The organism is Rhizobium sp. 05N49 (genome assembly GCF_056396805.1).
On the sequence record NZ_JBFTME010000004.1, the window covers coordinates 171,369 to 229,039 of the forward strand.

Genomic DNA, 57,671 nt, shown 5'->3' on the forward strand with positions numbered 1-57,671 from the left:
GATGTCGAACCCCTGGAAATATGCCTCATCCCGCGCGGCATGATGTTCAAGGTTCTGAAAGGTGGCGAACAGCCAGTCTGGCGCGGATATATATGCGAGAATTACGGCGCGAAATTCACCCTGCCGGACCGAGGTCCCATCGGCGCCAATTGCCTGGCGAACCCGCGCGATTTCAAGACACCCGTCGCCGCTTTCGAGGACAAGGAAAAACCTTGCCGCGTCCATGTGAAGTGGTGCGGAAAATTCTACGTCACTGATATCTGCCACTCGCCCCTCGATGTAGTGGCCTGGCACGGCAACTACGCCCCCTTCAAATACGATCTGCGGACGTTTTCGCCTGTTGGCGCGATCAGCTTCGATCACCCTGATCCGTCGATTTTTTCGGTGCTGACCGCCCCGACTGAAGATGCAGGCACGGCGAATGTGGATTTCGTGATCTTTCCACCGCGCTGGCTGGTAGCCGAGCACACTTTCCGTCCGCCCTGGTATCACCGCAACATCATGAGCGAGTTCATGGGCCTGATCCATGGCCAGTATGACGCCAAGGAGGAGGGTTTCGTCCCCGGCGGCATGAGCCTGCACAACATGATGCTCGCCCACGGGCCAGACGCACTTGCCTTTGAAAAGGCATCCAACTCCGAGCTCAAGCCGGTGAAGCTGGATCACACTATGGCTTTCATGTTCGAGACCCGGTACCCGCAGCAATTGACGAAATATGCAGCCGAGCTTGAAACACTGCAGGACAATTACCTGGAGTGCTGGGACGGCCTGGAACGCAAGTTCGATGGAACCCCCGGTATCAAGTGATGCATCAGGTAAATAGGACAGACACCCTCCGGTACGGGAACGGGATATGAAGCTCGCGACGTTAAAAGACTCCACGAGAGATGGCCGGCTTGTCGTCGTCTCCCGCGACCTTACCCGCTGCTCCGAAGTCAGTCACATTGCCCGCACCCTGCAGGCAGCTCTTGATAATTGGGAGCAGGTGGCTCCGAGGCTCGAACAAATTGCTGAGGGCATCGAGGCAGGAGCACAGCCCACGATCCGGTTTCACGAGCACGATGCCGCATCGCCTTTGCCGCGGGCCTACCAGTGGGCCGACGGTTCGGCCTATCTCAACCATGTCGAACTGGTGCGCAAGGCGCGTGGGGCCGACATGCCGGCGAGCTTCTGGACCGATCCGCTGATGTATCAAGGTGGTTCGGACGGCTTCCTTGCGCCGCGAGATCCGATCGTGGTGGCTGACGAGAGCTACGGGATCGACATGGAGGGCGAGGTTGCCGTCATTACCGGCGACGTCGCCATGGGGTCCGGCCCGCAAGTTGCGCGCAATGCCATCCGCCTGGTAGTGCTCGTCAACGATGTGTCGCTGCGCGGCCTCATACCGGACGAACTCGCCAAGGGATTTGGTTTCTTCCAGTCCAAACCGGCATCGGCATTTTCTCCGGTCGCGGTGACACCGGATGAGCTCGGGGAGGCCTGGGATGGCGGCAAGTTGTGTCTGCCGCTGCTTGTGAGCCTGAACGGCAAGGCATTCGGCAAGGCGAATGCCGGCATCGACATGGCGTTTGATTTTGGCCAGCTCGTCGCGCATGCCGCCAAAACCCGCAATCTGGTGGCCGGAACGATCATCGGCTCGGGAACGGTCTCCAACAAGCTGGATGGCGGAGCGGGCAGGGCGGTCGGCGACGGAGGGGACGGCTACTCCTGCATTGCCGAGATACGGACGATTGAGACGATCGAAACCGGGGCGCCGAAGACCCCGTTCATGAAGTTCGGGGATCAGGTCCGCATCGAGATGAAGGATCATGCCGGCCATTCGATCTTCGGGGCGATCGAGCAGACCGTCGAGAAATATCGATAATTCCTTCAGCCGGAATCGTCCTTTGAGGAGCAAGCTGCAGTGAACAACGTCGTTCTTTATGACTACTGGAGGTCATCGGCGAGCTATCGCGTCCGCATTGCGCTCAATCTCCTGGAGATCGATTACGAAACAGTGCCGATCAACCTGCTGGAGGGAGCGCACAGGAAGCCGGAATATCTGGCGCTCAACCCGCAGGGGCTCGTCCCGACATTGGCGATCGATGGGACAACTCTCACTCAGTCACTGGCAATCATCGAATATCTTTCCGAGCTTCGGCCGGAATGCGGGTTGCTGCCGGCAGATAGTTCCGATCGCCAGAAAGTGCGCGCCTTCGCATACGCGGTCGCCATGGACATCCATCCGATATGCAACACGCATGTCGTGGCGCATCTGATGACCGTAACGGACAAGAGCGACGCCCGCGAGGAATGGATGAAGCATTTCATCTCGGACGGACTTCGCAAGCTGGAGGTGATGATCGATCCGGCTGGCGACCGGTTCAGCTTTGGACATACGCCGACGATGGCGGACCTCTGTCTGGTTCCACAGGTCTACAATGCACGCCGCTGGGGAGTGGATATGTCCGACTTCAAGCGGATCGTCGAGATCGATGGCAAATGCGCCAAATTGCCAGCCTTCCAGGCAGCCCATCCTGACCGCGCGAAACCCTGACGCAAAGACGGGTTTGCGGGAGTGCGTGAGCACGAGCGATGAGCCCGCATCCCATCTCGCTGTGCTCCTCGAGCCGACCGTGGGTTAAGCTTACGAGCGTCCGCTCGGATAACCGCGACCGATCCTCTCTCACACGCAGAAGAGGGGCGGACGATATCGCCGGCGTGGTGATATACTCGCTTGCGGAGGAGGTCTCGTGCTGGCCATCGAGGGGTTTGCGCGGTGACACAGGGCTTGGCCACGGCATTCCGCCGCGGCCCTGGAAGGGAAGGAGACAACGCATGAACAATGTAGCGATCCACCCAATCGTGGATTCAGGATACCGGGCGACCGATGCGTCATTTGTCGGCGGCACGCTCGTATGCAATTGCGCGAGCAATCCGGTGAAAGTCCGCGTCAAGGGCGATATTGCCCATAACCATGCCTGTGGCTGCACGAAGTGCTGGAAGCCGAAGGGTGCGGTCTTTTCAGTGGTTGCCGTGGCGCCGACTGCCAACGTCGAGGTTCTGGAGAACGGAAACAAGCTGGCGGTCGTCGATCCGTCTGCGCTCATCCAGCGCCATGCCTGCAAGGATTGCGGGGTCCACATGTACGGGCCTGTCGAGCGCGACCATGCTTTTCAGGGCCTTTCCTTCGTTCATCCAGAACGGTTCCAGGAGAAAGGCTGGGCGGCACCCGGCTTTGCCGCCTTCGTATCGTCGATTATCGAAAGCGGATACGATCCCGGCAAAATGGGCGACGTACGTTCGCGCCTCAAGGGGGTTGGGCTTGAGCCTTACGATTGCCTTTCGCCCGGCCTGATGGACCTGATCGCTACCTGGACAGCGAAAAAAGCGGGGGTTCTCGCGGCCTGATGTGGCGCAGTTCCGCCGGATGCCGTCGCGATCCTCGCGGCGGTGTTCCGGCGCGAGATAGATTTCATGATATTGCACCGGGCAATTCGGCGAGTGCTCGGTATTTCACCCGTCGGCGTTCTTCGCGTGGATATGCTCCCCGCTATCATAAGCCGCGCATCCCCTGAGGAAAATGTCTGCGCACATTCTCGCCCTCGAAGCGATCTCCTCGATATTCGGCGGCGGCAGCTGGCGCAGCATGGTAGCGCGTTGGGGCTCCATGATCATCATGCCGCGCAGCATGCCGCAAGCGGCGTGCGGGTCCTCGAGTTTGATCAGCCCGTGTTCCACCTGACGGCGCAGCCAGTTTTCCATCGACGCGTTGGTGCGCATGATCGCCTTGTCGTAGAAAGAGCTGGCGAGCTCGGGAAAGCGGTCGGATTCGCCGATGACGAGGCGTGTAATCGTGATCGTGTCCTGCGAAAGCGTCAGCATGCCATAGGCCATCAGCATGCGTTCCAGCCCCTGGCGGAGTTCGGCCGTTGCTAACGTGCCGGGATCGAGCGCCATGAGAAAGCGTTCCGTGCGATTCGAGACCATTTCCGAAAACAGATCTGCCTTGGTGGGGAACAGGCGATAGAGCGTCTTCGTCGAAACGCCGGCTTCCTGGGCGATTGCGGCGATGCTGACTGCGGCATAGCCATTCTCGTGAAACTGCTTGTTGGCGGCTTCGATGAGCACGCCGCGCGTATCCTCGTCACAACGCACCTGCGGCCTGCCCCGTGGCTTCTTCTCGATATCGTGATTTTGGACCATCGTGATTTTCCAAATTCTTGTTGACTTCTCCTTTTTAACCCATATTTTGGAAAATATCAAGTTTCCTAAATTGGACTTGAGCCGAATTTCAAGGCCGCAGCCGAGACGACGGCGACCTTCCACAAGGAGAGTGACGATGTCCGCCAAGAAGCTGTATGCCCTGAATAACAACGCCGCCACGGCCGATGGGCCGGTCACCGAAACGACAGCGGAAGCCATGCCCGCGAGCCTTGATGCCGGCAAGACGCCGCGTGTCGCTGAGCCCGTCACTCCGGCTGCGGAAGCACCGGGTCGTAAACGTGTTGGCCGTTCCCTGCTGCTCGGTGTGGCCGCCATCGCCATCATCGCTGCGGCTGCCTATTATGGTCACGATTATTGGACGGTCGGGCGCTTCGAAGTCTCCACCGATGATGCCTATGTCAAGGCAGACAGCACGACGGTCGCTCCTAAGGTCTCAGGTTATCTTTCAAAGGTCCTCGTCAGCGACAATGAAACAGTGAAGGCCGGCCAGCCGCTTGCCCGCATCGATGACCGCGATTTTCGTACTGCGCTTGACCAGGCGAAAGCCGATGTCGCTGCTGCCGAAGCCACCGTCAATGCCAAACAGGCTTCGCTCGACATCCAGCAGTCGACCATTGCCGCCGCTCGTGCCACGCTGGATGTCGACAAGGCCAACGAGACCTTCGCCGAGCAGAACAACAAGCGCTACACCAACCTTGCCACCAACGGTTATGCCCCGGTCCAGACGGCCCAGCAGGCAGCGTCCGCGATTGCGGCTGCCCAGGCAACGATCGTTCGGGATACGGCGGCTCTCGACGCCGCGACCAAGCAGGTCGAGCTTCTGAATGCCGAACTTGCCCAGGCCAAGGCAACGCTTGCCCATGATCAGGCTGTCGCACAGCAGGCCGAGCTCAACCTCTCCTATGCGACGATCGTCGCTCCGATCGACGGCACGGTTGGCAACCGTACGCTGCGCGTCGGTCAATATGTTCAGGCCGGCACGCAGCTGATGGCTGTGGTGCCGACGACGGCTGCTTACATCGTCGCCAATTACAAGGAGACACAGCTGACCGATGTCCATGCCGGCCAGCCCGTCGCTATCGAGGTCGACATGTTCCCGGGCCGCACCTATCACGGCCATGTCGACAGCCTGTCGCCGGCAAGCGGCCAGGAATTTGCGCTGCTGCCGCCCGACAACGCCACCGGCAACTTCACCAAGGTCGTTCAGCGTATCCCGGTGAAGATCGTGCTTGATGGCGATGCTGCCGAAAAGGGCGATCTGCGCCCCGGCATGTCCGTCCAGCCGAGCATCGACACCAAGGTCGATGCTAGCGGCAACTAAGCGAAGGGGCAGGAGATCGTGTCATGTCCAGTATCGCAACAACATCAGGTGCCATCCCGCAGCCGGGTGCCAGCACCAAGGCCAGCACAAGGGATTGGATCGCCGTTCTCGCCGGCATGATCGGCGCCTTCATGGCGATTCTCAATATCCAGATCACCAATGCCTCGCTTCTCGATATCGAGGGCGGCATCGGCACAGGTGTCGATAACGGCGCCTGGATCTCCACCTCCTATCTGATCGGCGAGATCGTCGTCATCCCGCTGACGGCTTATTTCAGCAACGTTTTCTCGTTCCGCCGCTATATCCTCGTCAATTCCATCCTCTTTCCGCTCTTTTCGATGGCCTGTGCCTTCGCCCATGATCTCGGCACGATGATCCTGCTGCGCGGCCTGCAGGGCTTTGCCGGCGGCGTGCTTATCCCCATGGCCTTCACCATGGTGCTGACCAAGCTGCCGAAGAACCAGCAGCCGCTTGGCCTTGCCGTCTTTGCCTTGTCGGTCACCTTCGCCCCGGCCATCGGCCCGACGATCGGGGGCTACCTGACGGAGAATTACGGCTGGCAGACGATCTTCTTCATCAACACCATCCCGAGCCTCCTCATGGCGGCGGCTCTCGCTCTGACGCTTGAAAAGCAGCCGATGCAGCTTCACCTCCTGAAGGAGGGCGACTGGGCCGGCATCGTCACCATGGCAATAGGCCTTTCGGCTCTGCAGACCGTGCTGGAAGAGGGCAACAAGGACGACTGGTTCTCCTCGCCCTTCATCGTCAAACTCGGTATCGTGGCCTTCGTCTTTCTGGCCGCCTTCATCTGGATCGAGCTCACGGTCAAGAAGCCGCTGGTAAAGCTGCGCCTGCTTACCCAGCGCAATTTCGGTATCGGCGTGCTGGTCAATGTGCTGGTTGGCGTTGCACTCTTCGGCACCGTCTACATCCTGCCGCAATATCTTGGCCAGGTTCAGCGGTATAATGCCGAGCAGATTGGCAACGTACTCGCCTGGACCGGTCTGCCGCAGCTCCTGCTCATCCCGCTGGTGCCTGTGTTGATGAAGCGGTTCGACGCGCGCTACATAGGCTTCCTCGGCATCTCGATCTTCGCGATCAGCTGCTTCATGAACATCACACTTTCGGCCAACAATGCCGGCGACCAGTTCTGGATCCCGAATATAGTGCGTGCCATAGGCCAGGCGCTCGTTCTGACGCCGATCACCGCCATCACCACGGCCGGCATCGCACCGGCAGACGCTGCCGCCGCCTCTGGTCTCACCAACATGCTGCGCAATCTCGGCGGTGCGGTCGGCACGGCTTCGCTCGGCACCATTCTGACGAAGCGCGAGCAGTTCCACTCGAATATCATCGGCCAGTCGATCACTTTGACCCGTGACGAGGTGCGCGACCGCCTGACCCAGCTCTCAGGCTACTTCACCCAGCACGGTGTCACCGATCCGGCCGTCGCATCGCAGAAGGCGATCGTCGCCCTTGGCCAGATCGTCAAACGCCAGGCACTGATCATGGGTTTCAGCGATACGTTCGCCGTCATCGGTGTGGTGCTCGCGCTGGCAGCAGTTGCTCTGCTCTTCACGAAAAAACCGCAGGCCGGCGGAGGCGCCGGCGCCCATTGAGATGACGATCTCAATCCTGCCAGCCCAATCATCTGCTGCAGTTTGCACCCGGTCGGAGACGACCGGGTGCACTCAGCTAAGTACCTCGGCATCAGTTTTGCGCCTTTCCGGCAGGGCATCAGCAGATGGCACGGAGCCTTTCAGCAACGGCAGCAATTGGTTCCCCTGCCGCTTGATCTCCGAGAGATAAGGCGTGTCTGACAGCACGAAATGAGTGATGCCGAGCGCCTGGTACTTCCGCAGCGAGCGTGCGACATCCTCGGCGGACCCCACGAGCCAGGTCGTGCCTGCGCCGCCGCCGCCGAATTTTCCGGGCGCGGTGTATAGATTGTCGTCGAGCACTTCACCGCGCTGATGAAGATCGAGCAGCCGCTGCTGCCCTACGGCGACAGCCCGTTGGTGATCGTGCCAGCCGACCCCGCTATTGTCAGCCATCTCCGCGACCTTCGCTTCGGCATCGGCCCAGGCCTCTTCGGTGGTGTCGCGGACCAAGGTTGTAATCCTCAGCCCGAATTGGAGCGGCGGCAGGTCGCGGTCGAGATCGCGGCTCAGCCGCTTCAAACGGTCGATCCGTTCGCGCACGCCATCGAGCGGTTCGCCCCAGAAGAGCTGGACGTCGGCTTCGGTGGCCGATACGCGCTCGGCCGCCTCCGATGCGCCGCCGAAATAAAGCTTCGGATGGCGACGCTCACCGCGGGCCTCGATGCGCGGCACCACGGTGGATTCGGTGACCCCGAAGTGCTCGCCTGCATAGGTGACGTTTTCCTCCGTCCATAGTTTTCGCACCAGCCGCATGAATTCCTTTGTGCGCGCATAGCGATGCGCCTGATCGCCTTCGCTGTCGCCATAGGCCGCCAGATTGTCCTTGCCGGAAACAATGTTGACGCGCACGCGCCCACCGGTGAGGTGATCGAGCGAGGCTGCTGCCGAAGCGAAATTCGCAGGCCTCCAGTAGCCGGGACGGATCGCAATCAGCGGCTCGAAGGTCGTCGTCCGCGCCGCAAGTGCGGTTGCAACGGTGAAGGTGTCCGGACGGCCCCAGCCTGTGCCGATGAGTGCACCCTTCCAGCCGTGCTCTTCGAGAGCCCTGGCATGGCTCGTCAGCGTTTCCAGGCTGTTGTGGCTTTCAACGGCGGAATCGCCGCGGTGGCCGGGTTTGATGGCATTGGGGATATACCAAAGGAATTCCGGATTGCTGGTCATGCAATATACCTGCGGTTCTCTATTATCGAATTATCTGGAACGGGGCGGCTGGCGTTTTCCGCGAGCCACTCCGTATCTCCTTGGCGATGGATTACCCCGCTGCCCTGCTTTCTTCGCTTTCTTTCACCCTCAGAGCCAAGCCGTTCGGCGGGCAGTGAAGACCGAGATTCTCGCGCAGTGTCGCGCCCTCATATTCTTCACGGAACAGGCCCCGCTTGCGCAGGATCGGCACGACCTGATCGACAAAGTCAGTCAGTCCGGTCGGCAGGATCGGCGGCATGATGTTGAAGGCGTCGGCCGCGCCGTTGTCGAACCATTCCTGCATCGCGTCCGCCACCTGTTCCGGCGTGCCGACCACCGTGCGGTGGCCGCGTGCAGTGGCGACCGCCAGATAGAACTCGCGTAGGGTCATGTTGTTGCGGGAAACCAGATCGGTGACCAGCTTGAGGCGGCTCTTGTTGAGTTCGGTGCTGTCTGGAAGCGGCGGGGCCGGATCGTCCAGCGAATAACCGGAGAGATCGACGCCCTTATAGTGGCGTGACAGGATATTCCAGGCGACCGAGGGGTGGACGAGCGACTGGATATAGTCGTAATTCGCCTTGGCCTCAGCCTCCGTACCGCCGAGGACCGGGAAAATGCCAGGGCTGATCAGCAGCTCGTCCGGGCTGCGCCCGTAGCGGGCAAGACGTCCTTTGACGTCCGAGTAGAATTCCTGAGCGTCTTCCAGCGTCTGGTTGGCGGTAAAGATCATCTCGGCGGTGCGGGCGGCGAGTTCGCGCCCGGGCTCCGATGCACCGGCCTGGACGATGACTGGATAGCCCTGAACCGGGCGGCCGACATTCAACGGTCCGCTGACACTGAAGAACTGACCCTTGTGGTTCAGCTGATGCACCTTGTCAGGATCGAGGTAGACGCCGCTTTCCTTGTCGCGGATGAAGGCATCGTCCTCATAGGAATCCCATAAGCCCTTTACCAGATCGACGAATTCTTCGGCCCTTGCATATCTGTCGGCATGAGCCGGATGGCCGGGGATAGAGAAATTCTTGGAGACGTCAGCGCCCGTGGTGACGACATTCCAGGCCGCACGTCCCTTGGAGATATAATCCAGCGAGGCGAATTTGCGGGCGAGCAGATAGGGGTCTTCGTAGGTGGTGGAGGCGGTCGCGACGAAGCCGATATGGCTTGTGGCCTGCGAAAGCGCCGCCCATAGCGTGACCGGCTCGAAATGGGCGCCCTGCGCTGTGCGGCGCAGGGCTTCCGGATCCTTTGCGCGTTCCCAGCCGGCGGGGCTGTCGGCAACGAAAACGAGATCGAACTTGCCGCGTTCCGCCGTCTGAACCAGGTCGCGATAGTGATCGATATTCAAGCCGGCATCGGCCTGCGCGTCCGGGTGGCGCCAGGCGGCGATATGATGGCCCGTTGCCATGATGAACGCGCCAAGCCTTATCTGTCTTTTCTGACTTGCCATGATGACGATCTCCGTTGGTTTCAGGCGGCGCGGCGGCCGGGGGCATCAACCCCGAGCCGGCTCAGAAGCCGGGTTCGGATCTGTGCGAAGCGCGGGTCGCCGTGGTCGCGAGGCACGGCCAGGTCGATGCGCAGATCCTCCACCAAGCGGCCCTCGTCGAGCACCAGGATCCGGTCGGCGAGTGAGATCGCTTCATCGACATCATGGGTGACGAGCAGGACGGCGGGGCGGTGTTTTGCGCAAAGCTCCCGCAAGAGATCATGCATTTTCAGCCGGGTCAGCGCATCGAGCGCGCCGAAGGGTTCGTCAGCCAGCAGCAGGGCCGGCTCGCGCACCAGCGAGCGGGCAAGTGCCACTCTCTGCTGTTCGCCGCCGGACAGTTGGTTCGGCCAGGCAGTTTCGCGTCCTTCGAGACCAACTTCGGCGAGGGCCTTGCGTCCGGCTTCCTGTCCGGTTTCACCCGGCAGGCCGAGCGTGACGTTCTGAATGACCGTGCGCCAGGGCAGCAGGCGGGCATCCTGAAAGACCACCGAAAGCCTTTCCGGGGTCTCAAGCGTCCCCGTTCCCTCGACCTCATGATCGAGGCCGGCAAGGGCTCTGAGAAAAGTGCTCTTGCCTGATCCGCTTTTCCCGAGCAGGGCCACGAATTCGCCCTCACCGATATCGAGATCCACACTGTCGAGGATCGTCTTCGCCGCAAAACGTCGCACGAGATTTTCGACGCGGACCGCGGGTTTCAGTTGGCCAGAGTGCGGCGCCATGACAGGACCCTCCGTTCGAGCAGGCGGACGAGACCGTCCGAGACGAGGCCGAGCAGCACATAGACCACGAGGCCGACGAGAATGACGTCGGTCTGGCCATAGGTGCGGGCAAGATCGATCATGTAGCCGAGGCCGCTAGTGGAATTGATCTGCTCGACCACCACAAGCGACACCCAGCAGAGCGTGACGGCAAAGCGCAGGCCGAGGAGGAAGCCGGGCAGGGCGCCGGGCAGTACCACCTGGAAGATGAAGTCCTTCTGGCTCATGCGCAGCGTCTCGGCGAGCTCGACGTAGCGGCTGTCGATGCTGCGCAGTGCGTTGTGGGTGTGGATGTAGATGGGGATGATGACGGCAAGCACGATGGTCGTGACCTTCATGCTTTCGCCAATCCCGAACCACAGAATGAAAAGCGGGATCAGCGCCAGCGTCGGGATCGCGCGTTTGATCTGGATTGGCCCGTCAATCAGCGCCTCGCCGATGCGTGATAGGCCGGCGATAACCGCGAGAGCCGTGCCGATGACGAGGCCGATGCTGAGGCCCAGCAGTGCGCGGGTCGCAGACGTCACGAAATTGTCCTGCAGGCGACCCTCGGCGATCAGCCGACCAAAGGCCTCGATGACCGTCCAGGGGGCAGAGAGAATGCGCGGATCGATCCATCCGAATGTCGATCCGGCGATCCAGGCAAGCACCAGCAATGCCGGGCCGATCTGAAGTCCGAACGGTATCTCGCGTCCGGGACCGAGCCTACGGCGAGCGCGGGAGGCTGCGTGTTTTGCTGTGGTTGTTATGCCGGCGCTCTCGCGCGGCGCTCGCCGTGAGGTCTTGACGTTATCTGCATCCCAGGTGGTTGCCATGCTTGCGATCTCCTCTCTTCGCTATGGAACGGCGCGCGTGATCACTGGCTTCTTGTCAGGGCGCCAGCAGCGATTTTTTCGAAGCGGTTGTCGAAGATCTGTTCGACGTCGAAGGGCTTGTAGCCAAGCTCGTCAGCCAGGAGGTTGATGGTTTCCTGATGGCGCTTCTTCACGTCTGCCCAGCTATCCGGAATGACCTGGGTGCCTGAGAGCTTGACGAGAAATTCGGCATCCTCGCGGCTGAGACCCTGCTGGCCAATATAATATTCCTTGATCCAGATCTCGGGGTTCTGATCGACCCATTCGGTTGCCCGTGCCCAGAGGCGGACGTATTCGGCCAGGGCGGCCGCCTTTGCGGGATCGTCCAGCACCCATTGCGGTGCATAGAGGTGGGAGGGGTCGTCACGAAGTCCGTGCTCGATCAGGCTCGCGCCATCGGAGCCATACTGGCTGACGTAGCGGCGGATATTGACGCCGCCGAGCGGCGCAATATCGACCTGCTTGCTGGCGAGCGCCTTCGGATAGACGTCGCCGGTGCTCGGCAGCTCGACCAGTGTGGCGTCTTTCTTCGTCAGGCCCGCGGAATGAAGCGCACGAAGCACAAGTGTACCCTGGGCCTGGCCAGGACTGAAGGCGATGCGCTTCCCGCGGAAATCTGCGAGCGACTTGACATCGACGTCAGGCGCGATGCCGAAACGGTAGATTGGATTGGCAGTCGGGTCCTTCCGTTCGCGATAGGCGATGTTGCGGACCGGTAGGTTGTTCCAGGTTGCAAAGATCGACGGGATTTCGGCTACTGAGCCGACATCAAGTGCATGCGCGCGGAAGGCTTCGGATGTCTGTGGCCCACCGCTGAGATTTGCCCATTTGACCTCGAAGGTGAGTTCCTTGACGAGGCCGGAAACCTCGAGAGCCTTCTGTGTCACGGGATCGCCGATCGTCAGAACCGTCCCGGGCGGCACTTTGTCGAGCAGCGGTGCGCTTGCCTCTGCCGCTGCAACGTTGCTGAACATGCCGAGGGAGAGGAGGCCGAGCGCAACCGCTCCCAGAGTTTTTGCCAATGTCATCGTTGATGTTTCCCGTTTAAGGTTGCAATGTCAGGAGGCGATAACGGGAAGAGTGTCGAATTCTCTATTAAATCTATAGACTATTTATTTCTTTCGTTCGCCTGTTCGTGAAAAATCGTACCAATTGTGCCGGTGACGCGGACGCACGCATTATTTGCTGAAGACATGACGATTTCTGCGTGGGCGAGAAGACGCGGCCCGCCGTTGTGATGAGATCGAGGTCAGAACAGTGAAACCCATGCAATGCCGAGGCCGCCTCCTCGGGGATCATTGCAACCGGATCGCCTCTTAGCTTTCCAGAAACCTTGTCTTGCTTCGGGACGGCTTTGAAATTCTCGCACCGTGAGACTTGGTTACATTCCTTTACGTTCCGCTGTTAAAGTCACAGCCGAAATATCTGCTGAAGCGACTTAACAGTTGGGCTGATGATGCTTGGTGCCGAGATCCTTGCATTCCTGAAGGCGTGTCCAATGGCGGTGCTCGTGTTCGACACCGCTGGCCGCGTGGTCTTTGTCAATGACGAAGCAGGACATCTCCTCCATCTCGAAAGTCAGCCTGCCGGAGTCGATATTGCCGAGCTCATGCCCGAGTGGCCCTTGCTCTCAGGCGTCTCTACCGCCTTCGTTGACGATCGTGCCGGTCATCGTCGATCATGTCGGGTACAGGTCATAAACTGGTCCACGGGTGCAGAGACGGTCACAGCCGTTTTCCTCGAGCCTGTCGATGACGAGCGTCCCGCAGGTTATGCGGCGCGCGAGGCAAATCTGCGCCTGCGCTATGTCATAGAGATGCTGCCGGAGGCGGTCTGTGTGTTCGACGCCAACGATCGCTATGTTCTCTGGAACCAGAAATATGCCGAGCTTTATGCTGACATAGCCGAGCACCTCAGGCCTGGTGCTGCGTTCGAGGATATATTGAGGACCAGTCTCGCAGGGGACAGGATGCGCGAGCTCGTCGACGACAAGGAGGCCTGGTTCAGCGCCCGCATGCAGAAATTCCGTCAGCCGGGTTCGCAGGAGGAACAGCGGTTGCAGGACGGCCGCTGGCTGCGCCACGACGACCGGCGCACGCCCGACGGTGGCGCCATTGGTATGCGCATCGACATTACCGGCCTCAAGCAGCGAGAAGAATGGCTTCGCCAATTGTTCGATGCCAATCCTATGCCCATGCTTTTGTGCGATGGCGAGAGCCTCGCCATCCTCCAGGCCAACCAGGCGGCCGTCGATTTCTATGGCTTCCAACCAGCAACGCTATTGTCGAAGCGGGCCTGTGACATGCATGTCGACGGCGAACTCCAGGCATTTGAGAAGATCCTCCTTCATCTCGATGGTGACCGTGATGCACGGACGATCTGGCGGCAGGCGACGCTGGACGGATCGGAGCGCCATGTGCTGATCTATGTTCGCCAGCTCCACGAAGGGGCCGAGCGCCGGCTGCTGCTCACCGTGGCCGACGTCAGCGACAGAATTCTTGCCGAGGCTGAGGCCAACCGTTTGGCACATCACGATATTCTCACAGGCCTGCCGAACAGGATGCAGTTCTACAAAGCGCTCCAAAAAGCCCTTACATCGGAGGACAGGGAGAGGGTCATCATCTGCTGCCTGGATCTGGATGGGTTCAAGCCCGTCAATGATACGTTTGGCCATGCTGCCGGCGATGAAGTGCTAAAAAATGTCGCCAACCGGCTGCAGATGCATGCGCAGGGCCATCTGGTCGCCCGCCTCGGCGGTGATGAATTCGCCATCCTGATGAGGGGGCAAAGAGGTGAGGCGATTGATCTCGCCGAGCGCTGTATCGACGCCTTCGAACAGCCTTTTGCCATCAATGGTCTTGCTATCCGTCTCGGTGTCAGCATCGGCATTGCCGCGGTTGACGGAGTGGATGGAGAAGCGCTCATGCAGGAGGCGGACCGGGCGCTCTATCGTGCGAAGGCCGATGGCCGCAACACCTGGCGCATGACACCTCTCGATCTGCCTGTTCCGAAGCGGGCATAGGCCTGATCGGCCCGTCAGTTCTCCTGTATTGCAGCAAGCAGCCAATCACGAAGTGTTTTTGCCTCGCGCGAGAGGCCCTTTGCCTCGATGAGCCAGTAAGCCTTGTCCATATCGGTAGCCCGGTCGAAGAGGGAAACGAGCGAACCTGCCGCGATCTCTTCTGCGATCAGGGCGGTCGGGCAAAGGCCGACGCCCTGGCCGCTGATCAACGAGCCGATCATGAGATTGAAGTCGGCAAAAATAGGTCCGGCTTTCGGCGAGGAATGGATGCCGGCGCCTGACAGCCAGCGCGCCCAGGCATCGGTCGTCTCGTCATGCAGGATTTCGCAGGCAAGCAGGTCGGCTGGCTTTTGAAACGGGCCATGCCGGGCAAGGAATTTCGCCGAACAGGTTGGCCTGGTCTCAGCATCGAGGAGCTTGATGGCGCCGGGACCTGGCCGCACGCCGTGGCAGATGAGGAGATCGGCACCTGCAGCTTCAGGCGTCCTGGCATCCAGCGCGTAGACGATGTTGATCCGGATTTCGGGGAAGGCAGTTCTCAGCCTCGGCAGTTGCGGAATGAGCCATCGCACCGCCATGGAGGGAATGCATGCAACGCTGACCGGGCGGCTGTTGGCTTCCAGCCTCAACTGCCCGGCGGCGACTTCGATATGCGTTAAGGCATGCGTGACGGCCGAGCCGAATTCCCTGCCGGCGGCCGTCAACGTCACGCCACGGCTATGACGCAGAAACAGGGGAATGCGGAGCCAAGTCTCCATTGCCTTCACATGCTGGCTTATGCCGGCGGGTTTCAGGTTCAATTCGGCAGCTGCCCTGACGAAGCTTTCGTGGCGCGCGGCTGCTTCGAATGCCCGCAGTGATGCGAGAGGAAAGTTTCTCATGGCAGGATGACTAAGCAAAACTTGTCCCGAGAGCAAGGAACAGCTCAGTTGCCCGATGGCGTGGCCCAGCTAAGAGTGCTCGGCGATTATTGCGTGTCATCGGGGGCAACACCCGAAGGCCGCCAGCGGAGCGAAAATATCAGGATGTCGAAACAGTCGATCGTGCCAGTTCCTTCCGACGCAACCGAACGGCGGTCAGCACCGCCCGTGGTCGTCTACCCAGTCGAAACTCTGCCATCCGCCGATCTCGGTCTGCTCGAGGCGGCCCGCCAAACGCTGACGAAGGTCGGCGAGGTAATCGTGCCGCCGCGCGAGGCAGGCAGCTTTCACGTTCCGCAGGGTCATTTCTTTCGCATCGTCAGTATCGACGGCCCACAGGTCGGTGACCTCAATCTGTGGAACGCTGCGGACCTCTCCGAACGGTTTTTCAGCGGCAAGACACGGGCATTGCGCGCAACCCATGTCGGTGTCGGCGATCGTCTCTGGAGTACGCTGCCCTACCTGCGCCCCATGGCGACGATCACCTATGACAGCCTTGGCTGGTACGGGTGGGATGATGACGGAGCTGGCGTTCATGATGTCATCGGCACGCGCTGCGATCCCTATACCAACCGATTGCTGAAGGGTAGCGACTACCATTACTGCTGCCATTCGAACCTGACGCGGGCGCTTGCGGCCGAGAGCGGCATGCCGCTCGAGCAAGCGGAAATGCACGTGCATGACGTCCTCAACGTCTTCATGTGCACCGGCTTCACCAGGGATACGCACCAGTATTTCATGAAGGCAAGTCCGGTACGGCCGGGAGATTTCATCGAGTTCTTTGCCGAAATCGATCTTCTTGGTGCCCTGTCGGCATGCCCGGGCGGCGATTGCGGCGCAAGCCATTCGAGCGATGTGGCCGCCTGCTATCCGTTGAAGGTCGAAATGTGGAAGCCTGATCCCGCAGCACTTGCCGGTTGGACACCGCCGGTGAGAAATCCCTATCCGAGAACGCATCGATAACAAGCACGTCGAGAAACTCCTTCATGAAGGAGCGGTCAGACGATCAGGATTGCCCTGAAATCGTTGACATTGGTGCCGGTCGGACCGGTTTCGAAGAGGTCGCCGATCGCCTTGAAGCCGGAATAGCTGTCGTTGGCGTCGAGCACATGGCGCGGGTCGCGACCGGCGGCGCGTAGCCGCTTGACGGTCCCCCCGTCGGCAAAGGCGCCGGCATTGTTTTCCGAACCGTCGATACCGTCGGTGTCGGCGGCAAGCACGTGGACGGCGCTATAGCCATCGATGGCCAGAGCCAGAGCGAGCGCGAATTCGCCGTTGCGTCCGCCTTTGCCGCCCTTTGCGCGCAAAGTCACGGTCGTTTCGCCGCCCGAGAGGATGACGACGGGTTTCGTGAAAGGCCGGTCGCGACCCGCAACCTCGCGTGCGATTGCCGCATGTACCAGCGCCACGTCGCGCGATTCCCCTTCGACGGAATCCGACAGGATCGCCGGTGTGATGCCCTGCGAGCGGGCGAGTTCGGCGGCTGCTTCGAGCGACACGCCGGCCGACGCGATGATGTGGTGCTCGTGACCGGCAAAGACCGCATCGTCCGGCCGTGGCGCATCGGCCTTCGGAGAATTCAGATGATCCATGGCAGCCTGCGGCAGCTTGAGGCTGTATTGCTGGATAATTTGAAGCGCATCATGCCGGGTCGAGCCATCGGGAACAGTCGGTCCGGAGGCCACGTGAGCGGGGTTGTCGCCGGGAATGTCCGAGACGATCAGGCTGACGACGCGGGCCCTGGTCGCAGCCGCCAGCCGTCCGCCCTTGATCGTCGAGAGATGCTTGCGCACGACGTTCATGGCCGAGATCGGCGCGCCGGAAGCCAGAAGCAGCTCATTGAGTAGAATCTCGTCCTGTAGCGTAAGCCCTTCAGGCGGGGAAGGCAGCAGCGCCGAGCCGCCGCCACAGATCAGTGCGATGACAAGGTCATCCTCGCTCAATCCGGCGACGGTTTCGATCAACCGTCTGGAAGCGGCAAGGCCGGCAGCATCGGGCACGGGATGGGCGGCTTCGATGATCTCGATATTGTCCGTTTCGCAGCCATAGCCGTAGCGGGTGACGACCACGCCTTCGAGCGGCCCATCCCACACACTTTCCAATGCGCGCGCCATCTGCGCGGCACCCTTGCCTGCGCCTATCACGACCGTCTTGCCCTTTGGTTTTTTTGGCAGATGCGCAGTGATGCCGGTCAGCGGATCGGCAGCGCGCACGGCTGCGGAAAACAGGCTGGTCAGGAATTCGCGGGGGGAGAACTGGGTCATGATGATCTCTCTGGAGATACGGCAGGAGGGGGGTAAGCTTCCGCTTTGCTAGCGATGACAATCGACATATCGCTTGTCAATGGAAGAGCCGTCCCCATCCGTTCGGTGTGATTGATAATGGTCCCGATGCGGCTATCTATTGAAGAGAAAAGCAACAATCATTTGGAGAATTTGCAATGGTCAACGAACAGCAGTTGATCTCGAAGATTACCTGGCGCCTCATGCCATTCCTCGGAATCCTTTACCTCATTGCCTATATCGATCGTCAGAACGTCAGTTTCGCCAAGCTGGAAATGGTCGATGCGCTCGGCATGAGCGAATATGCCTATGGCCTCGGAGCTTCGCTCTTTTTCATCGGCTATTTCCTCTTCGAAGTGCCGAGCAACCTGTTCCTCGACAGGTTCGGCGCACGCGTCTGGTTCGCGCGCATCCTAGTCTCCTGGGGCATCGTCACCATACTGCTCTCCTATACGCAGAACGCGACGATGTTCTATATCCTGCGCTTCCTGCTCGGCGTCTGCGAGGCGGGCTTCTTTCCGGGCGTCCTCTACCTTCTGACGCTCTGGTTCCCCTCGGATTTTCGCGGCCGCATGGTTGGCCTCTTCATGATTTTCAGTGCGCTCGCCAACGCCATCGGCGCGCCAGTTGGAGGCATGCTGCTCGATCTCGATGGTTTCCTCGGCCATGCCGGCTGGCAATGGGTCTTTCTGGCGACAGGCATTCCGGCCGTCATTGCCGGTGTCATCACCTTCTTCTATCTCTATGACCGACCGGAAAATGCAAATTTCCTCAGCAAGGAGGAGAAGAGCTGGTTGGCAGATCGTCTTGCGTCCGAAAATTCCGGCATGGATCACAATGCCGAGAACGGCTTCAAGGCGCTCGTCGACCCCCGTGTCCTGCTGATGGCGCTTTGCTACATCGCCTTTCCGCTTGCCGCCTACGGCCTCAGCTACTGGCTGCCGACCATCGTGAAAGCCTTCGGCGTCAGCAACACCGTGAACGGCTTCCTCAACATCATTCCCTGGATCCTGGTGGCCATCGCCCTCTGGGCGGTGCCGGCTGCTGCGGACAAGGTGAAGACCAAGACGCCCTACATCGTCATTCCCGCCCTCATCGGTGCGGCCTGCCTGCTGCTCTCGGCGCTCGTTCCGAACAATACGCTGCAGTTCATTTTCCTCTGCATTGCCGCGGCGGGCATCTTCGCGCCACAGCCGGTCTTCTGGAGCCTGCCGTCCCGCTTCCTCAAGGGGGCGGGTGCTGCGGCCGGCCTCGCGGCCATCAATTCTGTCGGCAATCTCGGCGGCTTCGTCGCTCAGAACGTCGTGCCCTGGATCAAGGACGAAACCGGGAGCACGATTGCACCGATGTTCTTCCTCGCTATCTGCCTTGCCGCCGGTGCGCTGCTCGTCTTTGCTGTCGCCATGATCATCGCGCGCAAGGAACATGACGCCGTGCCGCGCGGCGTCTGAGACTTTGCAAATGTCGAAGCCTCGGCATCATAGATACCGGGGCTTCGTTCTGCCAACGCTGCCGGGCGGCCAAGTGCTAGGAGGAAATGTCCTCGAGCTTACGCCCACCGGTCTCGATCATCTGCGTTGCGGCAAGCGCGCCGATCACAGCGACGATCCCGAACATGATGAAGACCGACTTGATGCCCTGTGCGCCGACCATGTAGCCGACCGTCGTCGGGCCGACGGCCGAGGCGATGCGAAGCCATGATGTGGCAAGGCCCGTTCCGACCGCACGCATGCGCGTCGGGTAGATTTCCGGCGTGTAGAGATAAAGCACGGCGTTGACGGAGCCGACGACGCCATAGGCAAGTGTCGCCAGCAGAATGAGCGACCAAAGGCTGTTTGCACCACCGCCGGCGAGTGCGGCCAAGAGTACAGCGCCGATCAGGAAGGAGACGACGGCCCAGGTGCGCCGCCCGACACGGTCGATGCAGAAGGCGCAGACAAGCAGGATGACGACCTGCGCGACATTGGTCATCGAGGCTGCCCTCAGCGCGCTGCCGAGTTCCAGCGAATAGACGGTGTGATAGAGCGTCGGCATCCAGTTGTTCAGGCTGTTGGCCACGAAGAACGAGCTCGCCCAGAGGACCCAGGCGACGACGGTGCGCATGCGGAACGTCGGTGACAGCAGTTCCCGCCAGCGGCTGCGTGGTTGAGGTGCCGCCGTCTGACTTTGCCCTCCGAGCGCCAGCGTCGCTTCGTTATAGGCGCGGTCGTCGAAGGAATAGCCGGGATCCTTGCGCCGTGCGCTTTCCTCGGCCTGGCGGATCACTTTTTCAGCTTCGTCGAGGCGGCCCTGACCGATCAGCCAGCGCGGTGATTCCGGCAGCCGATAGAGCAGATAGGCAATCAGCAGACCGGGAATCCCGCCAAGCAGGAACAATGATTTCCAGCCGAAGATCGGCACGATCACTGTGCCGACCTGGCCTGTTACCATCAGGCCTATCGGAAAGATCAGCTCGTAGAGCATGAAGTTGCGACCGCGACCCTTGGCGCGCAGGAGCTCGCTGATATAGGTGGCGGCAACGGGCATTTCGCCGCCGACACCAATGCCCTGGATCAGACGGCAGATGAACAGCATATGGAAATTGCCGGCCATAATGCAGGCGACACTCATGACCGACATCAGTGCGGTGGCGGAGGCGGCCATGTGGACGCGGCCGAGCGTTTCCGCAAGACGGCTGAAGATAAGGGCGCCGACGAGCTGGCCGATATAGCTTGCCGCGATCATCCAGCCGATCTGAGCCGGCGTCAGGGCCCAGAGCTTGATCAGGATCGGTAGAACGAAGGCCAGCGAAAGCGCATCGAAGGCGTCGAGGAACGTAGCGCTCCCCATGATGATACGCGCCCGGCGATGCCAGGGCGTAAAAGGGATCGCTTCGAAACGGGCCGTCAGAAACGCGGCGCGGCCTGCCGGTCGTGTCTGTTGCGGGCCGTCGTGCGAAACATCGCCTGCAGCCGACCCGGCAACCAGTATGCTATTGTTGTCGTGCATATCATCCTCCCAGATCGGCACGGTTTAACAGGCCGGCGGCATCCCCCCGCCGCCAGTTTCACCCTATTGGGCGACAGCTTCAATCATCTTGCCGATCGCCTTTGCGATGACGTCGCTACATTCGATTGGCGTCAGATGCCGGGCGCCTGGCAGGATCGTCAGGGAAGCCCCAGGGATTGCGTCCGCAAGCTGGCGTGCGCTCTCGATCGGGGTTGCATAGTCTTCTTCCCCGACAATGACCGAAACAGGGAAGTGAAAGCTGGAAAGCGCACTGCGTAGATCGGCATCGCCGAGCATGATGCAGGTCGCCTCATAGGCATCGAGATCGTTGCGGACAAAGATCTCCATCATCTCCTGGATCTTGCGTGGATTATCCGCCCTGAAACGGTCGCCAAACCAGCGGGTCGCCTGGAAGGCGGCCATCGAGGCGAGGCCTTCGGCCCGCGCTTTCTGAGCCCGTGCCCGCCATTCTTCAGGTGCCTTTTCTCCGTACCAGGCGGTGGTATCGATAAGGACCATTGCCGAAACGCGTTCAGGGTGGCGCGCGGCAAAAGCCTGCGTGATGCAGCCTCCCATCGAACAGCCGGCAACGATCACCTTATCCCAGCCGGCCTTGTCCAGAACCTCGGCGACGTCATCGGCGTAGCGTTCGATGGCGTAGGAAAGGGGCGCACGGCTGCTCCAGCCATGCCCTCGACAGTCGATGCAGATGATCGCCGCCTGACCCTGCAGGCCTGAGATGACGTCCGTCCAGATACTGCCGTCAAGGGCAAGCGAATGGATCAACAGCAGGCGCGGCTTTCCGGGCGTGCCATAATGCCGGAAGGCGATGGTCGCCTCATCCGAGACGGTCACGAACTCGTAGTGACCGTCCATCTCACGGGTTTCTTGCTGCAACATCTGCTGTTCCGATCAGCCGGCCATGGCCAGCTCGTTTTCGCCGGCAAGCGGCACGTTCCAGGCGTCATAGCCGTAGAGCCACGTCGTATCGTCGTTACCGCCCGACATCCATGTGTTGGCGCTGGAGATGGCCTGAATGCGAGACGTACGCGGCTTGCGGTTCGCCTCGTAGCGGCGGAAGGCGCCTTCGATATCGTCATTGTCGACGGCCTCAAGGCAGCGCGCCAGCACGGCGGCGTCCTCAATCGAGGTTGCCGCACCCTGGGCCATGTAGGGCGTCATCGGATGGCAGGCGTCACCGAGAAGTACAACGCGGCCATCGCTCCAGCGCGGCAGCGGCTCGCGTTCGAGAATTGCCCATTTGTGGCAATCCGGGCAGGCGTTGAGAACCATTTGTACTTCCGGATGGAAGCCTTCATAGGCGGCTCTCAATTCCTTGACGTCGCCCTTCGCCGACCAGGATTCAGCCGTCATCCAGTCGGCGGATTCGGGAACGCTTGTGACGAAATAGAGCGAGCTGCGGTCTGCGGCCGTGTAGTAAATGACGATGTGCCGGTCGAGGCCCCACCATTTCGTTCGCGAAGGCGCGATCGAGCCACCGTTCATCAGGCTGGCATCGAAGACTGCGCGGTAGGCAATACGCCCCTTGTGCAGCGGTGCGTCGGGACCGACGATGATTTCGCGCACCAGCGAGTGAACGCCATCAGCGGCAATGACCGCGTCTGCTTCGACCTTGGTGCCGTCGGCGAAGGACAGGCTGACGCCGTCGTTTTTCTGATCAAGACCGACGAGCTTCTTGCCGAGATGGACGATCTCGGGCGGAAGCACGGAGTAGAGTGCCTCGTGCAGATCGGCGCGATGCATGCAGAGAAACGGTGCGCCATAGAGGCTTTCCGGCATCGGCAGCTCGCGCTTGATCTCGCCGGTGTCCCACACGCGATTGAGATGGGAATAGGGTTCGAAGGCAGTCTTCTTGAGCCGGTCGAGTACGCCGATGCCGCGTAGCACATGCGACGAATTGGGCAGCATCTGGATGCCGGCGCCGACGCGCGCGAATTTCGGTGCCTGCTCGTAAACCTGGACGTCGATGCCGACTTTACGCAGCGTCGCCGCAGCGGCAAGCCCGCCCATGCCGGCGCCAATGATCGCGATCTTCGGTTTGCTCTTGGCCATGTCGTCTCCTCCTGATGTGTTCAAGTTGGGAGAAGCTTAGAAGCGTGACTTCTGCATGTAAAATATTTATATTGTTCAACACTTAAACTCAAAAAGTTCTAGGTGATCCGATGGAACTCCGGCATCTCAGATATTTCGTGGCGGTTGCCGAGGAGGGCAGTTTTAATCGCGCTGCCGAGCGTCTGCACATCCAGCAGCCACCATTGGGACAGCAGATCCGCGATCTGGAATATGAGCTGGGCGTCCAGTTGTTCGACAGGTCTCCGCGCAGGGTCGCACTGAACAGTTCCGGCGAGCTCTTCCTCGAAGAGGCACGCGATATCCTGAGACGGGCGCAATTGGCGGTCGACAATGTGCGGCGCTTCAGTAAGGGCGAAAGCGGCAGGCTTTCTGTCGGCTTTACGAGTTCGGCTTCTTTGCATGTGCTGGCACCGCAGTTCCTCCAGCAGTTTCGCCGGGCCTTTCCACTTGCCGAGATTGTTGTCGAAGAGAGCGAGACCTATGAGTTGATTCTGGCCCTTCAGCAGCAGCGCATCGATGTTGCGCTGCTGCACATCGATGCGAAGCGCTTTCCGGAGCTGACCGCACGGGCTCTATCCGAAGAGGATATGCTGGTCGCAGTCCCGCGCAGCCACCCCTATGCGAAGGCGGAAGATAAACCCATGACGCTCGATATGCTCCATGGTGTCGATATGGTCGTTTACCGGCGCACGGACGGGCCTGGGATATTCGAACGACTTACCGAAACTTTCCGTAGCGCCGGCGTTACACCACGGATCGTCGATGAGGTTTCTCGAATCATCGCCGCCATCAATCTGGTGGCCGGTGGCCGTGGCCTTACGGTGGTGCCGGCGTCAATGCGGGTGCTTCATCAGGAATCTGTGGTCTATCGGCCGCTATTGCCCGGCGAACTCCCACCCCTGCCGCTGTATGTCGCCCATCGGGCCGATGCGCGGCTTGCTCTCATCCGCAATTTCATCGATCTCACGGAAAAGATCGCATTCAGCTCATCCGGGACCGGTGAGGTCGCGCGAACCTAGCGGATTTCAGGCCGGTTCATCCTGCAGCGAGCGGCCGACGAGCGTCAGGAGCTCGTCCCTCACGCCGGGCGCTGCGGCGATGACCGGGCCGCCGGTTAAAAGCGTGCCCTCGCCGGGGAAGGCTTCGGTCCAGCCTCCGGCTTCACGGATCATCAATAGCCCTGCCATGCAGTCCCAGGCGTTGATATGGGGTTCATAATAGCCGGCCAGCCTGCCGCAGGCGACCTGTGCCAGCATGAGCGCACCGGAGCCATTGCGGATAAACATGCCGCCCGCCTCCAGCAGCAGGTGGATGAAGATCGACACCTGCTTCAGCGGAACGCGGAAATTGGCGCCGACACCAAGAAGCCCGGTACCAATGCTGGTGGTCTTGTCGACGTTAATCGCCTTGCCGTTCAGAAAGGCACCTTCTCCTTTCCTCGCCACGAAGAGATCGCCCGATGTCGGCTGGCAGATGAGGCCAAGCACGGTCTCATCGTCCTTCATGACGGCGATCGAGATGCACCACTGGTCGATACCGTGCACGAAACAGCTCGTGCCATCGATGGGATCGACAACCCAGAGATAGCCCGAGGGGCCTTCCGCCAAACCTTCTTCTTCCCCGAGCACGCCGTCATCGGGAAAGGTGGCGGTGATGCGGTCACGAATCATCGCCTCCACGGCCTTGTCGGCCTGGCTCACAACATCCTGGCCGTTCAACTTGTGGCCGGTTTCCAGCGAGGAGAGATCGGAAAAGTTGGAGAGCGCTTTTCCCGCCGCATCGAGGATTACATCCCTGGCAAGGACAAAGCGGGCGTCATCAGGAAATTCGCAAAGCATGAGATACTTTCAAAGGGAATCAGGGTCTGAAGCTCTGGCGGATGATGAGCTCTGGAATGACCCGTTCATAGCCCGGTGACAAGTCCGGATTTGCCAAGCGCCGTTCCATCAGTTCGACGGCGCGCATCGCCATGACGAGCGGGTCCTGCCGGAAGGTCGTCAGCTGATAGCTGAGCCAGGACGCCTCGGGAACGTCGTCGAAACCGATGATGGCAACATCTTCAGGAATCCGCAGCTTCATTTCCTGCCGCACATGGTCCATCAGCCCGAAGGCGATCTGGTCGTTGGCGCAATAGACAGCGTCGGGGCGTACTTCTTTTGAAAACAGCGCGCGGCCCGCAGTAGTGCCGCTCTCATAGTCCGAATCCGCGCCGCGGCCGATGAAGACCTCGGCGCCGAGCCCCTCTGCCGTCGACAGAAAGGCGCTTTCGCGCTCGATGATGCTGGGCGTACCGGTGTTGGAACCGGCGACCGCCAGCCGGCGCCGTCCGGCCTCGAAGAACATGGTCGCCGCCTTGCGGGAGGCCTCCGAATTGCCGGCGCGCACATGGTCTGCGTCCGGCTCGGAACGACCGATCACTATGAGTGGCTGCCCGTTGCGCTGGGCAAGCTCGAGGAAACTCGCCGGCGGCGAGCCCGACAGGATGATGATCGCCTCGGCGCGATGGCCGATCAGCATCTTCTGGGCGGCCAGCAGTTCGTCCTCGGTCTGGCCGGTGTTGATGAGGATCGGAATGCTGCCGCGCTGGATCAGGAACTTGGCAAGGGCGGCGGCGAGATGGGCGCGGAACCCGATCTCCGGTTTCGTGGCGACGATGCCGACGAGGCGGCTCTGATTGGCAAGCACGCCGCGCGCAAGATCGTTGACGTGGTAGCCGAGTTCCTCAGCCGCACGCAGCACCTTCTCCCGCGTCGCGGGCGCAACGCTTGCTCCCGGTGTGAAGGTGCGCGAAACGGCCGAGCGGGAAACGCCGGCAAGCTGCGCTACCTGTTCGGCGCTGACGAAGCGCATGCGCTCCTTCTTTGGCGCCTTGCCGTCGTTCACCGGACTATCAGTCATCGGCTTCCCTCAATCTCTCACGCACGACAAATTCCACCTTCTGGAATCAGCAGTCAGCATTGAAAACGGGTGTCGGGCGAGCCGCCTGCGTTCATTTCTCTGCCGTTGCATAGGTACAACCATGTCGCACAGCCATGCAATTGCCCAGGCCGACAACTAACGGCGGTTCTTTGCAGGCGAATGACAGATGAGGGTGTTCGGCTTGGCCGGAATGGGCGGCAACTGGTGTGTCGCCGGCAGCTTTGGTCAATGCTCGAAAAACATGGCCGGGATTGCAGTGCAATCCCGGCCGAAGGGGCGAGAGGCAGCGGCGATAACCGTGGATCAGGTCAACGCCGCTTTGGGCATCAGGCGATTCTCGAAGCCGTTAGTCGCAGACCCGCACGGTTTCAGTATGATAGCCGCCATCATAGCGGTTGCGGACGTCACGATCCTCGTACCAGCAGCGCGGAGGCGGCGGACCCGCATCATAATAACGGGGACCGTCGACATAGCGGGGGCCGCTGTTGACGATGGCGCCGCCGATCAGGCCGCCGACGACACCCGCTGCCAAGCCGCCGGCGATGGCGCGGCCAGTATTGTCGTGGTGATGATGGTCGCGGGCGGCAGCAGGCTGAATAGCCGAGCCCACAAGGGCCGTCGCAATCAACAGACTGCTAACAATTCTCTTCATAACATTCTCCTTAGTCGCAAATCGCCCCTATAGAACATAAAATGCTCCACGGCGGCGTTTGTTCGTTCAAATCTTGCACCTTTTGAGGCAAGCCGACCAATAAACGGCGCGCGGAGACCCAAATTCTGTGTTTTGCACTGAAATCCTCAGGGCGAAATCCGCCGGGTCAAACGCGCAATCGCAACTGGCGGCATCAGGTCGCCGATTCCGTTACCGTTTCTTCCAGCACGTCCTCGGGAATATCGTCGAAGGAGGCGTAGTTGAGGTTATAGAGCTTCGAGTAAAGCTTGCCGTTCTTCATGAGCTGCTGGTGATTGCCGCTTTCGACGATCTCGCCATTCTGAAGCACGATTATGCGATCGGCTTCGCGGATCGTTGCCAGCCGATGGGCGATGACGAGGCCGGTACGGTTTTCGAGCAGCTTCACCAGTGCCTTCTGGATCAGCATTTCGGTATAGCTGTCGATATTGGCTGTCGCCTCGTCGAGTACGAGGATCTTCGCGTCCGCCACCAGTGCGCGGGCAAAGGAGAGAAGCTGGCGCTGGCCGAGCGAAAGATTGCCGCCGCGCTCGCCGAGCATGCTGTCATAGCCCTGAGGCAGGCGCATGACGAAGTCGTGCGCGCCGACGGCCTTGGCGGCCTCGATTACCTGTTCGCGGGTGGCTTCCGTCTTGTGATAGCGGATATTCTCGAAAACGGTGCCGGTGAAGAGGAAGGGTTCCTGCAGCACCATGGCGATCTGCTGGCCAAGCGAATCCTGTGTCAGTTCGCGCACGTCATGGCCGCCGACAACGACCTGTCCCTGCTGCACCTCGTAGAAACGGTGGATCAACGACATGCAGCTCGACTTGCCCGAGCCGGTCGGGCCGACAAGGGCAACCGTCTCGCCGGGATTGACCCTGAAGCTCACATGCTTGAGCACCGGATGCTTCGGATTATAGCCGAAGACGACATCGCGGAATTCGACGGAGCCGTCCATGTCGGGCGAAAGTACCTTGGCATCGGGAGCATCCTTGATGTCGACCGGCACGTCGAGCACGTCGGTTAGCCGCTGGCCTGACGCCATTGCGCGCTGCATGACCGAATATTGCAAGGTCAGAGAACGGATCGGGTCGAAGAAACGCTGGATGTAGAAGAGAAAGGCGACAAGCACGCCGACGTCGAGCGCCTGGTTCAACACGCGCGCACCACCAACCACAATGACGAGCGCCATGGCGATACCGGTCAGCGTGTCGACGATCGGCACCATGATCTGCGCGTAGCGGGCTGCGGTCAGATGCGTCAGCAGGTTGGCATGCGCCTTGTCGTCGTAAAGCGTGAAGTTGACCTCCTGCCGGTCCATGCTCTGGACGGCGCGCACGCCATGGATCGCTTCGGCCAAAGCGCCGTTCGCCACCGAATTGGTTTCATGCGCCGCCATGAAGGATTTGCGGGCGAGCGGCAGCCAGAACAGGCGCACGACGAAGAGAACCGGCAGTACGGACAGCGTCAGCAGGCCGAGCTTGAAGTCGAGATAGAGCATCACGAAGACGATGCCGAAGAGCAGGAAGATATCGCCGACGGACAACACGCAGGTTTCCAGGAATTCCTGCATCGAGTTGACGTCGCCCTGCAGGCGCGACATCAGCCGGCCGACCTCGGTCTTGTCCATGAAGGAGAGGGAAACGCGCTGGAGATGGGAGAACATTGCCTTGCGGATATCGAAGAGCACGTTTTCCGCGACGCCGCCGACTAGCGTTTCCTGAAAATAGCTGGCCCCGTAGTTGATGAGGATCGCGATCAGGAACGCGCCGATCGCCAAGGTCAGTGCGGAACCATTGTCATCGGGCTGCATGCCATGGTCGATGGCGTAGCGGATGATCAGTGGAATGAGAAGCTGCATGCCGGTAAAGACCAGCACCGAAATCACCGACAGGACGACATCACGCCGGTAGGGATGCACGAAGGCCCAGATTCGCTTGACGATATTGGAATCGAAGACCTTGCCGAAGATTTCCTCTTCGACACGCTGCGAACCGACGACCGCCCTTGGCGGACGTCTGCCATCCTCGCGAACGTCCGGACGCTCGGTTTCCAGTTCCTCGGCCATCTTGTTTCCTCCTGCGCCGGTTTCTTACGCGCTCAAAGCGTCGTCGCCCGGTCGCACCTGCAAATCGTACAGTGCCTTGTATCGGCCGCCGAGCGCCAGGAGCTCGTCATGCGTGCCCTGCTCGACGATGCGGCCGTCCTCGATGAAGAAAATCTTGTCGGCATGCATCAGCGAGCTCAGGCGATGGGCAACGATGATCGTCACCCGATCGGCGGCGTAGCGGCGCATGGCGCTGCGAATGCGCTGCTCCGTTGCCGCATCGATTGCTGCGGTCGAATCGTCGAAGACCATCACGGCTGGCTTCAGCATCAGCGCACGGGCGATCGAAAGCCTCTGGCGCTGGCCGCCCGAAAGCGAGACGCCGCGTTCGCCGACGACCGTGCCGTAGCCGGTCGGCAGGCCGAGTACGTAATTGTGGAGCTGTGCACTTTCGCTGGCGCGCTCGATACGGCCTTCCTTGGCCCAGGGGTCGCCATAGGCGATGTTGTTTTCGATCGTCGTGGTGAAGAGGAAGGAATCCTGCTGCACGACGGCGACGGAGCGGCGCAGCGACTGCAGCTTCGCCTTGCGGATATCCTGCCCATCGATGGTGATCTTGCCGGCAGTCGCATCATAAAAGCGCGGGATCAGATGGGCGAGCGTCGACTTGCCGCTACCCGGCGGGCCGACAATGCCGATGGTCTCGCCACGCCTTGCTTCGAAGCTGACGTCATGGAGCACTTCATGCATCGGCGAGGCCGGATAGGCGAAGCTGACATTCTCGAAGCGCAGCGTGCCGTCCGTGACCGCCAATTCCTTGGCATCCGGCGCATCGCGCACGGCAATTTCGAGGTCCAGCAGTTCGAAGAGGCGCGTGCCACAAGTCGAGGCGCGGGCGAAGGCGTTGACCATCAGGCCGAGCTGGCGCACCGGCATCTGCAAGATGGTCATGAAAGTCAGAAACGAGGCCAGCGTACCAACGGTGATCTCACCGGAATGCACCTTGCCGCCACCGATCCACAGCACCAGTCCCATCGCCACAAAAAAGGAAAAGGTCATGGCACTGGTATTGATGACGCGGATACCGACGCGCTGGTGGGCAAGTTCCAGCGCATTCTTCGAGGCTGCTTCAAATTTCGAAAGCTCGTGATCCTGCGCTGCGAAGGCGCGAACGACACGAATGCCGCCGAGATTCTCTTCCATGATACGCGTCAGCACCGACAGCCGCTGCTGCAGGTCGAGCCAGGTGGCACGCAGGCGAAGCTGGGTGATTGAGGAGCGCCAGCCGACAAAAGGCACGAAAGAGAGCGCCAACAGCCCAAGCACGACGTCAGTCGACAGGAGCATATAGGCACCGATGCCGATCAGCATGGAGAGAAGGAAGACGCGCACGAGCGCCGTCGAGAAATACATACGAACGCCTTCCAGATCGAGCAGGCCGACAGTGATGAGGTCGCCCGAATGCACGGTGTCGTGGAAGGAAAAAGAGAGACGCTGGATCTTTTCGTAGCAGGCAAGGCGCAGCTCATAGCCCATATGGTGGCCGACCGCCTCGCTGTAATAGTTCTGGATCATCGTAAAGATGCCGCGGAGCACACTGGCGCCGAGCAGCAACAGCGCCGTCGTCAAAAGCGCATCCTGTGCCTGCTGCCCAAGCGTGCCGCCGTGAAGCGCCACCTGCGTATGGTCGACCGCCTGGCCGAGTAACCGGGGAATCAAGAGCTGGAAGGTTGAGGCGATCAGGGTCGCGCCGATGGCAAGACCTGCTTGCCAAGGATGGCGGAAGGCCATGACGGTGATGCGGAACAGTGTGTAGAGGCCCTTGCCCCACCCTGCCGCGGTTGCAAGCGCCATCGAAGCCGAAGGCTTCGTCGCGCGTATGGACGCATCGCTGCTCACGGTATTTTTCCAATAGATGTGTGCTCGGACCAAGCGAGCCCGGAAAGACGGCAAATCCATGAAGGGATTGATAGCGCACCCACATTTGCCGATTCCGACAGGGGGTTCAAGTAAAGAATTCACCAGTTGGTTATTTTTACGTGAGCCTTCCTCGCGTTGAACGGTAACGCTACCGCCACGCCCAGCTGACTACGTGCCTCAGGCCGATTCGTCTGCCGGAAAACGAAAGTCTCGGCGCTGTGCATCGCCAGTGGAAATCCATGTCGCGCGCATGTATGGTCCGCTCGCCAAGCAGCACGAAGAGGGCGTTCGATGTCATCCACGGTCCGGATCGCAAATCAGTTTCTCACTGTCGACGTTTCCTCGCTCGGCGCCGAAATGCAGGCGCTGACATCCAACGACGGCCGCTCCTGGGTCTGGAACGGCGACGCCGCCTTTTGGACCGGCCGTTCGCCGATCCTGTTTCCGATGGTCGGCAAGGCGCCGAATGACGTTCTGAAGGTTGCCGGTCACAGCGCCCCTATGGGCCAGCACGGCTTTGCCCGTCGCAGTGAATTCGCGCTGTCATCCTCGTCCGAAGCGAGTTGCCGCTACGAACTTGCTGCTTCAGAGGCGACGAAGGCGGCTTATCCATTCGATTTCCTGCTGGCCGTCATCCATAGTCTCGAGGGTCGGGCTTTAACCGTTGCCGCCGAAGTCACCAACCGCGATATCAGGCCGATGCCTTTCGGTCTCGGTTTTCATACCGCTTTCCGCTGGCCGCTGCCGGATGCTGAAAGCAAGCCGCACACGGTCACGCTGGACAATGGAGCCGAGCCGGCGCTCGTCCGGCTTGAGGGCGGCTTGATCTCGCCGAAGAAACTTGCTTCGCCTTTTGCGGCAGGCAGGCTTGTGCTCGACCATTCCATGTTCGAGCAGGATGCCATGATCTTTCCGGAAGGTGCGGGGCCCGGCCTGCGTTATGGAGTTGAGGGCGGTCCGTCCATGCATTTCAGCTTCGAGAACCTGCCCAATCTGGCGCTCTGGACCAAGCCCGACGCGCCTTTCCTCTGCGTCGAGCCCTGGCACGGGACGGCTGCCGAAAATGGCGGTTCTGACGATCTTGAGGGACGCCCTTACACCAAGGTGCTTGCACCGGGCGAAACGTCGCGCTTTTCCTACACCGTCGAAATCCTCGCCTAGGCGGGGGCTCGTTTTCCGTTTTGGATCAGGGTGTTGGCCAGGTGGTAAAATAAACCTCTTGCCACATTGAGCTTTTCACGCTTTCATACACGACTAGTTTAATAGACTATGCGGCTGGGATGAGGATCTTTTCCAGCCAGGCCGGTTTCCAATGGAACCCGAGCCGGTGGTGAACGTTTTGCGTGGCCGCGTGAACCTGCCCAACGCATGACCTCGGACGTCCTGCGTTGAAACCTTGATCGAAACACATGCGGATGAGCCGCAAGGGAGTTGAGATGACGGTTCAGGGACTTTTTTCGAGTAAGGCGAGTGCGGCGGCTCAGATTTCCGCCGTGCCGCGTATTGCGATCGTCGGCCGCGGCTTTTCCGGCATGATGATGGCGGTGGCGTTGATGCGCACCGTGCGCGCGCCTTTTCACCTTCAGCTTTTCGATCCGAACTCCACGGTGAACGGCGGACAGGCGTTGGCGTCGGCAAGGTCTTCGACCATCCTCAATACGCGTGTGCGTGATCTCTCCGTTTCGCTTGGCGATCCCGATGATTTCAACGACTGGCTTTGTAGCAACGCCGAATTCCGCGCCGCCGTGCCGGCCGCAATTCCCGGCTTCCGGCAGATCTTCGTCCCCCGTGAAATCTTCAGCGACTATGTCTACCAACGCTTTTCAGAAGCACTCGCCGTCCGCCGGGATATCACCGTCCAGGTCTGCCACGATCCGGTCGTGGCAATTCGCAGGAGCCACGGCAGCCGATTCCTGCTTGAAAGCGCAAATCCATCCAATCCGCTTTTCGATACCGTGATCCTCGCGACAGGCTACGGCCTGCCTCGACCCGAGGTCGACGAGCCGGAGGTGTCGCCGGTCAGGGCGCAGCGTCTCGTCGCCCGGCCGCATACGGTGCTGCTCGGCAGCGGTATCAGGGTCGTAGACCAGCTGCTGCAGCTTCGCGACGCCGGTTATGCCGGGCAGGTGACAATTATTTCGCGACATGGTTTCCTGCCGCAGAGCCACACACCAAATTCCGCCGATCCGGTTTTTCCGGCCGAAGCGCTGCCGCAAAACCTGCCGGACATCGTTAGTTTCATCCGTCAGGCCTGCCGTGAAGCGGAAGAGGAGGGGCAAAGCTGGCAGTCGGTCATGAACGGCCTTCGCAAGCATGCCCGTTCGCTCTGGCGGTCGCTGCCGGCGCGTGAGAAGCGGCAATTCAACCGGCATCTGCGGGCGATCTATGACAGTCACCGCAACCGCCTGCCGGAGGCGATGCATCTGCGCCTTCAGCGGGAACTTGCCGAAGGTCGTACAGTGCTCAGGCGTGGCCGCGCCGGGCGCAGAGGTCTCAGCGGCCTGTTCTTCACGCCGGCCGGTTCGTCGAGCGAAGAAGTCATCCATGCCGAACGTATCGTCGATTGTCGCTGCCATGCGCCTGATCTTTCCGCTCCACTGATTCAAAGCTTGCTGGCGGCGCGCCTTGCCATGCCTGACGAGCTCGCGCTTGGCCTGGCTGTCAATGCCCGCGGCGAAACGTTCTTGGACGACGGCTCGTCGATCGATGGGCTTTTTGCTGTCGGCCCGCTTGGTCTCGGCAGTCTGCCGGATATCGATCTCGTGCCCGAAATCGTTACGCAGGCCTACGCGGCCTCCGATCGAATTGCGGAGCGCTTCTATCCACGAAGCCAGGCGGTTTAGCGAAATTCGTCACTTCCTTTGGAACCATCTGCCTGAGCCGGCGTTATGCTGCGCTGGTAATTCGTTTAGAGGGGCAGATGGAAGCCGTGGATCGATATGACACGTCTCTTCAAGGCGAAGGGCGTTTTCGTCTCCTTGTCGATGCGATCACCGACTATGCGATCTACATGCTCAGCCCTGAAGGTTATGTGACGAGTTGGAATTCGGGCGCTCAGCGTTTCAAGGGCTATCGCGCCTCGGAAATTCTCGGCCAGCATTTTTCCCGGTTTTATCTGGATGCGGATCGGGAGGCTGGATTGCCCGCTCGCGCGCTCAGAATCGCCGCGACGGAAGGGCGCTTCGAGGGTGAAGGCTGGCGACAGCGCAAGGATGGTACACGCTTCTGGGCGCATGTGATCATCGATCCGATCCGCGATGCCTCCGGTGAGCTGATCGGCTTTGCCAAGATCACTCGCGATCTGACGGAGCGCAAGGCCGCCGAGAACGCGCTAAAGCGTAGCGAGGAGCAGTTTCGTCTGCTCGTCCAAGGCGTCTCCGATTATGCCATCTACATGCTGGATCCTGAGGGCCACGTAGCAAGCTGGAATTCCGGCGCCGAGCGCATCAAGGGTTATACCTCGGAAGAGATTATTGGCCGGCATTTCTCCACCTTTTATACCGACGAGGACCGCCTCGGCGGATTGCCGGAGCGGGCCCTGGCAACTGCCAGCCGGGACGGGCGCTTCGAAAGGGAAGGCTGGCGAGTACGCAAGGACGGCTCGCGCTTCTGGGCGCATATTGTTATCGACGCAATCAAGGATGATTTCGGCGATATTATTGGTTTTGCCAAGATCACCCGCGACATCACCGAGAAGATGGAGACGCAGCGTGCGCTGGAGCAAACGCGCGAAGAGCTTTTCCAGGCACAGAAGATGGAAGCCATCGGCCAGTTGACCGGTGGCATCGCGCACGATTTCAACAACCTCCTGATGGCGGTGCTGGGGAGCCTCGAAATCCTCAAGAAGCGCATGCCACAGGATCCTGCTCTGGCGCCGCTTGTCGACAATGCCATGCTCGGTGCGCAGCGTGGTGCGGCGCTGACCCAGCGCATGCTCGCCTTTTCCCGCCGACAGGAGTTACAGGTCGAAAAGATCGATGTCTCCGCGCTTTTGCGCGGCATGATGGACATGGTCTCGCGTTCCCTCGGTCCGATCGCCACGCTTGAGACCGAGTTTCCCGAGAGCCTGCCGATGATTGCGACTGACCCGAACCAGTTAGAGGCGGCGGTGCTCAACCTCGTCGTCAATGCCCGCGACGCCATGCCTGGCGGCGGGCCTATTCGGATCAGAGCCACTGAGGAATTCGTGCCTGACGGCGGTACAATGCCGGCCGGCCACTATGTGTGCGTCGCCGTTGCCGATGAGGGAGAAGGCATGAACGACGAGACGCTGAAGCAGGCGGTGACTCCGTTCTTCACGACCAAGGGCATCGGCAAGGGAACGGGTCTCGGGCTCTCGATGGTGCAGGGGCTCGCTGCCCAGTCCGGCGGCAGGCTCGTGCTGAAGAGCCGGCTCGGTGAAGGCACGACAGCTGAGCTGTGGTTTCCTGTTACGGGAGCCGAAAGCATCGTAAAAGAACCTGAACAATCCGTGCCGGAAGCCGCAAATTGCTCACGGTCGCTGCGTATCCTCGCCGTCGACGACGACGGGTTGGTTCTGATGAACACCACGCTCATGCTGGAGGATCTCGGCCATACCGTAATCGAGGCGATGGCCGGAGCTGACGCGCTCGACATTCTTCGCATCGAAAACGTCGATCTGGTAATCTCCGATCACGCCATGCCGCGCATGACAGGCTCACAGCTTGCTGTGGCCATTCGCAATGAATGGCCCGATATGCCGATCATACTTGCGACCGGTTTTGCAGAGATTCCCGAGGGCTCCGGCATCACCGACATACAACGGCTCGGCAAGCCCTTCTCGCAGGCGCAGCTGGCAGAGGCGATCAATCGCATTGCCCAATAGACGCCTCGCTAAGAGGCTCTGCGGATTCTGATCTCGCTCCGTATGATATAGGCTAGGAGCCCCGCCACCATGAGCGCCAGCACATACCACGTGATGGCGTAAACAAGGTGGTTGTTGGGGAAATCGAGTACTGTCAGTCCACCCACGGGCACACCACCGGCATTGGGCGTCGCGTCCGCATCGATGAAGAAGGGGGCGGTGTTCGCAAGACCGCGCTTCCCGGCAATGGCCGTGACATCGCGCGAATACCACCGATCGGAAGCCGGCTCGTTGGAACGAAGCAGCATGCCCTTCGGCTCTGTCATGCGCATCAGTCCGGTGACCCTGGCCTGTCCGCCGAGCTCGCTTTCCGGTCGCGAGCCCGGATCGCGACGGTCAGGCGGGACAAAACCGCGATTGACGAGGATCGCGCTTCCATCCGCGAGCCTCAGCGGCGTCAGCACCCAATAGCCGCTGCCGAGCGCTGTCGAGGCCGTGACCAGCGTTTCCTTGTCGTTCTCGAAAATGCCTGATGCCGTTACCCGCCGGTATTCATCATCGGCGGGATTGACCTTGTTCCAGTCGGCTTGTGCGGGCGGCGCGACGGGTTCGGCATGGACGCGCGCATCGACGCGGGCGATCAGATCGAGCTTCCAGGAAAGGCGATGGACCTGCCAGGTGCCGAGGGCGATCAATGCGGCGACGAGAGCCAGAAGCCCAAATCCCAGGATCGCCAGAGTGACGGGCGAACGCGGGCTGTCCGGATGGTCGGAAGAGATATCGGTCATCGATAACCGCAACGGGCGGCGTTGCCGCCGCCCGCTCCTTTGCCGTTACGGCATGTTTTTCATCATTTCAGGGCTCATGGGCATCATGTTCGTATTCAGGTGATACATGACCCAGAGCGAGCCCGAGAGCGCGATGGCGACAATGATGATCGTGAAGATCAGCGCCATGATCGTCCAGCCGCCTTCCGACTTCGTGTTCATGTGCAGGAAGAAGATCATGTGAACGACGATCTGCACGGCGGCGAGCGCCATCACGAAAATGGCAGTTACGGTATGGTTTTCGAAGACGCCGCCCATGACCAGCCAGAAGGGAATGGCGGTCAGGATGACGGACAGGACGAAGCCCGTCATGTAGCTCTTGAAGGTGCCGTGACCAGCCTGATGTCCGTGGCTGTGGCCGTGATGAGCCTCGTGGGCATCCTCATGTACGGGTGCTTGCGAACTCATCCGAGAACTCCCATCAGGTAGACGAAGGAAAAGACGCCGATCCAGACGACGTCGAGGAAGTGCCAGAACATGGAAAGGCACATGAGGCGTCGGCGGTTGGCTTCGATCAGACCATGCATGGACACCTGCACCATCAGGGTCACCAGCCACACGAGGCCGAAGGTCACGTGCAGACCGTGTGTGCCGACCAGCGTGAAGAAGGACGACAGGAAGGCGCTGCGCTGCGGGCCGGCGCCCTCGTGGATCAGGTGCACGAACTCGTAGAGTTCGAGGCCGATGAAGGCTGCGCCGAAGAGGCCGGTGATTGCCAGCCAAAACAGCGTTTCCGCCTTAGCGTTTCTCTCCATCTGCAGCATCGCAAAGCCGTAGGTGATGGAGGAGAGCAGCAGCATCGAGGTGTTGATGGCCACCAGCGGCAGATCGAAGAGATCGGCCGGCGACGGACCGGCCGCATAGTTGCGGCCGAGCACGGCGTGAGTGGCAAACAGCACCGAGAAGATCAGGCAGTCGCTCATCAGGTAGAGCCAGAAGCCCAGATTGGTGCTGTTCTCCGGATGATGATCTTCGGTGAGGTAGAATTCAGGCTTCTCGGCCGTGTCGATAGTATGATCGCTCATGGTCTCTTACACCTGCTCGGCAAGCAATTGTGTGCGCTTGCCTTCCGTTTCGGTGACTTCGTCCGAGGGGATGTAGAAGTCGCGTTTGTAGTTGAACGTGTGGCCGATCGCGACGACGAACATGGCGACGGCGGAGAGCACGACCATCCACCAAATGTACCAGATCAGGCCGAAGGCGAGCGTAATGCTGAAGGCCGACAGGATCGCGCCGGTGCCGGTGTTCTTCGGCATATGGATCGGCTTGAAGCCGCCGAGCGGGCGCTCGTAGCCGCGGTTCTTCATGTCATACCAGCTGTCATGATCGTGCACGACCGGCGTGAAGGCGAAGTTGTAATCCGGCGGCGGCGAAGAGGTCGACCATTCCAGCGTGCGGCCATCCCATGGATCACCGCTGTCATCACGCAGTTCTTCGCGCTTTCTGAAGGAGACGACGATCTGGATCAGGAAGGACGCGATGCCGAGAGCGATCAGCCCGACGCCGAAGGCAGCAATGATGAACCAGATCTGCAGCGACGGATCATCGAACTGGCTCATGCGACGGGTGACGCCCATCAGGCCAAGGATATAGAGCGGCATGAAGGCGAACCAGAAGCCGATCTGCCAGAACCAGAAGCTCATCTTGCCCCAGAAGGGATCGAGCTTGAAGCCAAAGGCCTTCGGGAACCAGTAGTTCACGCCGGCGAACATGCCGAACAGGACGCCGCCGATGATCACGTTGTGGAAATGCGCGATCAGGAACAGCGAGTTATGCAAGACGAAGTCTGCAGGAGGAACGGCAAGCATGACGCCGGTCATGCCGCCGATGACGAAGGTCACCATGAAGCCGACCGTCCAGAGCATCGGCACCTCGTAGCGGATACGGCCGCGATACATGGTGAAAAGCCAGTTGAACATCTTCGCCCCGGTGGGGATCGAAATGATCATCGTGGTGATGCCGAAGAACGAGTTGACGGAAGCGCCCGAACCCATCGTGAAGAAGTGGTGCAACCACACGAGGTAGGACAGGATCATGATCACGCAGGTGGCGTAGACCATCGACGCGTAGCCGAACAGGCGCTTGCCGGAGAAGGTCGCAACCACTTCCGAGAAGATACCGAAGGCCGGCAGGACGAGGATGTAGACTTCCGGATGGCCCCAGATCCAGATGAGGTTGATATACATCATCGGATTGCCGCCGAGGTCGTTCGTGAAGAAGTTCGTCCCGGCATAGCGGTCGAGCGACAGGAGAGCGAGCGTTGCGGTCAGGATCGGGAAGGAGGCGACGATCAGGATGTTGGTGCAGAGTGCCGTCCAGGTGAAAACCGGCATCTTCATGAAGGTCATGCCCGGCGCGCGCATCTTCACGATGGTGGCGATCAGGTTGATGCCCGATAGCGTGGTGCCGACACCGGCGACCTGCAGGCCCCAGATATAATAGTCGACGCCGACGCCGGGACTATAGGCGGCACCCGAAAGCGGCGGATAGGCGAGCCAGCCGGTCTGGGCGAATTCGCCGATGAAGAGCGAGATCATGATGATGATCGCGCCCGCCGTCGTCATCCAGAACGAGAAGTTGTTGAGGAACGGGAAGGAGACGTCGCGCGCGCCGATCTGCAGCGGCACCACGAAGTTCATGAGGCCGGTGACGAAGGGCATCGCCACGAAGAAGATCATGATGACGCCGTGGGCGGTGAAGATCTGGTCGTAATGGTGCGGCGGCAGGTAGCCTTCATTGCCGTTGAAGGCGATCGCCTGCTGGCCACGCATCAGAAGCGCGTCGGAGAAGCCGCGCAGCAGCATGATGACGGCCAGAATCACGTACATGATGCCGATCTTCTTGTGGTCGACACTGCAGATCCAGTCGCGCCAGAGCGGACCCCAGAACTTGAAATAGGTGATGACGCCGAGCACCGCGATGGCGCCGATGACGACGCCGATAAACGTCACGACCAGAATGGGCTCGTGATACGGGATCGCGTCGAGGGTTAACCGGCCGAAGATGAACTTCAGGAGGTCAGGATTGGAAAACATGGAACAACCCGTTCATTATGTCTTACGACGCAAAGCGCCAGGTTAATTGTTATTGTTGAGCTGCGCAGGCGCAGGACCGCCGCCATTGCTCATGCCGGGCATGGAATGGCCATCATGCTGCATGTCCATTCCGGGCATGTTCTGCATGCTGTTGCCATCGGTGCTTTCGGCAGGCTCGCTGCGTGCGGGAGCGCCTGTTGCAGGTACCGTCGCCGCGGGCGCGACGATGCCTTCGTCAGCATGGCGGTTGTCGTAGGTCAGCTTTTCGCGGTTAGCTTCGCTTTCCTTGCCGCCGCCGCCCATCATGTCGATGTGCATCATCTCGTTCATGCACATTTTGCCGGGTGTGGCGCACATGTTGAGGATCGCGTCGTAGAGATCGGCGTCGGCGCCGGCATAGTAGCGCACCGGCTCCTTCTCGCTCGGCTTTTCGAGCTTCAGATAGGCGTCGCGGTTGAGCATCGTGCCGCGCTGCTTGACCTGCGCCACCCAGGCATCGAAGCCCTCCTGGTTCAGGCCGTGGAATTTGAAGCGCATATTCGAGAAACCTTCGCCGCTGTAATTGGCGGAGAAGCCGTCATATTCGCCTTCCTTGTTGATGACGGCGTGCAGTCTCGTCTGCATGCCCGGCATGGCGTAGATCTGGCCGGCAAGGGCGGGGATGAAGAAGGAGTTCATCACCGACGAGGAGGTAATCTTGAAACTGATCGGGACATCAACCGGTGCTGCGAGCTCGTTGACGGTCGCAATGCCGAGGTCCGGGTATAAGAACAGCCATTTCCAGTCGAGCGCCACGACCTCGACGGTCAGCGGCTTGGTATCTGCCGGAATGGCGCGCTCCGCGTCGATACGGTCAAGCGGCCGATAGGGATCAAGCTTATGTGTCGAAATCCAGGTGACCGCGCCGAGCGCGATGATGATGGCGAGCGGTGCTGCCCAGATCACGATTTCGAGACGCGTGGAATGATGCCATTCGGGCGCGTAGTTCGCGGCCGTATTTGAGCGCCGGTAACGCCAGGCGAAAAACAGTGTGAGGAAGATCACCGGAATGATGATCAGAAGCATCAGCACCGTCGAGACGATGATGAGGTCGCGTTGCTGGGCAGCAATATCGCCCGAAGGCGACATGACTACCAAGTTGCATCCTGCCAAAAAAAACAGCGGCAAGATTAATAGAAGGCGGGAAAACTTTGGCAGTTTTTGCACGTCTCTAAGCTCTTTTTGTTTCGTTCAATTGCCGACTAAAGCACTGGCACAAGCAGCGATATGAGGTCTTTGGTCGCAGTGCAACATGCATTTTGCACCGCGGGAGAAGTCAGCTTCCACGGCGCCCCTAAAATCCTGATAACAGTAAGAAGGAATTTCTCCGGCGCCGCCTTGTGTATAGCTGAAAAGCAGGGCCTTGCCCAATAAAACTCTGGAATAGGTTGGGATAGGTATCACGCGATTTTGACGTCGCATCGTTTTTTGAGAATTCGACGTCAACTATTTGCGCGATCAGGACTTGATAAGCTGCAAATATGGAACAAGATCAGCTTGAGGTGCTTTGTAAAAAGCACCTTGAACGAGGGAGGCGTTTCATATGGCTACTGTAGCCCATTTAGGACCATCATCTTCATCGCTGGAACGGGATGCGCGGCGCATCCACGATGACAAACCGGTTTCGCCCGGCAGCATCGCGGTCGGCGTGGTGATCGGTCGCATGTCTGAATTTTTTGATTTCTTCGTTTACGGCCTCGCATCCGTACTCGTGTTTCCACAACTTGTATTTCCCTTCGCGCCGGATCGGCTGACGGGCACCCTCTATTCCTTCGCGATTTTCTCGCTGGCGTTTCTCGCCCGTCCCGTCGGCTCGGTTGTCTTCATGACCATCGACCGCCTCTATGGACGCGGCACCAAGCTCACCATCGCACTCTTCCTGCTCGGTGGTTCGACGGCATCGATTGCCTTCCTGCCGGGCTATGATGAAATCGGCTACTGGTCGATTGCGCTGTTGGCACTTTTCCGCCTGGGCCAGGGTTTTGCGCTCGGTGGTGCCTGGGACGGTCTCGCTTCCCTGCTCGCACTTAACGCGCCGCCGAATCACCGCGGCTGGTACGCAATGATCCCGCAGCTCGGCGCGCCCATCGGTTTTGCGCTGGCGAGCATCCTGTTCGGTTACTTTGTCGCCAATCTTTCCTCGGAGGACTTCCTCTCGTGGGGCTGGCGTTATCCGTTCTTCGTGGCCTTCGCGATCAATGTCGTCGCGCTTTTTGCCCGTCTTCGCCTCGTCATGACCAAGGAATTCGGCACGCTGCTCGAACAGCATGAGCTCGAAGCAGCACCAATCCTCGACGTACTGCGCGTCCACGGCCGCGATATCCTGATCGGCGCTTTCGTGCCGCTCGCAAGCTTTGCCATGTTCCACCTCGTCACGATCTTCCCGCTCAGCTGGATGAACCTTTATGGCAACCAGCCGATCGGCGCCTTCATGGTGGTTCAGGTCGTTGGCGCCATGGTCGGTATCTTCGCGATCATTGCGTCGGGTGTGATTGCCGATCGTATCGGCCGGCGTAAGCAACTGGCGATCTGCGCGGTGCTGATCGCGATCTTCAGCTTCGTTGGTCCATTCCTAATCGGCGCCGGCAATAGCGGCCACGATGCCTTCGTCATCATCGGCTTCGGCGTGCTCGGCCTTTCCTTCGGCCAGGCGACCGGTTCGATCTCCTCGCGCTTCGGCCGCGGCTATCGCTATACGGGTGCTGCCTTCACCTCCGACCTTGCCTGGCTCATTGGCGCGGGCTTCGCACCGCTTGTCGCACTCAGCCTGTCCAGTGAGTTCGGCCTGACCTTCGTCGGCTACTACCTGCTGTCGGGTGCGATTTGCACGCTCGCTGCCCTCGCCTTCAACAGGGCGCTGGAACAGCGCGAGTAGGGCACCGAAGGACACAACGAAAAGGCCCGCCGGGGAAACCCGGCGGGCCTTTTCGTTTACAATCTATTTTCGGAGTTTCACTGCGCCATCTGCGGCTGCTTGGCTGAACGTGCGGCGGTCAGTTCGGCAGTCGTATGGTTGAGCCGGTCCGCGAGCACACGCATGATCTCCACGGCCATCTCCGGAAAATCGCTCAGAAGCTTGAGGAAATGTTCCTTGCTGATGCGCAGGACTTCGAGCGGTGAGGTGGCGCGCACCGTCGCGGTACGCGAGACATCGCAGAGAATGGCGATTTCGCCGACAATGGAATTGACCTCGACATCGGCGACCTTGATTTCGCCGGCAGGCGAGGAAACGATGATATCGGCCGTGCCTGACAGAACGACGTAGGCGGCGTCGCCGACATCGCCCTGACGGAACAGGTTTTGGCCTGGGTGGTACGTCATGCGGTCCGAGGTGAAGGCCAAGAGCTTGAGTTTCGCTGGTGCGATCCTCGAGAAGATCGGCACCCGCCGCAGCATTTCTACTTCATCTCTCAACAGCATGAGTGCTACACCCCCTGCCGCATGGTCCTTGATCATGCGCTAAAAACCAACTCCAAGCGCCTTGCAGGCGCCGTCTCTGCCGCCCCAATAGAGTATTACGATAACAGTTCCTTGAACATACCGTTTTTCTCGGAAAGTTCCGGATAGTTGCCCGCCTCGGCAAGATCGCCGCGATCGAAGAGCAATATTCGATCGAAGATTTCCGCCAGCTTGGCGTTGGACAACACCCAGATAATTGCCGGGCGTTTGCCTTCCTCGTGAAGGTCTTCAATGATGTTGTGGGTAATCTGGTCCTGGATGCGCTGGTCGAGCGCCGGGATCGGCCGGTTGAAGATAAAGTAATCGGAACGCTTGAGCAGCGCCCGCGCCAGATTGAGTTTCTGTCGCTGTACCCCTGTCAGGCGCTTGCCGCCGGAGCCGACATCGAATTCCAGCCCGATCGACAATACGTCGTCATAGAGATCGAGCGCATCGAACAGTTCGCCCATGATCAGGCGGATGCGATCGGAAGCATCGGCCTGCTGATAGGCGATGCGGCCGAAGAGCACATTGTCCATCAGGCTCGCGGAGGCCGTGAAGCGGCTGATGTCATAACGCTCGATCAGCTCGGCGAGATCATCGGGGATATTTTGGTGGAACTGCTTGCGGGCATTGACAATCTTGTCCATCAGCGCCTGCGTCAACAGACCGAAGCGGTGCCGTGGTTCGATATAGGCAAAGCTCAGGCGGATGATGCTTGCCCGGTCTTCGGGCGTAGCGTCCTCGAAGCGCTTGCCCTGCAGCTTCTGCAGCAATGCCTGGTAGGTCGGAATGTCGTCCGCCGTCATGAAGGTAAGCTGCTGGAAGAAAGGGTGGTCCGGCGGCAGGTCGTGGAAGAGTTCCACCGCGTTCTCGGCAATTTCCAGGCCCATCGCGTAAAGGTCTGTGCTCAGCCCGGTGTCGCGGAAGAGCTGCTGAAAATAGGGATGGCCGGCGAGCCGGCGGTTGTTCATCAGCGGCCGTTTCATTGTGCCGAAGAGCAGGTTTTCGCCAACAGTCGCCTGCGTGTTGTAGGCGTCGAAATCAAAGGGCACGACGATGGCGTCAAGATTTTCAGCGGCAAGTCGTTCGCGCAGCGATGTTCTGAGCTCCACGATATGGCTGCCAAGTGCGGTATGCACTTCGGTATTCACGGTCGAGCGCAATGCCAAATCCAGAATGTCCTGCGACATCAGCACGGCGTCGAGTACTGGCCGGATCGCTTTCAGCAGATCTTCAGGTCCCTTGGCGCCGGCAGAGTTATAGTCGACCCAGTCGCTGTTGAGATCGAGGATCGGATTGCCGGCCTTCTGTGATTCCGTGACATGCCATTTATATTCCTGCGCTGTCTTGTCGTCATATTCAGGCTCTTTCATCGGCGCGTGCTTCAGGCCGTAGAGCAGGTTGTCGCGCAGCGTGCCGTGGAAGAAATAGCTGTCGGCAGAGGCATAGGAGATGCGCCGGCCAGTGATGGATTCGGGTAGATCCAGCAGGTCCTGTCCGTCGATGGTGATGCGGCCGGAATCCGGCCAGACGAGGCGGCCAAGCGCTTCGGCGAAGGCTTCCGCACCACTGCCGTTCGGTCCGACGATCGCAACCGTCTCGTTCGGCTTGATCTCGACCGAGACGTGATCGACGAGACGTGCGCCGCTATCGTCGCTGACGGAGAGGTTGGTGACGACGAAGGCGCTCGTCAGAGGTGCCACCGGCGCGGTCGCGAGTTCCTGGATACGGCTGTCGATCAGCGGCTCGACATTGAATTGTTCGTAGACCTGCGCGTACTTGACCTGCACGTCCTGGCGCATCTGGTCCCAGTCGATCAATTCTTTCAGCGGGCCAGGCAGATCCTTGTAGGCGGAAATAACGGCGACGAGCTGACCGATGTCGAGCCGACCCTGCAGCGCCAGATAACCGCCGATCGCATAAAACAGAAAAGGTGTGACCTGGGCCAGGAAGTTGTTGATGAACTTGACCAGGAATTTCCACTGATAGAGGTCGTAGCGAATCGAGAAGATGCGTCCGAGGCGGGTCGCGATATCAGCGCGCTCGAAGTTGGATGTGTCGTTGCCGTGGATCGTGCCGATGCCGTCGACGATCTCGCCGACGCGGCCCGAGAGTTCACGTGCGGTCAGCTGGCGCTGGCGGCCGAGTTCGAGCAGACGCTTGCGCATGCGGGGAATGACCACCGCCTGCACGCCGACAATGGCAGCCGCGATCATACCGAGCCAGAAATTTTGAATGATGATGAAGGCAAGTGCGGTAATCGCCTGGCCACCGAGAAGGGCGGGGGAGACGAATGCGTCGCCGGTGAAGCCGCCCATCGGCTCCACCTCGTCCTTGATCATGGTGGCGATTTCAGCGGATTTGACCCGCTTGAAATGGGCAGGCGGGAAGCGCAGCACGCGATCGATGAGTTCGAAGCGGATGCGGCGCAACATGCGCTCGCCGAGCCGGCCCTTGTAAGTATTGATGTAGAACTTGAAAAGGCCGTTCAGCACCACCAGGGCCAGGAAGACCAGGCTCAACGCCATCAGCATCTGGAAGCGATTGAGTTCCAGGCCCTTGAAGAACTCGACATGCCCGATCAGCGGGATGTCATAGGCGATGTGCATGAAAATCTGTCTTGCACCTGGCCCGTCGAAGCCGTCACCCTGGATAGGTCCGTTGACGATTTGCTTCGGCAAGTCGAAGGACAAGAAGTAGGGTACCATGGAAGCGGCGACGACCAGCAGAATCCAGAGCTGCTGCAGCCGCGTGTTCTTCCAGATGTAGCGCGCGAGGCTTTTTTCCATGGCTAACCGTCAGACTGTGGGAAAAGTCCGCACTGCAATCCTGATGCTGGGGAAGGGGGAATCTCCGAGTACAGGACCATGCAGTCAGACCGCCGATATCGCAACGAAAACAAGGCGGAGCGGACTGATGTCGAAACGCCGATTCTCGCCGGAATTTTCCTTATATCACATGAATTTTAGAATAGGCGAGGGTTTCAGCCGATCATTGAACGAATGATGGCTGCACTTTTTGCGGCACCGTCTAAATCCAGCGAAACGGCCGGGCGCAACGGTGCTGCAAGTGCGCGTTCGACAGCGGTTTTGACATCGTCGAGCGTCAAGCCCGCCTCCGGCAGGATTTCGGCAAGGCCAAGTGCCTGCAACCGTTCGGCCCGCACGGTTTGCTCTGTCTCGCCTGCCGCCACGAAGGGGATGAGGATCGAGCGGCACTGGGTGCGAAGCAGGTCACCGACCGTGTTGTAGCCAGCCTGCGAGATCGAGACTTTGGCACCACGCAGCAGCGAGGGGAAATCCTTGCGGAACCGTACCAGCGTGACATTGGCAGGCGCATCCTGCGACAATAGGGCAAAATCAGCCGCGGGAAGGTTGGGGCCGGTGATCAGCAGCCATTTGATATCGGCAGGCAAGAGTACCGCCGCATCCCGCGCGGCGCGGATCAGCTCCAGCCCGACGGCGCCGCCGCCTGCCGAAGCGATAATGTCGAACGTCTCGGATGGTTCGGGTGCGGGCGGCGGGGCAACGAGACCGGTGTAACGAATTCGATCAGCGATCTCAGGCGTCAGCGGGAACGTATCCTCCAGACGCACGAAGTTCGGATCGCCATGGACCAGCACGGCATCGAAATGCTCCTTGACCAGCTTGACGGTTTCCTCGTCACGGCCGGCCTTGCGGTTTTCCTGCAGAATATCGCGCACGGAGCTCAAAAGCTTCGGCCGCGGGTTGGCCCTTTCGATCGCATCGAGCAGGGGCAGCAGTTCGAAACGCATCTGCCGGCGGCCAAAGGGGAAGGCCTCGACGATGACGACATCTGGCTTTGCCTCGTCGAAGGCTTTGAGAAGCAGGTCGCGGCGCCTTGAAAGGAACTCCTCGCCTGCTGCCTGCCCATCGGCATCGGCAAGGCCGGAAAAGCCGATATTGCTGGCGACCACCGGCGGCAGCTCGATGGTCTTCACGCCTTCGCCGGGAAAGCCTGGCACCGGCAGGCCGCCGGTGACGACCGTGACGTCGAAGCCATCCTTTACCAGCGCATTGGCGATACGGCTGGCGCGCGCAATATGGCCGATGCCGAGCAGATGCTGGACATAAAAGAAGATGCGGGGAGCCGTCATGACGCCTTCTGCCATTCTGCCTCGAACAGGCCGCTCAACTGCCGGATGCTGGAGTGATAATCGAAATGGCCGCGCACGCGCTCTTCGGCCGCATCCCCCAGCCGCTTGCGCAGATCGGGATTGCGGATCGCCGTCTCAAGCGCTTTTGCAAGGGCTGCCGGATCTTCCGGTGGCACGACAAGGCCGTTCTCGCCATCGCTCAGCAGCTCCGGCACGCCTGAAACATTGGTGGAGAGACAGACGAGCCGCTGGCTGGATGCTTCGACGAGCACATTCGGCAGCCCGTCGCGGTCGCCGTTGGCGGCGATGCGGCAGGCAAGGGCGAAGATGTCGGCGCGGCGATAGTGATCGAGCACGTCTTCCTGCGCCAGTGCACCCTTCCAGGTGATTCGGTCGGCGAGGCCGAGTTCCGCGGCGAGCTTTTTCAGCTTGGAAAGCTCCTCGCCGCCGCCGATATGATCCATGCGCCAGTTGATTTCCCGAGGCACCAGGGCAAGGGCGCGCAGCAGCACGTCATAGCCTTTCTTTTCCACCGCCCGGCCGACGCTGAGAATGAAGGCGGGATCGGCGGAATCGCTGCCATCGCGGTTCGAGCGCTCGCCTGCAAAATGGCCGAAGCGAGCGAGGTCGAGGCCGTGATAACTCAGATGTACCGCATCCTTGCGCGCCGTCAGCGCTTTCATGTGTTCGTAGCCGCTGCGGGTACAGGTGACTGCCCAGCGGGCACTTCCGAGCTTCTGGCCAAGGTCCCAGTCGGGCGAAGTCCAGATATCCTTGGCATGGGCCGAGCAGGTCCAAGGCGTGCCCGTCAGGATGCTCGCATATTCGGTCACTGAGGCAGGTGTATGGATGAAATGGGCATGCAGCCACTCGCCCTTGTCGGGCCATTCGCGCGCCAGTACCAGCGCCTGGCCGAGCCTGCGGAAACGATTGCGGGAGATATCGCGCGGCAGATCGGCGAAGAACCGTTTCATCAGTGCGCCGAAGCCTGGCCTGGAAAAACCGGCGAAAAGACCTTTCAATACGCGGATCGGCTCTTCGTGCAGATATTCCGGCAGATAGACGACGCGCGCCTTGATCTCGTCATGCACGGGATGACGCTTCTTGTCGGTCGGTCGACGCATGGAGATCAGCGTCAGGTCGAAGCCGGCCTTTTCGAGACCGAGCAATTCCTGGGCGATGAAGGTTTCCGAAAGGCGGGGATAGCCTTTCAGCACGACGAGAATCTTGCGGCGTGGCGGCAAAGGAAGGCTCTTTATTCTGCGCCTACGAGAGAAAGGTGGCGTCCACGGCCGTCCAGCCATCCACCAACCGTGCGGGAAATCTGATTCAGCCCCTCCAGGTGCATGTTGCTGCCGCTTTTCGATGGCGGAAGCCGCGAGGGCAGGCGCTTCAGCGTTTCGGCCATGATAGTCGGGTCTCCGGATTGCTCCGGCAGCAGCATGTCGACCAGGCCGAGTTCGCTGGCGCGGCGGGCACGCAGAAGCTGCTCCTCGCGCGGGGCGACGCGCGGGACGATAAGGGCGGGCTTGTCGAAGGAGAGGATCTCGCAATAGGTGTTGTAACCACCCATGGCGACAACGGCAGTGGCACCGTCGATCAATTCCTCCATGTGATTGTCGAACTCGATCACCTCGATATAGGGAATGTTCTCGCCCTTGCGCACGAGTTTCGCGCGCTCGGCGGCCGGCATATAGGGACCGAGCACGACAAGCGCTTTCTGTGTCAGCGTCTCGTCGGCCTCATAGGCGTTCATGACGTCGTGGACGAGATCGGAGCCATCACCGCCGCCGCCGGTCGTCACCAGGATATAATCGTCCTTGCGGGCATTCAGCGAGTTCTTGCCCTTGGAAACGCTGCGCTGCAGGAAGCCGACGAAATCCATCTTGCGGCGGACGCCCGAGGGCACGTCGAGGCCGACCAGCGGGTCGTAGAAATCCGGTGGTCCATAGACCCAGATGCTGTCGTAATACTGATCGATCTTCTGCATGATGCCGTTTTTCTTCCACTCGGCTTCGAGCAGATGCGGCGCGTCCATGACCTCGCGAAGGCCCAGCACCAGAGTGGTGCCGCGAGCCTTCAGATAGGCGAGCGTTTCCTCGACCTCGCCTTTTAGCCCCATCGGCTCCTTGTCAACGATGAAGATGTCGGGCTGAAAGGTCTCGGCGGTGTGCCGGATGCTCGATTCGCGCATCTTCAGTGTATCCTGAAGGTCGATATGGCTGGCGAGTGACGTATATTCGCCGTTTCGCAGCTTGATGACGCTCGGGATTTTCACGAAGTCGACTCGGGCACGGTAGTCGAAGGCCCCGGCAATCGTCGCGCCCGATATGATCAGAATATTCAGGCCGCGATAATCCTCGACGAGGGCATGGGCGATCGCCCGGCAGCGGCGCAGGTGGCCAAGGCCGAATGTATCATGGCTGTACATGAGGATGCGCGCATCTTCGAGACGTCTGGCCATCGGTGTGCCCCTTGAGGTGGACGACATACTTCTACCACCCCCGCATGCCGGAGGCCACGATGCGGCGGAGGTGAAACACCCCGCCGAATTCACCGCTATTTGTAGGGATCTGCCGCATCGCGCAAGCCGTCTCCCAGAAAATTGAATGCCAAAATCACCAGGACTACCGGAACGATCGGAAACAGCAGCCACGGATAGAAGGCGATGACGCTGACGCTCTTGGCCTCCGTCAGCAGGATGCCCCAGCTGGTAATGGGTGGCCGGAGGCCGAGGCCGAGGAAGGAAAGCGCCGTCTCGCCGAGGATCATGCCCGGAATGGAGATGGTGGCGGATGCAATCAGATGCGACATGAAGCCCGGCACCAGATGCCGGCCAATGACGCGCGGTGTGCTAGCCCCCATAAGCTGGGCGGCCTGCACATAATCTTCCTCGCGCAAGGCCAGAAGCTTGGAGCGCACGGCGCGGGCAAGCCCCGTCCAGTCGATAATGCCAAGGATGACGGTGATGCCGAAATAGATGACGATCGGGCTCCAGGTCACCGGCATGATGGCAGCCAGCGCCATCCAGAGCGGCAGCGATGGAAGGGATTGCAGGACTTCGATCAGTCGCTGCACGACAAGATCGAAGATGCCGCCCCAATAGCCGGCGAGCCCGCCGATGACGATGCCGAGCACGAAACTGATGGAGATGCCGATCAGGCCGATGGTGAGTGAGATTCTTGCACCGTAGAGGATACGCGACAGCACGTCACGGCCGAGACGATCGGTTCCGAGCAGGAACATCTGTCCACCGATCGCCGGGCATACAAGATGATAGTTGGCGGCGACGAGCCCCCAAAACTTGTAGCCATCACCACGGCAGAAAAAGCGGATCGGCTGGATGTCGTTTTGCTTGTCGCTGTATAGCCGGTGCAGCGTATCGATATCGAGCGTCATCTGCCGTCCATAGACGAACGGACCGACGAAATTGCCCTCGCTGTCGAAAAGATGGACGCGCTGTGGCGGCGAATGGATGAAATCGACGTTGCGGGTATGGAGCCCGTAAGGCGCCAGGAACTCCACGATCAAGATCATCAGGTAGACGGCGGCAAGGAAAATGCCTGAAGCCAGCGCCAGCTTGTGGCGTTTGAACTTCCACCACATGAGCTGCTTCTGCGAGGCAAGGTGGATACGCGACTGTGCCGAGGTCATCGTCTCCGTTGCGATCGGATCGAACGGGGCAGTCGAAACATAGTGCGGCAGCGGCGCACCGGGCGCGGGTAGGGGCGACATTATTTGGTGCTCCTGCCTTGCAGACGGATGCGGGGATCGAGGAAGCCAAGGGCGATATCGGAAATCAAGACGCCGATGACGTTCAGGAAGGCGAGGAACATCAGGAAGGAGCCGGCAAGGTACATGTCTTGGCTTTGCAGCGCCTTGATCAGCATTGGCCCGGTCGTTTCCAGCGACAGAACGATGGCGACGATTTCCGCACCCGAAATGATCGACGGCAGGATCGAGCCGATATCTGCGACAAAGAAGTTGAGCGCCATGCGCAGCGGATATTTGACCAGCGCCCGCATCGGATGCAGGCCCTTAGCGCGCGCCGTCGTCACATATTGCTTCTGCATCTCGTCGAGCAGATTGGCGCGCAGGCGGCGGATCATGCCGGCCGTGCCGGCCGTGCCGACGATGATGACGGGAATCCAGAGATGCGCGAGGATCGACTTCGCCTTTTCCCAGCTCATCGGCTGGTTGAGATATTGCTGGTCCATCAGATGGCCGATGGAAAGACCGAACCAGACATTGGCGAAATACATCAGGATCAGCGCCAGCATGAAGTTCGGAATTGCAATACCGAGCAGGCCGAGGAAGGTCAGGCCGTAATCGCCCCAGCTATATTGATGGGTTGCCGAATAGATGCCGATCGGGAAGGCGATCAGCCAGGTTAGAAGGATGGTCGTGAAGGAGACGAGGATCGTCAGCCACAATCGGTCGCCCACGACGTCGGAAACCGGCAGCTGATATTCGAAGGAATAGCCGAAATCGCCATGCAGCATTCCCCCGACCCAGAAGAAGTAGCGCACGATCTCCGGCTGGTCGAAGCCGTATTGATGGCGCAGCTCCTCGATTTCCTGCAGGTTTGCGGTCTCGCCCTGGGCGCGCAGTTCGGCGATCTGGCTTTCGAAGAAGTCGCCGGGCGGCAATTCGATAATGACGAAGACCAGCGCCGATATCACGAGCAGGGTCGGCACCATGGCGGCGATACGCCAGAGGATATAACGGATCATCGCTCAGGCCTCCTTGAACCAGAAGGTGTCCGGCATGTAGACGCCGAGGAAGGAGGTTGGATCGAAGCCGTAGAGCGCGTGCTCCGGCACGTTCTGCATTTTGGCGGATCTGAGGATCGGCTGTAGCGTGCTGTTGATGAGGCCGATCGAAAAGACCTGCTGGGTATAGAGGGACAGCATCTTGTGCCAGATAACCTCACGCTCTTCCGTCGTAGCACTTGCGCCCCACTGGTTCAGGAGATCCACAAGCTCGGCCGCCTCCGGCAGATCGGGCGCCTTGCCCTCCTGACCGGCCGAAAGATAGTACATGCCCCAGAGCGGCCATTGAAGCTGGTCATCCAGCGTAGGGGCTAGTCCATAGGGAGACATGTCGGCGGTCGGCACGCCGTTATCCAGCCCGTACCAGATCGACATCATGATCGAACCGCTCATGGCGCGATTGCGGAAGACGTCGCGCTGCGAGGTGCGGGTGAAGAGCGCCAGACCGATATTGGCCCAGTGATCGTGCACGAGTTCCAGAACGTCCGTGTCGAGATTGCTCTCGCCGGCTGTCTCGACGGTGATCTCGGCGCGGCGTCCATCAGGCAGCAGGCGGATACCATCGCTGTCGCGCTTGTCGAGGCCGAGTTCGTCGAGCAGCTTATTGGCCGTGTCAGGGTCGAAATTCACATAGGCGTCGGCATATTCCGGTTTGAAGAGCGGACTTTCCGGCAGCACCGTATCGGCACTCGCCTTGCCGAGGCCGTAGAAGGCCACCATGTTGATCTCATGCCGGTCGATTGCCAGCGACAGGGCTCGGCGGAAGCGTACGTCGCGGAACAGCGCGCGCCAGGTTTCGTCGGCGACATTGAGGTTCGGCAACAGCGTGATGCGCGAGCCGCGCGCCACCTTCCAGAGATTGACCTTCACAGCGAAGCGCTTTTCCGCCTCTTTCAGGAAGGTGTAGTCATTGAAGTCGATGCCCGTCGCCTGCAGGTCGGATTCGCCCGCGCCGGCCTTGGCGGCGATGATCGAGGAAGACGAGACGTTCAGGATGAAGCGATCGAGATAGGGCAGTTGCATGCCATTCTCGTCGACGCGGTGGAAGAAGGCATTACGCTCGAAGACGAACTGGTCGGCCGGCGGCGCCGTGCGGTTCTGCCAGGGATCGAGCGTCGGCAGATCGGGATTGTTGGGCCGGGAAGCGAGCGCCATCTTGATGTGCAGGTCGGCCCATTTCTTGGCGCGGTTCTTCTTCATCAGCTCTTCAAGCTTGGCCTTGTCCTGAAAGCCCTTGTGGAACTGTTTCAGGTAATGGCCCGGGCCATAGATAACGAGCGGCAGAGGTCCGGCAAGCGCCGACAGGAAAACCGGGTTGGGCTTGTCCCAGCTGTAGCGCACAGTCAGCTCGTCGAGCACTTCGAAGCGCGGCAGGGAGCCGTGCGGACGCAGCTCCAGCGCGCCGCCGCCGGGCGTCAGTTCCTTGTTGAGGATGACGTCTTCCCACCAGTAGCGGAAGGCTTCCGCCGTGAAGGGATGACCGTCCGACCATCTGTGCCCCTCGCGCAGCCGGAAGGTGAAGACAGTGTCATTCTCCGAGGTGAAATCGCGCAGGATATCGGGCTGGAACTGCAGCTTGGTGTCGTAGCCAACCAGCCGCGAATAGCCGTAGACGGTCATGTAGCGGATATCGCGCACACCGCCGATGATGGTGCGCACATTGCCGCCATAGGTGCCGGGCACGCGGCCCATCTCCTTGAGATTGACGATACGCGGCTCAGTCGGAATGCGCTCGGCCATTGGCGGCAGACTGCCGTCAGCGACCCTGGCCCTCAAAATTTCTGGCTCGGCGAGCTGCTGTGCCCGGAGCACGGAAGGCGCGATGGCCGAGCCGATCAGGCCGCCGAGAAAGATACGGCGCGTCACCATCAGACCAGTTCCTTCGCATCGGCACCCTTGCGGGCGCGCACCAGATGGCCGCCGCCGAGATCGGCAAAGGCAAGTTCGGAGGCGTCATCGTGGTCCGCCCTGAAGACCGGGCCCCAGTTCTGCTTGTCGGCTGCACCATTTTCCTGCAGCGCCTTGAAGTCGAGCGGCCGGTCGAGATCCGGGAAGGGAACGGCGGCAAGCAATGACCTGGTATAGGGGTGAACCGGATTGCGCAGAATGATTTCGCGCGGCGCGATCTCGACAATACGGCCCTTGCACATGACGGCGATGCGGTCTGCCATGTAGTCGACGACTGCGAGGTTGTGCGAGATGAAGAGGTAGGTGAGCCCCAACTCCTTCTGCAGATCCTTCAGAAGATTGAGGATCTGTGCCTGCACGGATACGTCGAGGGCCGAGACCGGTTCATCAAGGATGACAAGCTTAGGGCCGAGAGCGAGCGCGCGGGCAATTCCGATGCGCTGGCGTTGGCCGCCGGAGAAACTGTGCGGATAGCGGTTGAGATAGCGCCGGTCGAGGCCGATCGCGCCCATCAGCGCCTCGACTTTGGCCTTGCGCTCGGCACTGTTGCCGCGATCATGGATTTCGAGAGGCTCGCTAAGGATATTGCGCACCGTCATGCGCGGCGAAAGCGAGGAAACCGGATCCTGAAACACCATCTGGATCTTGGTGCGAAGGTCCTGCAGTTCCGACCCCTTGACGGAGAGGACGTCGATCACATCCTTGCCGTCGTTGAACGTCACCGTGCCACTATCAGGCGTGACCGCGCGCATGAGAATTTTGCTGACGGTCGTTTTGCCGCAGCCCGATTCGCCCACGAGCCCCAGACATTCGCCGCGGCGGATATCGAAGCTGACATCGTCGACAGCGCGCAAGATGGTGGCTTCCTGGCCACCGAAGAAGCTACGCTTGCGCGTCTTGTAGGTCTTGGAAAGATTGGCGACGGAAAGGAGCACGCCGGGCGCTTCCTTTTCGACCGGCTTCTTCTTGCCGATCAGCGATTCCAGATTGACCGGGACGTCCCGCAGGGCCTTCAGCCGTTCGCCTGGCTTCATGTCGAAATGCGGAACCGCGGCCATGAGGGCCTTGAGATAGGGATGTTGCGGGTTGCGGAAGATTGCTTCGACCGGGCCGGCTTCCATGATCTCGCCGTGATAGATGACCACCACTTCGTCGGCCATATTGGCGACGACGCCGAGGTCGTGGGTGATCAGCAGCATCGCCATGCCGAGCTTGGCCTGCAGGTCGCGCAGCAGTTCGAGGATCTGTGCCTGGATCGTCACGTCGAGCGCCGTGGTCGGCTCGTCGGCGATCAGCAGCGCCGGCTTGCAGATCAGCGCCATGGCGATCATCGCGCGCTGCCGCATGCCGCCCGAGAGCTCGAACGGATACATGTCGTAGGTGCGTTTCGGATTGGAAAAGCCGACGAGGCCGAGCATTTCCTCGGTGCGCTCGCGTGCCTCCTTCTTGTCTGCCTTGGTGTGGATCAGCAAGACCTCGCTGATCTGGTTGCCGACCGTGTGGAGCGGCGAGAGCGACGTCATCGGCTCCTGGAAAATAGTCGCCATGCGGCGGCCGCGCAGGTCGCGCATCTCGGCGCTGTCGCGTGACAGCGACAGAATATCCGTGGCCTTGCCATCCAGCGGGTCGGTAAACAGGATACGGCCGCCGGCATGGGCGGGGGCTGGAAGGATGCCCATGATCGACTGGCTGATAACAGATTTGCCGGAGCCGCTCTCGCCGACGAGGGCGGTCACTTTGCCTGGCAGAATCCGAAGATTGGCTTCCTTTACGACACGCAGCCGGTCGCCGAAAACGGAGAAGGCGACGTCCAGATTCTCAATACGCAACAGATCGGCAGCTGACGCCATACCAATGAAATTCCCCAGTCCTTATGTGTTCCCGTTAAGGCACACTATCGTACCGTCAACTGGGTGTCCAGTTGATGACAGGCATGGGGAAAAGCAACGCATGGCGCCTGTTTTACAAAGCGCTTGATGCAGGGGTTCTCATATACGGCGCAGCGGCCAAAGCGCTGCAATGTTCGCGTGTAGTTACTGGATGAATTTTTCGATAGGCGTGCGTTTTACCTGTTTCTTGTCGCGGTGAAGCATGATGACCTGCTCGGCTTCCGAAAGGCCGTTCTGAACGGCTTCACGGAAACCTTCATCGACCCGGATTGCAGATGCCGGCGCCCGCGGCTGCAGCACCGTCACCTTCTGACGGATGCCGCGCAGCTTTTCCTCGCCAAGCGTGATCCATTCGCCGCCGCAGTAGCCGGCAAAGGCCTGGCTCGCGACAACCTCTCGGCTATATTTCTTCGTCAGGACCTGTAGACGCTGTACCTCGTTCACCGCCGAGCCGAAGGCGGAGAAGGTAAGACGATCCTTCAGGCCGACATTGCCGAACATGACGTTGCCGACATGCAGACCGATGCCGTAGCCGATTTTCGGCAGCCCCTTTGCCTCGCGATCCTTGTTCAGTTCGGCAACCCGCGCCTGCGCATGATGGACGGCCGAAAGCGCGGCCTCGCAGGCGATTTTGGACGGATCCTTGTGGCGACCGCAGGGATAGACGGCGAGGAAGCCGTCGCCAAGGAAGCTCAGGATTTCGCCGCCGTTGCGGTTGAATGGCGCAGCGATCGCATCGAAAAACTGATTCAGCGTATCGATGTAGGCCTGCCTTCCCTCCTTCTCCGCGTACATGGTCGATTCACGCATATCCGCCATGACGAGGGCGGCTCGGATGGTCTCACCATCGCCACGGCGAACCTGTCCGTTCAAAACGCGCTTGCCGGCATCGCCGCCGAGATAGGTGGTCAGCATGTTGTTGGCGAGCTTGGCAAGCACCGCCATCTTGGCGGCGACCGCCAGATGGTTCTGCATGCGCAGCAGTGCGTCGATCATGTCGTCGGAAAAGCCGGCCGGGCTGTCGGTCGACCAGGAGCCCATCATGCCCTGCACCGACCCGTCACCGAAGGGTTGCACAAAGGCGAGGTAATCGGTGACCTTTTCCTGCCTGAGATCTTCGAAGATCGGAAATTCACTCGGTCCGTCAGGCATGATGCGGCGGCGGATATGCTGCAGATTGTTGTCGAGAAGATAGAAATAGGGGCTTTGCAGAAAACGGTCCGGCTTCTGGCCGGCCGGCATGCGGAAGCCTTCGATCGTCACGCCGCTCGAGCGCTTCCAGGTGAAGCTCAGCGCGTCATAGAGCGGGTGCAGCATCGAGAAGGTCAGGTGTACGCGCGCGAGTGGCAGGCCGGCGGCCGCGAGCCGCTCGCAGAAACCGCGCACAATGTTTTCAAGGTCGTCACCGGCCAGCGAAGAATTCGTCAGCCATTCAGCAACACGGTCCAACAAAATGGAGGATACGCTGGATTCGATCGTGCTCATTCTTGGTATTATCCTCATGTCGCACGTCCATCCCGAAACGCAAAAAACAGCCCAAACCTGCCCATTCACGATGAGCAGATGGTAAGAAAATCAGGATGTACGAGCGGTATTATCGTGTCAACGATTGCCGACAACCGGCTGTGACACCCGCCAGCTTCCGACCTCCTGGAAACGGGCGAGCAATCTTTGCAAAGCAGTTCATTATCATTTGCCAAAATAGGCACGCTGAAAGTGCGAAACAATGGCATCAGTAAATTTTTTGTGCGTTCCGGTTGCCGGGATCGGCCGCCCCCAATCATTATGTCTATATCCGGCTCACGAATTCAGGCCGCGGGAGGGTCAGGCGCTGCCAAAGAGGCCGGGTTTTATTTGCTGCGATCATGCATTAGATCAGCGTTCGGATTCCTTTTTCGCAAGAGGCACGGCCTTGGACGCAAGCTCTTCCACCTTCGAGACGCTTTCAAAGAAGATTGAGGCCCGTACTGCGCGCGCCGGCATCATCGGCCTCGGTTATGTCGGCCTGCCGCTGGCGATGGCCGTGGCGCGCAGCGGCTTTGCCGTGACCGGCTTCGATATCGATCCGAAGAAGATCGTCGCGCTGGATGCCCGCCGTTCCTATATCGATGCGGTGACGAAGGAGGCGCTGGCGGCCGAGATCGATGCGGGGCGGTTCTCCTCGACGAGTGATTTTGCCGGTCTTTCGGATTGCGACGTTATCGTCATCTGCGTGCCGACGCCGCTCACCAAGCATCGGGATCCCGATCTTTCCTTCGTGGAAGCGACGTCGCGGTCGATCGCCGCCCATCTGCGGCCGGGCCAGCTCATCGTGCTGGAATCGACAACCTATCCCGGAACGACCGATGATATCGTGAAGGTCATTCTCGAAGGGACCGGGCTGAAATCCGGTTCCGACTTCTTCGTCGGCTTCTCGCCGGAGCGTGAGGACCCCGGCAATCAGCATTACCACACTGAGACCATCCCGAAGGTCGTTGCAGGC

The 57,671-nt window shown here is 60.2% G+C and carries 45 protein-coding genes and 1 pseudogene (2 of these 46 cut by a window edge); 15 read left to right on the top strand and 31 right to left on the bottom strand.

Annotation, left to right across the window (positions count from 1 at the left end):
* From hmgA to gfa, 4 genes are all read left to right on the top strand, one after another.
* Positions 1-807, top strand: partial view of a homogentisate 1,2-dioxygenase gene (gene hmgA / locus AC1DF8_RS10415; protein ID WP_478153348.1) — the 3' portion only. The gene continues 555 nt to the left of window position 1, outside the view; only the last 807 of its 1,362 coding nucleotides appear in the window; the start codon falls outside the window, past its left edge; the stop codon is at positions 805-807.
* A gap of 46 nt (positions 808-853) precedes the next feature.
* Entirely contained in the window at positions 854-1,864 is a 1,011-nt protein-coding gene (locus AC1DF8_RS10420; protein ID WP_478153350.1) for a fumarylacetoacetate hydrolase family protein, read from the top strand.
* Between the two features lie 39 nt (positions 1,865-1,903).
* Positions 1,904-2,536 carry a maleylacetoacetate isomerase gene (maiA, locus tag AC1DF8_RS10425; RefSeq protein ID WP_478153352.1) on the top strand — a complete coding sequence of 211 codons (633 nt, stop codon included), beginning with the start codon at positions 1,904-1,906 and terminating at the stop codon, positions 2,534-2,536.
* Between the two features lie 281 nt (positions 2,537-2,817).
* Positions 2,818-3,390, top strand: a complete 573-nt coding sequence (gene gfa / locus AC1DF8_RS10430) for an S-(hydroxymethyl)glutathione synthase (RefSeq protein ID WP_112972684.1) — start codon at positions 2,818-2,820, stop codon at positions 3,388-3,390.
* A 105-nt stretch (positions 3,391-3,495) separates the two neighbouring features.
* Here gfa and AC1DF8_RS10435 read toward each other — a convergent pair whose 3' ends face one another.
* Positions 3,496-4,185: a TetR/AcrR family transcriptional regulator gene (locus tag AC1DF8_RS10435; RefSeq protein ID WP_478153354.1), complete on the bottom strand. Its 690-nt coding sequence runs from the start codon at positions 4,183-4,185 to the stop codon at positions 3,496-3,498.
* A gap of 136 nt (positions 4,186-4,321) precedes the next feature.
* Here AC1DF8_RS10435 and AC1DF8_RS10440 point away from each other — a divergent pair, with 136 nt between their 5' ends.
* The gene (locus AC1DF8_RS10440) at positions 4,322-5,527 is read left to right on the top strand and encodes an HlyD family secretion protein (RefSeq protein WP_113145188.1); all 1,206 of its coding nucleotides are present in this window, start codon (positions 4,322-4,324) and stop codon (positions 5,525-5,527) included.
* 23 nt (positions 5,528-5,550) lie between these two features.
* A complete protein-coding gene (locus tag AC1DF8_RS10445) occupies positions 5,551-7,146 on the top strand; it encodes a DHA2 family efflux MFS transporter permease subunit (protein WP_478153356.1) in 1,596 nt (531 codons plus the stop codon).
* Positions 7,147-7,284: 138 nt separating this feature from the next.
* Here the strand turns inward: AC1DF8_RS10445 and AC1DF8_RS10450 are convergent.
* The 5 genes and pseudogenes from AC1DF8_RS10450 to AC1DF8_RS10470 form a co-directional block, all read right to left on the bottom strand.
* Positions 7,285-8,349: pseudogene (locus AC1DF8_RS10450) on the bottom strand (LLM class flavin-dependent oxidoreductase); the annotation flags it as partial.
* Between the two features lie 91 nt (positions 8,350-8,440).
* Positions 8,441-9,817 carry an LLM class flavin-dependent oxidoreductase gene (locus AC1DF8_RS10455; RefSeq protein WP_478153358.1) on the bottom strand — a complete coding sequence of 459 codons (1,377 nt, stop codon included), beginning with the start codon at positions 9,815-9,817 and terminating at the stop codon, positions 8,441-8,443.
* A gap of 20 nt (positions 9,818-9,837) precedes the next feature.
* A complete protein-coding gene (locus AC1DF8_RS10460; RefSeq protein ID WP_113202179.1) occupies positions 9,838-10,578 on the bottom strand; it encodes an ABC transporter ATP-binding protein in 741 nt (246 codons plus the stop codon).
* Positions 10,554-11,432 carry an ABC transporter permease gene (locus tag AC1DF8_RS10465; protein ID WP_113145192.1) on the bottom strand — a complete coding sequence of 293 codons (879 nt, stop codon included), beginning with the start codon at positions 11,430-11,432 and terminating at the stop codon, positions 10,554-10,556. The genes AC1DF8_RS10460 and AC1DF8_RS10465 overlap by 25 nt, the downstream gene beginning before the upstream one ends.
* A 41-nt stretch (positions 11,433-11,473) precedes the next feature.
* Positions 11,474-12,499: an ABC transporter substrate-binding protein gene (locus tag AC1DF8_RS10470; protein WP_478153361.1), complete on the bottom strand. Its 1,026-nt coding sequence runs from the start codon at positions 12,497-12,499 to the stop codon at positions 11,474-11,476.
* Between the two features lie 428 nt (positions 12,500-12,927).
* Here AC1DF8_RS10470 and AC1DF8_RS10475 point away from each other — a divergent pair, with 428 nt between their 5' ends.
* Positions 12,928-14,493 (top strand): diguanylate cyclase domain-containing protein, encoded by a 1,566-nt coding sequence (locus AC1DF8_RS10475; RefSeq protein WP_478153711.1) that lies wholly within the window; start codon positions 12,928-12,930, stop codon positions 14,491-14,493.
* A gap of 14 nt (positions 14,494-14,507) precedes the next feature.
* Here AC1DF8_RS10475 and AC1DF8_RS10480 read toward each other — a convergent pair whose 3' ends face one another.
* Entirely contained in the window at positions 14,508-15,374 is an 867-nt protein-coding gene (locus AC1DF8_RS10480) for a LysR substrate-binding domain-containing protein (protein ID WP_478153363.1), read from the bottom strand.
* 144 nt (positions 15,375-15,518) lie between these two features.
* Here AC1DF8_RS10480 and AC1DF8_RS10485 point away from each other — a divergent pair, with 144 nt between their 5' ends.
* Positions 15,519-16,376, top strand: a complete 858-nt coding sequence (locus AC1DF8_RS10485; RefSeq protein WP_113014523.1) for an urea carboxylase-associated family protein — start codon at positions 15,519-15,521, stop codon at positions 16,374-16,376.
* A 35-nt stretch (positions 16,377-16,411) separates the two neighbouring features.
* Here AC1DF8_RS10485 and AC1DF8_RS10490 read toward each other — a convergent pair whose 3' ends face one another.
* Complete coding sequence (locus tag AC1DF8_RS10490; protein ID WP_113210088.1) at positions 16,412-17,677, bottom strand: glycerate kinase type-2 family protein; 1,266 nt, start codon at positions 17,675-17,677, stop codon at positions 16,412-16,414.
* 176 nt (positions 17,678-17,853) lie between these two features.
* On the opposite strand from AC1DF8_RS10490, the gene AC1DF8_RS10495 reads away from it, so the two are divergent.
* On the top strand, positions 17,854-19,146 hold the full coding sequence (locus AC1DF8_RS10495; protein WP_113210089.1) for an MFS transporter: 1,293 nt from the start codon (positions 17,854-17,856) through the stop codon (positions 19,144-19,146).
* Positions 19,147-19,222: 76 nt separating this feature from the next.
* Here AC1DF8_RS10495 and AC1DF8_RS10500 read toward each other — a convergent pair whose 3' ends face one another.
* The 3 genes from AC1DF8_RS10500 to AC1DF8_RS10510 form a co-directional block, all read right to left on the bottom strand.
* Entirely contained in the window at positions 19,223-20,683 is a 1,461-nt protein-coding gene (locus AC1DF8_RS10500) for an MFS transporter (RefSeq protein WP_478153366.1), read from the bottom strand.
* Positions 20,684-20,746: 63 nt separating this feature from the next.
* Positions 20,747-21,583, bottom strand: coding sequence for an alpha/beta fold hydrolase (locus tag AC1DF8_RS10505; RefSeq protein WP_478153368.1), 837 nt, complete (start codon positions 21,581-21,583; stop codon positions 20,747-20,749).
* 12 nt (positions 21,584-21,595) lie between these two features.
* The gene (locus tag AC1DF8_RS10510; protein ID WP_478153370.1) at positions 21,596-22,756 is read right to left on the bottom strand and encodes an FAD-dependent monooxygenase; all 1,161 of its coding nucleotides are present in this window, start codon (positions 22,754-22,756) and stop codon (positions 21,596-21,598) included.
* A 110-nt stretch (positions 22,757-22,866) separates the two neighbouring features.
* Between AC1DF8_RS10510 and AC1DF8_RS10515 the strand changes: the two genes are divergently transcribed.
* Positions 22,867-23,796: a LysR family transcriptional regulator gene (locus AC1DF8_RS10515; protein ID WP_113114521.1), complete on the top strand. Its 930-nt coding sequence runs from the start codon at positions 22,867-22,869 to the stop codon at positions 23,794-23,796.
* 6 nt (positions 23,797-23,802) lie between these two features.
* Here AC1DF8_RS10515 and AC1DF8_RS10520 read toward each other — a convergent pair whose 3' ends face one another.
* The 5 genes from AC1DF8_RS10520 to AC1DF8_RS10540 all read right to left on the bottom strand — a co-directional run bounded on the left by AC1DF8_RS10520 (position 23,803) and on the right by AC1DF8_RS10540 (position 30,315).
* On the bottom strand, positions 23,803-24,615 hold the full coding sequence (locus tag AC1DF8_RS10520; protein WP_478153372.1) for an inositol monophosphatase family protein: 813 nt from the start codon (positions 24,613-24,615) through the stop codon (positions 23,803-23,805).
* A 19-nt stretch (positions 24,616-24,634) separates the two neighbouring features.
* Complete coding sequence (locus AC1DF8_RS10525; RefSeq protein ID WP_113014516.1) at positions 24,635-25,675, bottom strand: LacI family DNA-binding transcriptional regulator; 1,041 nt, start codon at positions 25,673-25,675, stop codon at positions 24,635-24,637.
* A 367-nt stretch (positions 25,676-26,042) separates the two neighbouring features.
* On the bottom strand, positions 26,043-26,348 hold the full coding sequence (locus tag AC1DF8_RS10530) for a hypothetical protein (protein ID WP_112546130.1): 306 nt from the start codon (positions 26,346-26,348) through the stop codon (positions 26,043-26,045).
* 193 nt (positions 26,349-26,541) lie between these two features.
* Complete coding sequence (locus AC1DF8_RS10535) at positions 26,542-28,437, bottom strand: ABC transporter ATP-binding protein (RefSeq protein ID WP_112546131.1); 1,896 nt, start codon at positions 28,435-28,437, stop codon at positions 26,542-26,544.
* Between the two features lie 24 nt (positions 28,438-28,461).
* Complete coding sequence (locus AC1DF8_RS10540; protein WP_183850033.1) at positions 28,462-30,315, bottom strand: ABC transporter ATP-binding protein; 1,854 nt, start codon at positions 30,313-30,315, stop codon at positions 28,462-28,464.
* A gap of 312 nt (positions 30,316-30,627) precedes the next feature.
* Between AC1DF8_RS10540 and AC1DF8_RS10545 the strand changes: the two genes are divergently transcribed.
* The 3 genes from AC1DF8_RS10545 (at position 30,628) to AC1DF8_RS10555 (ending at position 35,182) form a co-directional block, all read left to right on the top strand.
* Positions 30,628-31,497 (top strand): aldose 1-epimerase family protein, encoded by an 870-nt coding sequence (locus AC1DF8_RS10545; RefSeq protein ID WP_478153376.1) that lies wholly within the window; start codon positions 30,628-30,630, stop codon positions 31,495-31,497.
* 275 nt (positions 31,498-31,772) lie between these two features.
* Positions 31,773-33,179: an FAD/NAD(P)-binding protein gene (locus tag AC1DF8_RS10550; protein WP_478153378.1), complete on the top strand. Its 1,407-nt coding sequence runs from the start codon at positions 31,773-31,775 to the stop codon at positions 33,177-33,179.
* Positions 33,180-33,256: 77 nt separating this feature from the next.
* Positions 33,257-35,182: a hybrid sensor histidine kinase/response regulator gene (locus AC1DF8_RS10555; protein ID WP_478153380.1), complete on the top strand. Its 1,926-nt coding sequence runs from the start codon at positions 33,257-33,259 to the stop codon at positions 35,180-35,182.
* A gap of 8 nt (positions 35,183-35,190) precedes the next feature.
* Here AC1DF8_RS10555 and AC1DF8_RS10560 read toward each other — a convergent pair whose 3' ends face one another.
* Genes AC1DF8_RS10560 through cyoA form a run of 5 tightly spaced genes read right to left on the bottom strand, consistent with a single transcriptional unit; the run spans position 35,191 to position 40,229 of the window.
* The gene (locus AC1DF8_RS10560; RefSeq protein ID WP_478153382.1) at positions 35,191-35,949 is read right to left on the bottom strand and encodes an SURF1 family protein; all 759 of its coding nucleotides are present in this window, start codon (positions 35,947-35,949) and stop codon (positions 35,191-35,193) included.
* A gap of 45 nt (positions 35,950-35,994) precedes the next feature.
* Complete coding sequence (cyoD, locus tag AC1DF8_RS10565) at positions 35,995-36,396, bottom strand: cytochrome o ubiquinol oxidase subunit IV (RefSeq protein ID WP_112546135.1); 402 nt, start codon at positions 36,394-36,396, stop codon at positions 35,995-35,997.
* Positions 36,393-37,013: a cytochrome o ubiquinol oxidase subunit III gene (cyoC, locus tag AC1DF8_RS10570; protein WP_112546136.1), complete on the bottom strand. Its 621-nt coding sequence runs from the start codon at positions 37,011-37,013 to the stop codon at positions 36,393-36,395. Before cyoC ends, cyoD begins: the two co-directional genes overlap by 4 nt.
* Positions 37,014-37,019: 6 nt before the next feature.
* A complete protein-coding gene (gene cyoB, locus AC1DF8_RS10575; RefSeq protein ID WP_112546137.1) occupies positions 37,020-39,023 on the bottom strand; it encodes a cytochrome o ubiquinol oxidase subunit I in 2,004 nt (667 codons plus the stop codon).
* A 42-nt stretch (positions 39,024-39,065) separates the two neighbouring features.
* Positions 39,066-40,229 carry a ubiquinol oxidase subunit II gene (gene cyoA / locus AC1DF8_RS10580; RefSeq protein WP_113014511.1) on the bottom strand — a complete coding sequence of 388 codons (1,164 nt, stop codon included), beginning with the start codon at positions 40,227-40,229 and terminating at the stop codon, positions 39,066-39,068.
* Positions 40,230-40,605: 376 nt separating this feature from the next.
* On the opposite strand from cyoA, the gene AC1DF8_RS10585 reads away from it, so the two are divergent.
* Positions 40,606-41,937: an MFS transporter gene (locus AC1DF8_RS10585; RefSeq protein ID WP_478153385.1), complete on the top strand. Its 1,332-nt coding sequence runs from the start codon at positions 40,606-40,608 to the stop codon at positions 41,935-41,937.
* A gap of 77 nt (positions 41,938-42,014) precedes the next feature.
* Here the strand turns inward: AC1DF8_RS10585 and AC1DF8_RS10590 are convergent, their stop codons facing one another.
* The 10 genes from AC1DF8_RS10590 to AC1DF8_RS10635 all read right to left on the bottom strand — a co-directional run bounded on the left by AC1DF8_RS10590 (position 42,015) and on the right by AC1DF8_RS10635 (position 56,674).
* The gene (locus AC1DF8_RS10590) at positions 42,015-42,482 is read right to left on the bottom strand and encodes a cyclic nucleotide-binding domain-containing protein (RefSeq protein ID WP_112546343.1); all 468 of its coding nucleotides are present in this window, start codon (positions 42,480-42,482) and stop codon (positions 42,015-42,017) included.
* A gap of 95 nt (positions 42,483-42,577) precedes the next feature.
* A complete protein-coding gene (locus tag AC1DF8_RS10595; protein ID WP_112968987.1) occupies positions 42,578-45,292 on the bottom strand; it encodes an ABC transporter transmembrane domain-containing protein in 2,715 nt (904 codons plus the stop codon).
* 194 nt (positions 45,293-45,486) lie between these two features.
* Positions 45,487-46,620 carry a glycosyltransferase family protein gene (locus AC1DF8_RS10600; RefSeq protein ID WP_478153387.1) on the bottom strand — a complete coding sequence of 378 codons (1,134 nt, stop codon included), beginning with the start codon at positions 46,618-46,620 and terminating at the stop codon, positions 45,487-45,489.
* The gene (locus AC1DF8_RS10605) at positions 46,617-47,864 is read right to left on the bottom strand and encodes a glycosyltransferase family 4 protein (protein WP_478153389.1); all 1,248 of its coding nucleotides are present in this window, start codon (positions 47,862-47,864) and stop codon (positions 46,617-46,619) included. Before AC1DF8_RS10605 ends, AC1DF8_RS10600 begins: the two co-directional genes overlap by 4 nt.
* Before the next feature lie 11 nt (positions 47,865-47,875).
* Complete coding sequence (locus AC1DF8_RS10610; RefSeq protein ID WP_112546142.1) at positions 47,876-49,084, bottom strand: glycosyltransferase family protein; 1,209 nt, start codon at positions 49,082-49,084, stop codon at positions 47,876-47,878.
* Between the two features lie 95 nt (positions 49,085-49,179).
* The gene (locus AC1DF8_RS10615; protein ID WP_162710161.1) at positions 49,180-50,355 is read right to left on the bottom strand and encodes an ABC transporter permease; all 1,176 of its coding nucleotides are present in this window, start codon (positions 50,353-50,355) and stop codon (positions 49,180-49,182) included.
* Complete coding sequence (locus AC1DF8_RS10620; RefSeq protein ID WP_112546144.1) at positions 50,355-51,353, bottom strand: ABC transporter permease; 999 nt, start codon at positions 51,351-51,353, stop codon at positions 50,355-50,357. Before AC1DF8_RS10620 ends, AC1DF8_RS10615 begins: the two co-directional genes overlap by 1 nt.
* A gap of 3 nt (positions 51,354-51,356) precedes the next feature.
* Entirely contained in the window at positions 51,357-53,261 is a 1,905-nt protein-coding gene (locus AC1DF8_RS10625; protein ID WP_112968989.1) for an ABC transporter substrate-binding protein, read from the bottom strand.
* Entirely contained in the window at positions 53,261-55,150 is a 1,890-nt protein-coding gene (locus AC1DF8_RS10630; protein WP_113114510.1) for an ABC transporter ATP-binding protein, read from the bottom strand. The genes AC1DF8_RS10625 and AC1DF8_RS10630 overlap by 1 nt, the downstream gene beginning before the upstream one ends.
* A gap of 183 nt (positions 55,151-55,333) precedes the next feature.
* Entirely contained in the window at positions 55,334-56,674 is a 1,341-nt protein-coding gene (locus tag AC1DF8_RS10635; protein ID WP_112546147.1) for an adenylate/guanylate cyclase domain-containing protein, read from the bottom strand.
* A 427-nt stretch (positions 56,675-57,101) separates the two neighbouring features.
* Between AC1DF8_RS10635 and AC1DF8_RS10640 the strand changes: the two genes are divergently transcribed.
* Positions 57,102-57,671 carry the 5' portion of a nucleotide sugar dehydrogenase gene (locus AC1DF8_RS10640; protein WP_478153394.1) on the top strand. It continues 774 nt past the right edge of the window, so the window shows 570 of its 1,344 coding nt (coding positions 1-570); it begins with the start codon at positions 57,102-57,104; its stop codon lies off the right edge, out of view.

What these genes read in the sequence shown, in the direction of transcription:
- AC1DF8_RS10420 (WP_478153350.1), top strand. Translation starts at nt 854, where the DNA reads ATGAAGCTCGCGACGTTAAAAGACTCCACGAGAGATGGCCGGCTTGTC.
- gfa (WP_112972684.1), top strand. Translation starts at nt 2,818, where the DNA reads ATGAACAATGTAGCGATCCACCCAATCGTGGATTCAGGATACCGGGCG.
- AC1DF8_RS10435 (WP_478153354.1), bottom strand. Translation starts at nt 4,185, where the DNA reads ATGGTCCAAAATCACGATATCGAGAAGAAGCCACGGGGCAGGCCGCAG.
- AC1DF8_RS10440 (WP_113145188.1), top strand. Translation starts at nt 4,322, where the DNA reads ATGTCCGCCAAGAAGCTGTATGCCCTGAATAACAACGCCGCCACGGCC.
- AC1DF8_RS10445 (WP_478153356.1), top strand. Translation starts at nt 5,551, where the DNA reads ATGTCCAGTATCGCAACAACATCAGGTGCCATCCCGCAGCCGGGTGCC.
- AC1DF8_RS10455 (WP_478153358.1), bottom strand. Translation starts at nt 9,817, where the DNA reads ATGGCAAGTCAGAAAAGACAGATAAGGCTTGGCGCGTTCATCATGGCA.
- AC1DF8_RS10460 (WP_113202179.1), bottom strand. Translation starts at nt 10,578, where the DNA reads ATGGCGCCGCACTCTGGCCAACTGAAACCCGCGGTCCGCGTCGAAAAT.
- AC1DF8_RS10465 (WP_113145192.1), bottom strand. Translation starts at nt 11,432, where the DNA reads ATGGCAACCACCTGGGATGCAGATAACGTCAAGACCTCACGGCGAGCG.
- AC1DF8_RS10470 (WP_478153361.1), bottom strand. Translation starts at nt 12,499, where the DNA reads ATGACATTGGCAAAAACTCTGGGAGCGGTTGCGCTCGGCCTCCTCTCC.
- AC1DF8_RS10475 (WP_478153711.1), top strand. Translation starts at nt 12,928, where the DNA reads ATGCTTGGTGCCGAGATCCTTGCATTCCTGAAGGCGTGTCCAATGGCG.
- AC1DF8_RS10480 (WP_478153363.1), bottom strand. Translation starts at nt 15,374, where the DNA reads ATGAGAAACTTTCCTCTCGCATCACTGCGGGCATTCGAAGCAGCCGCG.
- AC1DF8_RS10485 (WP_113014523.1), top strand. Translation starts at nt 15,519, where the DNA reads ATGTCGAAACAGTCGATCGTGCCAGTTCCTTCCGACGCAACCGAACGG.
- AC1DF8_RS10490 (WP_113210088.1), bottom strand. Translation starts at nt 17,677, where the DNA reads ATGACCCAGTTCTCCCCCCGCGAATTCCTGACCAGCCTGTTTTCCGCA.
- AC1DF8_RS10495 (WP_113210089.1), top strand. Translation starts at nt 17,854, where the DNA reads ATGGTCAACGAACAGCAGTTGATCTCGAAGATTACCTGGCGCCTCATG.
- AC1DF8_RS10500 (WP_478153366.1), bottom strand. Translation starts at nt 20,683, where the DNA reads ATGCACGACAACAATAGCATACTGGTTGCCGGGTCGGCTGCAGGCGAT.
- AC1DF8_RS10505 (WP_478153368.1), bottom strand. Translation starts at nt 21,583, where the DNA reads ATGTTGCAGCAAGAAACCCGTGAGATGGACGGTCACTACGAGTTCGTG.
- AC1DF8_RS10510 (WP_478153370.1), bottom strand. Translation starts at nt 22,756, where the DNA reads ATGGCCAAGAGCAAACCGAAGATCGCGATCATTGGCGCCGGCATGGGC.
- AC1DF8_RS10515 (WP_113114521.1), top strand. Translation starts at nt 22,867, where the DNA reads ATGGAACTCCGGCATCTCAGATATTTCGTGGCGGTTGCCGAGGAGGGC.
- AC1DF8_RS10520 (WP_478153372.1), bottom strand. Translation starts at nt 24,615, where the DNA reads ATGCTTTGCGAATTTCCTGATGACGCCCGCTTTGTCCTTGCCAGGGAT.
- AC1DF8_RS10525 (WP_113014516.1), bottom strand. Translation starts at nt 25,675, where the DNA reads ATGACTGATAGTCCGGTGAACGACGGCAAGGCGCCAAAGAAGGAGCGC.
- AC1DF8_RS10530 (WP_112546130.1), bottom strand. Translation starts at nt 26,348, where the DNA reads ATGAAGAGAATTGTTAGCAGTCTGTTGATTGCGACGGCCCTTGTGGGC.
- AC1DF8_RS10535 (WP_112546131.1), bottom strand. Translation starts at nt 28,437, where the DNA reads ATGGCCGAGGAACTGGAAACCGAGCGTCCGGACGTTCGCGAGGATGGC.
- AC1DF8_RS10545 (WP_478153376.1), top strand. Translation starts at nt 30,628, where the DNA reads ATGTCATCCACGGTCCGGATCGCAAATCAGTTTCTCACTGTCGACGTT.
- AC1DF8_RS10550 (WP_478153378.1), top strand. Translation starts at nt 31,773, where the DNA reads ATGACGGTTCAGGGACTTTTTTCGAGTAAGGCGAGTGCGGCGGCTCAG.
- AC1DF8_RS10555 (WP_478153380.1), top strand. Translation starts at nt 33,257, where the DNA reads ATGGAAGCCGTGGATCGATATGACACGTCTCTTCAAGGCGAAGGGCGT.
- AC1DF8_RS10560 (WP_478153382.1), bottom strand. Translation starts at nt 35,949, where the DNA reads ATGACCGATATCTCTTCCGACCATCCGGACAGCCCGCGTTCGCCCGTC.
- cyoD (WP_112546135.1), bottom strand. Translation starts at nt 36,396, where the DNA reads ATGAGTTCGCAAGCACCCGTACATGAGGATGCCCACGAGGCTCATCAC.
- cyoC (WP_112546136.1), bottom strand. Translation starts at nt 37,013, where the DNA reads ATGAGCGATCATACTATCGACACGGCCGAGAAGCCTGAATTCTACCTC.
- cyoB (WP_112546137.1), bottom strand. Translation starts at nt 39,023, where the DNA reads ATGTTTTCCAATCCTGACCTCCTGAAGTTCATCTTCGGCCGGTTAACC.
- AC1DF8_RS10585 (WP_478153385.1), top strand. Translation starts at nt 40,606, where the DNA reads ATGGCTACTGTAGCCCATTTAGGACCATCATCTTCATCGCTGGAACGG.
- AC1DF8_RS10590 (WP_112546343.1), bottom strand. Translation starts at nt 42,482, where the DNA reads ATGCTGTTGAGAGATGAAGTAGAAATGCTGCGGCGGGTGCCGATCTTC.
- AC1DF8_RS10595 (WP_112968987.1), bottom strand. Translation starts at nt 45,292, where the DNA reads ATGGAAAAAAGCCTCGCGCGCTACATCTGGAAGAACACGCGGCTGCAG.
- AC1DF8_RS10600 (WP_478153387.1), bottom strand. Translation starts at nt 46,620, where the DNA reads ATGACGGCTCCCCGCATCTTCTTTTATGTCCAGCATCTGCTCGGCATC.
- AC1DF8_RS10610 (WP_112546142.1), bottom strand. Translation starts at nt 49,084, where the DNA reads ATGGCCAGACGTCTCGAAGATGCGCGCATCCTCATGTACAGCCATGAT.
- AC1DF8_RS10615 (WP_162710161.1), bottom strand. Translation starts at nt 50,355, where the DNA reads ATGTCGCCCCTACCCGCGCCCGGTGCGCCGCTGCCGCACTATGTTTCG.
- AC1DF8_RS10620 (WP_112546144.1), bottom strand. Translation starts at nt 51,353, where the DNA reads ATGATCCGTTATATCCTCTGGCGTATCGCCGCCATGGTGCCGACCCTG.
- AC1DF8_RS10625 (WP_112968989.1), bottom strand. Translation starts at nt 53,261, where the DNA reads ATGGTGACGCGCCGTATCTTTCTCGGCGGCCTGATCGGCTCGGCCATC.
- AC1DF8_RS10630 (WP_113114510.1), bottom strand. Translation starts at nt 55,150, where the DNA reads ATGGCGTCAGCTGCCGATCTGTTGCGTATTGAGAATCTGGACGTCGCC.
- AC1DF8_RS10635 (WP_112546147.1), bottom strand. Translation starts at nt 56,674, where the DNA reads ATGAGCACGATCGAATCCAGCGTATCCTCCATTTTGTTGGACCGTGTT.